The sequence below is a fragment of the Kitasatospora sp. SC0581 genome (assembly GCF_048159585.1).
GTDB lineage: Bacteria > Actinomycetota > Actinomycetes > Streptomycetales > Streptomycetaceae > Kitasatospora.
Map to the genome: position 1 here is coordinate 334,440 of NZ_JBLRWA010000004.1, position 53,518 is coordinate 387,957.

General features: G+C 74.6%; 58 protein-coding genes (2 of these 58 only partly in view). 25 read left to right on the top strand and 33 right to left on the bottom strand.

The window, feature by feature from the left end:
• The 3 genes from ACLWS4_RS10780 to ACLWS4_RS10790 all read left to right on the top strand — a co-directional run.
• On the top strand, positions 1 to 79 hold the end of the coding sequence (locus tag ACLWS4_RS10780; RefSeq protein ID WP_416873911.1) for an alpha/beta hydrolase. The gene continues 842 nt to the left of window position 1, outside the view; 79 of the gene's 921 nt are visible here — the last part of the coding sequence; its start codon lies off the left edge, out of view; its stop codon occupies positions 77 to 79.
• Positions 80 to 262: 183 nt separating this feature from the next.
• Positions 263 to 1,057 (top strand): MBL fold metallo-hydrolase, encoded by a 795-nt coding sequence (locus tag ACLWS4_RS10785; RefSeq protein ID WP_416873912.1) that lies wholly within the window; start codon positions 263 to 265, stop codon positions 1,055 to 1,057.
• Positions 1,058 to 1,158: 101 nt separating this feature from the next.
• A complete protein-coding gene (locus tag ACLWS4_RS10790; protein WP_416873913.1) occupies positions 1,159 to 1,836 on the top strand; it encodes an NAD(P)H-binding protein in 678 nt (225 codons plus the stop codon).
• A gap of 138 nt (positions 1,837 to 1,974) precedes the next feature.
• On the opposite strand, the gene ACLWS4_RS10795 is transcribed toward ACLWS4_RS10790, so the two are convergent.
• The 3 genes from ACLWS4_RS10795 to ACLWS4_RS10805 all read right to left on the bottom strand — a co-directional run bounded on the left by ACLWS4_RS10795 (position 1,975) and on the right by ACLWS4_RS10805 (position 5,492).
• Positions 1,975 to 3,204 (bottom strand): MFS transporter, encoded by a 1,230-nt coding sequence (locus ACLWS4_RS10795; RefSeq protein ID WP_117485404.1) that lies wholly within the window; start codon positions 3,202 to 3,204, stop codon positions 1,975 to 1,977.
• 67 nt (positions 3,205 to 3,271) lie between these two features.
• Positions 3,272 to 4,228 (bottom strand): LysR family transcriptional regulator, encoded by a 957-nt coding sequence (locus tag ACLWS4_RS10800; protein ID WP_416873914.1) that lies wholly within the window; start codon positions 4,226 to 4,228, stop codon positions 3,272 to 3,274.
• A gap of 67 nt (positions 4,229 to 4,295) precedes the next feature.
• Positions 4,296 to 5,492 (bottom strand): serine hydrolase domain-containing protein, encoded by a 1,197-nt coding sequence (locus tag ACLWS4_RS10805; protein WP_416873915.1) that lies wholly within the window; start codon positions 5,490 to 5,492, stop codon positions 4,296 to 4,298.
• A gap of 233 nt (positions 5,493 to 5,725) precedes the next feature.
• Here ACLWS4_RS10805 and ACLWS4_RS10810 point away from each other — a divergent pair, with 233 nt between their 5' ends.
• The gene (locus ACLWS4_RS10810) at positions 5,726 to 6,466 is read left to right on the top strand and encodes a MarR family transcriptional regulator (protein ID WP_416873916.1); all 741 of its coding nucleotides are present in this window, start codon (positions 5,726 to 5,728) and stop codon (positions 6,464 to 6,466) included.
• Positions 6,467 to 6,588: 122 nt separating this feature from the next.
• Here the strand turns inward: ACLWS4_RS10810 and ACLWS4_RS10815 are convergent, their stop codons facing one another.
• The 7 genes from ACLWS4_RS10815 to ACLWS4_RS10845 form a co-directional block, all read right to left on the bottom strand.
• The gene (locus tag ACLWS4_RS10815) at positions 6,589 to 7,836 is read right to left on the bottom strand and encodes a hypothetical protein (RefSeq protein WP_416873917.1); all 1,248 of its coding nucleotides are present in this window, start codon (positions 7,834 to 7,836) and stop codon (positions 6,589 to 6,591) included.
• A gap of 308 nt (positions 7,837 to 8,144) precedes the next feature.
• On the bottom strand, positions 8,145 to 8,984 hold the full coding sequence (locus ACLWS4_RS10820) for an alpha/beta fold hydrolase (RefSeq protein ID WP_416873918.1): 840 nt from the start codon (positions 8,982 to 8,984) through the stop codon (positions 8,145 to 8,147).
• 109 nt (positions 8,985 to 9,093) lie between these two features.
• Complete coding sequence (locus ACLWS4_RS10825; RefSeq protein ID WP_416873919.1) at positions 9,094 to 10,050, bottom strand: helix-turn-helix transcriptional regulator; 957 nt, start codon at positions 10,048 to 10,050, stop codon at positions 9,094 to 9,096.
• A 127-nt stretch (positions 10,051 to 10,177) separates the two neighbouring features.
• A complete protein-coding gene (locus tag ACLWS4_RS10830; RefSeq protein ID WP_416873920.1) occupies positions 10,178 to 10,711 on the bottom strand; it encodes a pyridoxamine 5'-phosphate oxidase family protein in 534 nt (177 codons plus the stop codon).
• Between the two features lie 231 nt (positions 10,712 to 10,942).
• Entirely contained in the window at positions 10,943 to 11,302 is a 360-nt protein-coding gene (locus ACLWS4_RS10835) for a hypothetical protein (RefSeq protein ID WP_416873921.1), read from the bottom strand.
• 166 nt (positions 11,303 to 11,468) lie between these two features.
• Positions 11,469 to 11,795 (bottom strand): hypothetical protein, encoded by a 327-nt coding sequence (locus ACLWS4_RS10840; RefSeq protein WP_117485396.1) that lies wholly within the window; start codon positions 11,793 to 11,795, stop codon positions 11,469 to 11,471.
• Between the two features lie 76 nt (positions 11,796 to 11,871).
• Positions 11,872 to 12,369, bottom strand: a complete 498-nt coding sequence (locus tag ACLWS4_RS10845) for a hypothetical protein (RefSeq protein WP_416873922.1) — start codon at positions 12,367 to 12,369, stop codon at positions 11,872 to 11,874.
• 324 nt (positions 12,370 to 12,693) lie between these two features.
• Between ACLWS4_RS10845 and ACLWS4_RS10850 the strand changes: the two genes are divergently transcribed.
• The 5 genes from ACLWS4_RS10850 to ACLWS4_RS10870 all read left to right on the top strand — a co-directional run bounded on the left by ACLWS4_RS10850 (position 12,694) and on the right by ACLWS4_RS10870 (position 15,900).
• Entirely contained in the window at positions 12,694 to 13,176 is a 483-nt protein-coding gene (locus tag ACLWS4_RS10850; RefSeq protein WP_049656635.1) for a MarR family winged helix-turn-helix transcriptional regulator, read from the top strand.
• Positions 13,173 to 14,060 carry an ABC transporter ATP-binding protein gene (locus tag ACLWS4_RS10855; RefSeq protein WP_416873923.1) on the top strand — a complete coding sequence of 296 codons (888 nt, stop codon included), beginning with the start codon at positions 13,173 to 13,175 and terminating at the stop codon, positions 14,058 to 14,060. The genes ACLWS4_RS10850 and ACLWS4_RS10855 overlap by 4 nt, the downstream gene beginning before the upstream one ends.
• Positions 14,020 to 14,895 (top strand): ABC transporter permease, encoded by an 876-nt coding sequence (locus ACLWS4_RS10860; protein ID WP_117485393.1) that lies wholly within the window; start codon positions 14,020 to 14,022, stop codon positions 14,893 to 14,895. The genes ACLWS4_RS10855 and ACLWS4_RS10860 overlap by 41 nt, the downstream gene beginning before the upstream one ends.
• A gap of 100 nt (positions 14,896 to 14,995) precedes the next feature.
• Positions 14,996 to 15,307, top strand: coding sequence for a hypothetical protein (locus tag ACLWS4_RS10865; RefSeq protein WP_416873924.1), 312 nt, complete (start codon positions 14,996 to 14,998; stop codon positions 15,305 to 15,307).
• 23 nt (positions 15,308 to 15,330) lie between these two features.
• Positions 15,331 to 15,900, top strand: a complete 570-nt coding sequence (locus tag ACLWS4_RS10870; RefSeq protein ID WP_416873925.1) for a GNAT family N-acetyltransferase — start codon at positions 15,331 to 15,333, stop codon at positions 15,898 to 15,900.
• 27 nt (positions 15,901 to 15,927) lie between these two features.
• Here the strand turns inward: ACLWS4_RS10870 and ACLWS4_RS10875 are convergent, their stop codons facing one another.
• The 5 genes from ACLWS4_RS10875 to ACLWS4_RS10895 form a co-directional block, all read right to left on the bottom strand.
• Positions 15,928 to 16,872: a hypothetical protein gene (locus ACLWS4_RS10875; RefSeq protein ID WP_416873926.1), complete on the bottom strand. Its 945-nt coding sequence runs from the start codon at positions 16,870 to 16,872 to the stop codon at positions 15,928 to 15,930.
• Positions 16,873 to 16,948: 76 nt separating this feature from the next.
• Positions 16,949 to 17,206 carry a DUF6221 family protein gene (locus ACLWS4_RS10880; protein WP_074006288.1) on the bottom strand — a complete coding sequence of 86 codons (258 nt, stop codon included), beginning with the start codon at positions 17,204 to 17,206 and terminating at the stop codon, positions 16,949 to 16,951.
• 368 nt (positions 17,207 to 17,574) lie between these two features.
• A complete protein-coding gene (locus tag ACLWS4_RS10885; RefSeq protein ID WP_416873927.1) occupies positions 17,575 to 18,285 on the bottom strand; it encodes a DUF6875 domain-containing protein in 711 nt (236 codons plus the stop codon).
• On the bottom strand, positions 18,282 to 19,013 hold the full coding sequence (locus ACLWS4_RS10890; RefSeq protein ID WP_416873928.1) for a hypothetical protein: 732 nt from the start codon (positions 19,011 to 19,013) through the stop codon (positions 18,282 to 18,284). The genes ACLWS4_RS10885 and ACLWS4_RS10890 overlap by 4 nt, the downstream gene beginning before the upstream one ends.
• Positions 19,010 to 20,518, bottom strand: coding sequence for a pyridoxal phosphate-dependent decarboxylase family protein (locus ACLWS4_RS10895; RefSeq protein WP_416873929.1), 1,509 nt, complete (start codon positions 20,516 to 20,518; stop codon positions 19,010 to 19,012). Before ACLWS4_RS10895 ends, ACLWS4_RS10890 begins: the two co-directional genes overlap by 4 nt.
• Positions 20,519 to 20,897: 379 nt before the next feature.
• On the opposite strand from ACLWS4_RS10895, the gene ACLWS4_RS10900 reads away from it, so the two are divergent.
• On the top strand, positions 20,898 to 22,412 hold the full coding sequence (locus ACLWS4_RS10900) for a multicopper oxidase family protein (protein ID WP_387968900.1): 1,515 nt from the start codon (positions 20,898 to 20,900) through the stop codon (positions 22,410 to 22,412).
• A 29-nt stretch (positions 22,413 to 22,441) separates the two neighbouring features.
• On the opposite strand, the gene istB is transcribed toward ACLWS4_RS10900, so the two are convergent.
• Together istB and ACLWS4_RS10910 are read right to left on the bottom strand one after the other, a co-directional pair.
• Positions 22,442 to 23,245: an IS21-like element helper ATPase IstB gene (istB, locus tag ACLWS4_RS10905; RefSeq protein ID WP_416873930.1), complete on the bottom strand. Its 804-nt coding sequence runs from the start codon at positions 23,243 to 23,245 to the stop codon at positions 22,442 to 22,444.
• Between the two features lie 10 nt (positions 23,246 to 23,255).
• Entirely contained in the window at positions 23,256 to 24,719 is a 1,464-nt protein-coding gene (locus tag ACLWS4_RS10910; protein ID WP_416873931.1) for a Mu transposase domain-containing protein, read from the bottom strand.
• A gap of 576 nt (positions 24,720 to 25,295) precedes the next feature.
• Between ACLWS4_RS10910 and ACLWS4_RS10915 the strand changes: the two genes are divergently transcribed.
• The gene (locus ACLWS4_RS10915; RefSeq protein ID WP_416873932.1) at positions 25,296 to 26,867 is read left to right on the top strand and encodes an ATP-binding protein; all 1,572 of its coding nucleotides are present in this window, start codon (positions 25,296 to 25,298) and stop codon (positions 26,865 to 26,867) included.
• 100 nt (positions 26,868 to 26,967) lie between these two features.
• Here the strand turns inward: ACLWS4_RS10915 and ACLWS4_RS10920 are convergent, their stop codons facing one another.
• Together ACLWS4_RS10920 and ACLWS4_RS10925 are read right to left on the bottom strand one after the other, a co-directional pair.
• Positions 26,968 to 28,494, bottom strand: a complete 1,527-nt coding sequence (locus ACLWS4_RS10920; protein ID WP_416873933.1) for an FAD-binding protein — start codon at positions 28,492 to 28,494, stop codon at positions 26,968 to 26,970.
• 63 nt (positions 28,495 to 28,557) lie between these two features.
• Positions 28,558 to 28,890, bottom strand: coding sequence for a hypothetical protein (locus ACLWS4_RS10925; RefSeq protein WP_074006292.1), 333 nt, complete (start codon positions 28,888 to 28,890; stop codon positions 28,558 to 28,560).
• A 252-nt stretch (positions 28,891 to 29,142) separates the two neighbouring features.
• On the opposite strand from ACLWS4_RS10925, the gene ACLWS4_RS10930 reads away from it, so the two are divergent.
• Entirely contained in the window at positions 29,143 to 29,442 is a 300-nt protein-coding gene (locus ACLWS4_RS10930; RefSeq protein WP_416873934.1) for a YciI family protein, read from the top strand.
• Between the two features lie 144 nt (positions 29,443 to 29,586).
• Complete coding sequence (gene pgm / locus ACLWS4_RS10935; protein WP_049656775.1) at positions 29,587 to 31,227, top strand: phosphoglucomutase (alpha-D-glucose-1,6-bisphosphate-dependent); 1,641 nt, start codon at positions 29,587 to 29,589, stop codon at positions 31,225 to 31,227.
• A gap of 76 nt (positions 31,228 to 31,303) precedes the next feature.
• Here the strand turns inward: pgm and ACLWS4_RS10940 are convergent, their stop codons facing one another.
• Positions 31,304 to 32,491: an MFS transporter gene (locus ACLWS4_RS10940; protein ID WP_416873935.1), complete on the bottom strand. Its 1,188-nt coding sequence runs from the start codon at positions 32,489 to 32,491 to the stop codon at positions 31,304 to 31,306.
• Positions 32,492 to 32,625: 134 nt separating this feature from the next.
• Between ACLWS4_RS10940 and ACLWS4_RS10945 the strand changes: the two genes are divergently transcribed.
• Both ACLWS4_RS10945 and ACLWS4_RS10950 read left to right on the top strand, forming a co-directional pair.
• Positions 32,626 to 32,958 (top strand): ArsR/SmtB family transcription factor, encoded by a 333-nt coding sequence (locus ACLWS4_RS10945; RefSeq protein WP_049661305.1) that lies wholly within the window; start codon positions 32,626 to 32,628, stop codon positions 32,956 to 32,958.
• Between the two features lie 159 nt (positions 32,959 to 33,117).
• A complete protein-coding gene (locus ACLWS4_RS10950; protein ID WP_416873936.1) occupies positions 33,118 to 34,347 on the top strand; it encodes an alpha/beta hydrolase family protein in 1,230 nt (409 codons plus the stop codon).
• Positions 34,348 to 34,474: 127 nt separating this feature from the next.
• On the opposite strand, the gene ACLWS4_RS10955 is transcribed toward ACLWS4_RS10950, so the two are convergent.
• Positions 34,475 to 34,897 (bottom strand): tautomerase family protein, encoded by a 423-nt coding sequence (locus tag ACLWS4_RS10955; protein WP_375874240.1) that lies wholly within the window; start codon positions 34,895 to 34,897, stop codon positions 34,475 to 34,477.
• Between the two features lie 72 nt (positions 34,898 to 34,969).
• Complete coding sequence (locus ACLWS4_RS10960; protein ID WP_380744475.1) at positions 34,970 to 35,671, bottom strand: SDR family oxidoreductase; 702 nt, start codon at positions 35,669 to 35,671, stop codon at positions 34,970 to 34,972.
• Positions 35,672 to 35,831: 160 nt separating this feature from the next.
• Between ACLWS4_RS10960 and ACLWS4_RS10965 the strand changes: the two genes are divergently transcribed.
• Entirely contained in the window at positions 35,832 to 36,455 is a 624-nt protein-coding gene (locus ACLWS4_RS10965) for a TetR/AcrR family transcriptional regulator (RefSeq protein ID WP_416873937.1), read from the top strand.
• 37 nt (positions 36,456 to 36,492) lie between these two features.
• Positions 36,493 to 37,209 carry an HAD family hydrolase gene (locus ACLWS4_RS10970; RefSeq protein WP_416873938.1) on the top strand — a complete coding sequence of 239 codons (717 nt, stop codon included), beginning with the start codon at positions 36,493 to 36,495 and terminating at the stop codon, positions 37,207 to 37,209.
• Positions 37,210 to 37,314: 105 nt separating this feature from the next.
• Here the strand turns inward: ACLWS4_RS10970 and ACLWS4_RS10975 are convergent, their stop codons facing one another.
• Positions 37,315 to 37,965 carry a GNAT family N-acetyltransferase gene (locus tag ACLWS4_RS10975; RefSeq protein WP_074006297.1) on the bottom strand — a complete coding sequence of 217 codons (651 nt, stop codon included), beginning with the start codon at positions 37,963 to 37,965 and terminating at the stop codon, positions 37,315 to 37,317.
• Between the two features lie 138 nt (positions 37,966 to 38,103).
• Between ACLWS4_RS10975 and ACLWS4_RS10980 the strand changes: the two genes are divergently transcribed.
• Complete coding sequence (locus ACLWS4_RS10980; RefSeq protein ID WP_416873939.1) at positions 38,104 to 39,261, top strand: acyltransferase family protein; 1,158 nt, start codon at positions 38,104 to 38,106, stop codon at positions 39,259 to 39,261.
• 274 nt (positions 39,262 to 39,535) lie between these two features.
• Here ACLWS4_RS10980 and ACLWS4_RS10985 read toward each other — a convergent pair whose 3' ends face one another.
• The gene (locus ACLWS4_RS10985; RefSeq protein WP_416873940.1) at positions 39,536 to 40,372 is read right to left on the bottom strand and encodes an alpha/beta fold hydrolase; all 837 of its coding nucleotides are present in this window, start codon (positions 40,370 to 40,372) and stop codon (positions 39,536 to 39,538) included.
• Between the two features lie 39 nt (positions 40,373 to 40,411).
• The gene (locus ACLWS4_RS10990) at positions 40,412 to 41,077 is read right to left on the bottom strand and encodes a DUF4097 family beta strand repeat-containing protein (RefSeq protein WP_416873941.1); all 666 of its coding nucleotides are present in this window, start codon (positions 41,075 to 41,077) and stop codon (positions 40,412 to 40,414) included.
• Between the two features lie 268 nt (positions 41,078 to 41,345).
• Here ACLWS4_RS10990 and ACLWS4_RS10995 point away from each other — a divergent pair, with 268 nt between their 5' ends.
• Positions 41,346 to 42,089 (top strand): helix-turn-helix domain-containing protein, encoded by a 744-nt coding sequence (locus tag ACLWS4_RS10995; protein WP_416873942.1) that lies wholly within the window; start codon positions 41,346 to 41,348, stop codon positions 42,087 to 42,089.
• A 42-nt stretch (positions 42,090 to 42,131) separates the two neighbouring features.
• On the opposite strand, the gene ACLWS4_RS11000 is transcribed toward ACLWS4_RS10995, so the two are convergent.
• The 3 genes from ACLWS4_RS11000 to ACLWS4_RS11010 all read right to left on the bottom strand — a co-directional run bounded on the left by ACLWS4_RS11000 (position 42,132) and on the right by ACLWS4_RS11010 (position 44,406).
• Complete coding sequence (locus ACLWS4_RS11000; RefSeq protein ID WP_416873943.1) at positions 42,132 to 42,761, bottom strand: helix-turn-helix domain-containing protein; 630 nt, start codon at positions 42,759 to 42,761, stop codon at positions 42,132 to 42,134.
• On the bottom strand, positions 42,758 to 42,985 hold the full coding sequence (locus tag ACLWS4_RS11005) for a hypothetical protein (RefSeq protein WP_416873944.1): 228 nt from the start codon (positions 42,983 to 42,985) through the stop codon (positions 42,758 to 42,760). Before ACLWS4_RS11005 ends, ACLWS4_RS11000 begins: the two co-directional genes overlap by 4 nt.
• Before the next feature lie 482 nt (positions 42,986 to 43,467).
• The gene (locus ACLWS4_RS11010) at positions 43,468 to 44,406 is read right to left on the bottom strand and encodes an NADP-dependent oxidoreductase (RefSeq protein ID WP_416873966.1); all 939 of its coding nucleotides are present in this window, start codon (positions 44,404 to 44,406) and stop codon (positions 43,468 to 43,470) included.
• Between the two features lie 112 nt (positions 44,407 to 44,518).
• Here ACLWS4_RS11010 and ACLWS4_RS11015 point away from each other — a divergent pair, with 112 nt between their 5' ends.
• Positions 44,519 to 44,929 (top strand): winged helix-turn-helix transcriptional regulator, encoded by a 411-nt coding sequence (locus tag ACLWS4_RS11015; protein WP_380744492.1) that lies wholly within the window; start codon positions 44,519 to 44,521, stop codon positions 44,927 to 44,929.
• A gap of 120 nt (positions 44,930 to 45,049) precedes the next feature.
• Complete coding sequence (locus tag ACLWS4_RS11020; protein WP_074006307.1) at positions 45,050 to 45,439, top strand: hypothetical protein; 390 nt, start codon at positions 45,050 to 45,052, stop codon at positions 45,437 to 45,439.
• Positions 45,440 to 45,446: 7 nt separating this feature from the next.
• On the opposite strand, the gene ACLWS4_RS11025 is transcribed toward ACLWS4_RS11020, so the two are convergent.
• The 3 genes from ACLWS4_RS11025 to ACLWS4_RS11035 all read right to left on the bottom strand — a co-directional run bounded on the left by ACLWS4_RS11025 (position 45,447) and on the right by ACLWS4_RS11035 (position 47,383).
• Positions 45,447 to 46,049 (bottom strand): AAA family ATPase, encoded by a 603-nt coding sequence (locus ACLWS4_RS11025; protein ID WP_074006308.1) that lies wholly within the window; start codon positions 46,047 to 46,049, stop codon positions 45,447 to 45,449.
• Between the two features lie 200 nt (positions 46,050 to 46,249).
• Positions 46,250 to 46,780 (bottom strand): DUF6328 family protein, encoded by a 531-nt coding sequence (locus tag ACLWS4_RS11030; RefSeq protein ID WP_380743006.1) that lies wholly within the window; start codon positions 46,778 to 46,780, stop codon positions 46,250 to 46,252.
• Between the two features lie 24 nt (positions 46,781 to 46,804).
• Positions 46,805 to 47,383, bottom strand: coding sequence for a MarR family winged helix-turn-helix transcriptional regulator (locus ACLWS4_RS11035; RefSeq protein WP_416873945.1), 579 nt, complete (start codon positions 47,381 to 47,383; stop codon positions 46,805 to 46,807).
• A 49-nt stretch (positions 47,384 to 47,432) separates the two neighbouring features.
• Between ACLWS4_RS11035 and ACLWS4_RS11040 the strand changes: the two genes are divergently transcribed.
• The 4 genes from ACLWS4_RS11040 (at position 47,433) to fusA (ending at position 52,160) form a co-directional block, all read left to right on the top strand.
• Positions 47,433 to 48,386, top strand: a complete 954-nt coding sequence (locus ACLWS4_RS11040) for a DMT family transporter (RefSeq protein ID WP_416873946.1) — start codon at positions 47,433 to 47,435, stop codon at positions 48,384 to 48,386.
• Positions 48,387 to 48,456: 70 nt separating this feature from the next.
• On the top strand, positions 48,457 to 49,035 hold the full coding sequence (locus ACLWS4_RS11045) for a nuclear transport factor 2 family protein (RefSeq protein ID WP_416873947.1): 579 nt from the start codon (positions 48,457 to 48,459) through the stop codon (positions 49,033 to 49,035).
• 153 nt (positions 49,036 to 49,188) lie between these two features.
• Positions 49,189 to 49,695: a hemerythrin domain-containing protein gene (locus ACLWS4_RS11050; RefSeq protein ID WP_416873948.1), complete on the top strand. Its 507-nt coding sequence runs from the start codon at positions 49,189 to 49,191 to the stop codon at positions 49,693 to 49,695.
• A 398-nt stretch (positions 49,696 to 50,093) separates the two neighbouring features.
• Positions 50,094 to 52,160, top strand: coding sequence for an elongation factor G (fusA, locus tag ACLWS4_RS11055; protein ID WP_416873949.1), 2,067 nt, complete (start codon positions 50,094 to 50,096; stop codon positions 52,158 to 52,160).
• A 69-nt stretch (positions 52,161 to 52,229) separates the two neighbouring features.
• On the opposite strand, the gene ACLWS4_RS11060 is transcribed toward fusA, so the two are convergent.
• The gene (locus ACLWS4_RS11060; RefSeq protein WP_416873950.1) at positions 52,230 to 53,081 is read right to left on the bottom strand and encodes an NAD-dependent epimerase/dehydratase family protein; all 852 of its coding nucleotides are present in this window, start codon (positions 53,079 to 53,081) and stop codon (positions 52,230 to 52,232) included.
• Between the two features lie 181 nt (positions 53,082 to 53,262).
• On the bottom strand, positions 53,263 to 53,518 hold the final stretch of the coding sequence (locus ACLWS4_RS11065; protein ID WP_375874256.1) for an EF-hand domain-containing protein. Its footprint extends 275 nt past the window's final position; the window shows 256 of its 531 coding nt (coding positions 276–531); its start codon lies beyond the right edge, outside the window — the gene reads right to left on this strand; it ends in the stop codon at positions 53,263 to 53,265.

Below are 53,518 nucleotides of genomic sequence, written 5' to 3' on the forward strand. Positions count from 1 at the left end.
CCTCACCCGCCCCGCCCCCGCCCCCGGCGCGGCCGCACCCGCCGCCGCGGCCCCCGGGCCCCTCCTCGCGGCCGTCTGACGGCCCCACAGACCATCTGGCGCGGGTGGAAGGGCCCCGCCGCCCCCTCGGGCAAGGGGCGGCGGGGCCCGGCCCCCCACCGGCGGGAATCCCCACCCGCCCGGCACGGTTGCCACCGATGGCCCACGAACGGACCCCCGTTCCACCCGGGCCCACGACGCACCGTCACGAGAGGGGCAGCACATGAGGATCGGCGACATCGAGGTCCTGGCGGTCATGGACGGAGAAGGCACCGAGACCGCCGCCGACGTCCTCACCCGCCCCGGTGTGGACGACCCCTGGGCCTGCCACGCCCACCACCTCGACCCGCACGGCACCCTCACCCTGCCCCTCGGCGGCTTCCTGGTGCGCAGCGGGGAGCGGACCGTCCTGGTCGACGCCGGAGTCGGGCCCCGGGACGTCGGCCGCTACCACGGCGGCGCCCTGCTCGACTCGCTCGCCGCCCACGGTGTCACACCCGCCGACGTCACCGACGTGCTCTTCACCCACCTGCACTTCGACCACGTCGGCTGGGCCGCCGTCGACGGCCGCCCCGTCTTCCCGAACGCCGTCTACCGCGCCCACCGCGCCGACTGGCAGCACTTCGTCACCGGCCCCGCCGCCACCCCCGAAGCCGTCGCCAAACTCACCCCCGTCGAAGCCCGGCTGGAGCTCTTCGACACCGACTTCACCATCGCCCCCGGCATCGACGCCCTCCACGTGCCCGGCCACACCCCCGGCACCACCGCCTACGTCCTGTCCTCCGGCGCACGCCGCGCCCTGCTGCTCGGCGACATCGCCCACTCCGTCGTCCAGTTCGGCGAACGCGACTGGCAGGTGATCTGGGACATCGACCCGCAGGCCGCCTCCGCGGCGCGCAACCGCATCGCCGACGAAGCCGCCGACACCGACGACCTCCTCGTCGCCGCCCACTTCCCCGGCATGCGCTTCGGCCGCATCCTCGCCGCCGACGGCCACCGCCGCTTCGTCGCCGTCTGACACACCACCCGCCCCGCGCGCCGCCGCCGCGCCTCGCCCGCCCCGCACTGAGACGCGCGCCGGTCGCGGCCGGGCGGGCACCGGCCCCGTAAGGTACCGGCATGTCGGTTGTGATCGCGGGCGGCCACGGCAGGGTCGCACTCCTGACGACCCGTCTCCTCACCACCCGGGGCCTACCGGTGACCGGGATCATCCGGCGCCCCGAACAAGCCGCCACCGTACGCGCCGCCGGCGCCCAACCCGCCGTCACCGACCTGGCCCACACCACCCCCCACCACCTCGCACACCTGCTCACCGGCGCCCAGGCAGTGCTCTTCGCCGCCGGCGCCGGCCGCGGCAACGCCCCCGGACAGGCCGACCCCGTCGACCACGACGCCGCCCTCACCCTCGCCGACGCCACCCAACTCGCCGGAGTACGACGCTTCGTCATGCTCTCCGCCATGGGCGCCGACCCCGCCATCCACTACCCGCCCGACCCCCTCGTCGAGACCTTCCTCCAGGCCAAGGGCAGAGCCGACCAGGACCTGCTCTCCCGCCCCGCCCTCGACTGCACCGTGCTGCGCCCCGCCTGGTTCCGCGACGGGCCCGGCACCGGCCGGGTCCACCTCGCCGAACACACCGGCCCCGGCGAGATCGACCGGGCCGACGTCGCGGCCGTCCTCGCGGACCTGCTCACCACACCCGCCACGGCCCCGCGCGTCCTGGAACTCGTCTCCGGCACCGTCCCCGTCCACGAGGCCGTCGCACGCACCGCCCTGCGCCTCGTCACCGACCACTGAACCCCCCGACCGCCGAGCCCGCCGGCCCGCTAGTGACGGCGCCGGTGTCGGGCACGCGCGGCGGCGTGATGCGACCGCTCGGGCCCACCGGTCGCATCACACCCCGCAGACGGGCCGGTCCGCCCGCCGGCCCGGGCGCTACCCGCGCCGGTCGCTGCGCTGCGCCGCCCAGGCCAGCGCCAGTCCCACCGCGCCGAGTGCGGCGGCGATCCCCAGCGGTGCGGTGTACCCGGCCCCGGCGGACAGGGCCGCGCCCGCCAGCAGGGGGCCGCCCGCGTTGCCGATGTTGAAGGCGGAGATGTTCGCGGCCGAGGCGAGGTTGTCCGCGCCGCTCGCCCGCGCCAGCACCCGGGCCTGCAACGGCGGGATGACCGCCCCGCCGGCCAGGCCGAACAGCAGGAAGACGGCGGCCACGGCGGCCCGGCTGTGCACGGCGGCGAGCAGCAGCAGCGGAACGGCCGTCACCCCGGCCAGCGCCGCGTACAGCGCGGCCGCCGGCGCCCGGTCGGCCAGCCGGCCTGCCAGCGGGGTGCCGACCACCATGCCCACGCCGACCAGCATCAGCACCACCGGCACCGCGCCGGACCCGAAGCCCGTGACCTCGGTCAGCAGCGGCGAGACGTAGGTGAGGACGGTCAGGAAGGGCGCCCAGCCGAAGGCCGTCGCGGCCAGGGCGAGCCACACCCCCGCACGCCGGAACACCCGCAGCTCGGCCCGCAGTCCGGCCCGCGGGGCCGCCGGCCCGTGCGGCAGCAGGACGGCCAGCGCGACCAGCAGCACCACGCCCAGCGCGGTCACCGCCCAGAACGTGGCCCGCCAGCCCAGCGCCTGCCCGAGCGCGGTACCGCCGGGCACCCCGAGCACGTTGGCGAGGCCGAGCCCCGTGAACACGGCGGCGATCGCGCCGGCCCTGCGCCGCGCGGGCACCAGCGAGGTCGCAACCGCGGAGGCGATCCCCACGTACGCCCCGCCGGCCAGCGCGGACAGCACCCGCCCCGCCAGCAGCGCGCCGAAGCCCGGCGCGAGCGCGGTGACCAGGCCGGCCGCGATGAACAGGCCGACCAGGTACAGCAGCATCCGCCGGCGGGCGACGCGGACCCCGAGCGCGGTCAGCAGGGGAGCCCCCACGACCATGCCCACCGCGTACCCGGACACCAGCACCCCCGCCGTCGGCAGGGACACCCCCGTGTCCTCGGCGATCCGCGGCAGCAGCCCGGCGACCACCACCTCGGCGGAGCCCACCGCGAACGCGCCGAGGGCGAGCGCGAACAGGGCGGCCCCGGCCGGAAGTTCAGGCGCACGGGCGTTGGTGGGGGAGGGGGAGGACGCGGGGCAGGGGGCGCGGCGCGCCGAGAGATCGCTGGTCATGGCACCAGCCTGGCCGCCGCAGCCCCGCTGATCAGCCCCCGAACGCGCAACGACCGGTAAGCCAGGCTTACCGGTCCCGGCCCACCGCCCCCACCGCCACCGCCGCCGTCGGGGGCTCCGCCCACTCCCGGCTCCACCCCCGGGCCCGCTCCACCGCGACCGCCGCGAACGCCCGCACCCGCGCACTGTCCCCGCCCGCCCGCCACACCAGCCCGTACTCGAGCGGCTCGGCGTCCACGAACGGCACGAACACCACCCCCGGCGGCGCCGAGTGCGCCGCCACGTCCGCCCCCACCGGCGAGATGCCCTGCCCCGCCCCGACCATCGCCAGGGTCTCCGCCAGCGTCGCCGCCGACCGCCCGCGCTCCACCACCCGCCCCCCGGGCGTCACGGACGGCGCCAACCACTCCTGCCAGTACCCGGGGACGTGCCCCGTACAGGCGAACACCCGGTCCCGCGCCAGGTCCTCCACCCCGACCGACTCCCGCCTGGCCAGCACGTGGTTGGCCGGCACCGCCAGCATCCGCGGCACCCGCAGCACCACCGGGCCCCGCACGAGGTCCTCCTCCTCCACCGGGAACTGGGTGACCAGCACCTGCGCCCCGCCGCCGCGCAGCGGCTCGAACATGGACGCCACCTGCGTCTCGTGGATGCGCACGTCGATGCCCGGGTGCCGGCGGGCGAAGGCGCCGATCACCTCCATCACGAACTCCCCGGCCGCACCGCCGAGGTAGCCGACCGTGAGCACCCCCTCGACGCCCCGGGCCGCGGCCCGCGCCCGCTCCAGCCCGTCCCCGATGCGCCGGTACGCCGGCCCGACGTCCTCCAGCAGCCGCCGCCCCAGCTCCGTCAGCCGCACCCGCCGACTGGTCCGCTCGAACAGCGGCGCGCCCACCCGCCGCTCCAGCCGCTGGATCGTCTGGCTCACCCGCGCCCTGGAGACCCCCAGCCGCTCGGCCGTCCGCCCGAAGTGCAACTCCTCGGCCAGGACCACGAAACCCTCGATCTCCAGTCGCTCCCACACCCGCCCGATGCTACGCCCGGCCCCCGGCCGGATCCCTGGGCCGTACCGGCCGGGAGCCCGGTGCGGGTCAGGGCCGGGGGCAGAACTCGGCCTCCAGCTCGGAGGTGAACACCGCGATCGGCCAACTGCCGTTGGTCCAGTCGCCGTTGATGTTGGTGGTGAGCAGGTGGCCGCCGTCGCGGGTGCCGAAGGTGTAGGTCCAGGAGCCGTTGATGGCGCCGCCCATGCCCCAGAGGGTCGGTCCGCAGTCCAGGGTGACGGAGCCGACGCCGAGGCCGTACGCGGCGTTCGGGATCCACGCGCCGGGCGGTGTGGGGACCATCGTGAACAACTCCCGCTGCTGGGCGGGCGGCAGCAGCCGTCCGCCCAGCAGCGCGGCGAAGAAGGTGTCGAGGTCGCGGGCGGTGGAGACCATGTCGCCGGCGGCGTAGCCCCAGGAGGGGCTGAGCTCGGTCACGTCGTGGACGGGGGCGGTGGGGGAGGGGTCGCCCAGGCGGGAGTAGGCGCGTGCGTGCGGGCCGCGCAGGGCGGTGTCGTCGGGAGCGGGGGTGTAGGTGCCGCTCAGGCCGAGCGGGGTGATGACGCGCTGGTCGACCTGCGCGGCCAGGCTGGTCCCGGTGGCCCGTTCGACGATCAGCCCGGCGAGGACGTAGCCGGTGTCGGAGTACGTCCAGCCGGCGCCGGGGGCGAAGTCCGGGCGGTTGGCGGTGCCGGTGCGGACGAGCTGCTCGGGCGTGTAGTCGTCGAAGCGGTGGAGCAGGAAGCCGGTGCCCTCGTTCTCGGCGCGGACCTTCGCGTCCATCGCGTAGTTGTAGACCCCGCTCGTCATGCCGAGCAGCTGCCGGACGGTGATCCGGTCCGGCTCGTAGCCGGGCCCGTCGACGAGGCCGGGCAGCCACCGCTCCACGCTGTCATCCAGGTCCAGCCGGCCCTCGGCGGCGAGTTGGAGGACGACGGTGGCGACGAAGGTCTTGGTGGTGCTGCCGATGCGGAACCGCTCCTGGGCGTGGCGGGGGCGCCCGGTGGCCAGGTCGGCGACGCCCGCGGTGCCGAACCAGGCGCGGTGCCCGTCGCGCACCTCGGCGACGATGCCGGGCACGCCGCCCTCGGTCACGGCGCGCTCCAGGACCCGCTGGACGCCGGGGTGCCCGCCCCGGGCGTCCGGGGTCGCGGGCGCCGGCGCGGCGGTGGCGGTGCCGCCCGCGACCAGGGCGGCGGTCAGGGCGGTGGCGGTCAGCGCGGTGGCGCGCCTGGTGATTCCCATGCTGGTGTTCCCCCTCGGCGTGGTGTTCGTGGCCTGGGAAGAAACTAGGAGCCGCTTCACGGTCGGGTCAACGTCAACTCCATTGCCGTGCACGGTCTGTGCAGGTGGGAGCGGGGATATCCTTGCAATGGTTGTGCCGACGAATGCAACAGCTGCCCGCGTTCCATTGCAACAGTCGCCGGGGGCGGCCGATACTGGGCCGACCGAGTCCGACCGAGGAGGGGCGGGGACGGATGCCCGGAGCCAGACTGACCCAGCAGGAGCGCCACCGGATCGCCACCGGGCTGGCCGAGGGGTGGGGGTACGGCGAGATCGCCCGGCAGCTCGGGCGGCCGACGTCGACCGTCACCCGGGAGATCGCCCGCAACGGCGGTCCGTCCGGCTACCGCGCCGACCGGGCGCAGCGGGCCACCGTCCAGCGCTCCCGGCGCGGGCGGGCGGCGGCCGGCCGGGAGGCGGTGCCGGAGCCGGCGGTGCCCGGGCGCGACACGGAGGAGGTCCGCCAGTTCGGTGACCGGCTGGCCGAGTTCCTGGCGATCGGCGGCATGCCCCGGATGACGGCGCGGGTGCTGGTCTGCCTCCAGCTCACCGAGGACGGCGCCCTGACGGCGGGTGAGCTGGTGCGGCGCCTGCGGGTCAGCCCGGCGTCCGTCTCGAAGGCGGTCGGCTACCTGGAGGTGCAGGCCCTGGTCCGCCGGGAGCGCGACGGGCGCAACCGCCGCGAGCGGTACGTCATCGACGACGACGTCTGGCACCGCGCGCTGCTGGCCAGCGCCGAGCGCAACGCGGTGCTCGCCGGGATCACCCGCCACGGCGCCGAACTGCTCGGCCCGGCCACCGCGGCAGGAGCCCGGATGGACGGCGCGGCCGCGCTGCTGGACCGGATCGGCCAGGACATCGTCCGCGGCATCCGGCAGTGGCACGAGGAGAGCCGGCGCGGCCGGGAGAACGCCGGGGCGGCCTCCCCTGGGTGAGCGGTCTCCCGGCCCCGGCCGGGAGCGGCCGGGTGGTGCGGGTCATCCGGCCGCCCGCCCGCGGGGGTGCCCCGTCCCCTTGTCCCGGGCCGTACCCGGGGCTGGGCGGGGGCGGCCGGGTGTCACGGGCGCCAGACGGCGGCCTGGCGGTAGGGGTAGAGGCTGCCCGGCGGCCGGAGCATTCGCACGCCGACCACCAGGCCCGTGTTGTTCACGAACCGGGCGCTGTTGGTGGTGTCGGCCGGGTCGAGGTCGGTGACGGTGTTGTCGGGGGCCCAGACCTTGCCCGACTGGTACTGCCGGGAGGGTATGCCGTCCCACGCGTAGCCGGCCACGGTGCCGGAGTCGTTGATGTCCGCGGCGGTGGTCCTGCCCACCGTGGGCCGGTCCAGTTCGAGCCGGGTGAGGGTGCCGTCCGGGCTCCACCGTGCGGCGTACGTCCGCGGGAGGTCCGGGTCCGGCTGGTGGTCGCCCACGGTGGCGCCCGAGCTGTTGATCGCCCCGGGGTAGGTGCGCGGGCCCAGGTCGTGCAGGGTGCCGTCGGCCGAGCGGAGCAGGCCGTGCCAGACGCTCCCGACGCCCGGTTCCGGCAGGGAGACCCTGCCGGCCACGGCGCCGGCGTCGTTGATCCGGTCTGCCGAGCTGGCGGCGGCGGCCGGGTCGGTCACGAACGCGGTGGCGGTGCCGTCGGGGCTCCAGACGGTTCCGTGCCGCAGCCCGGTCCAGGTGTAGGACTGGCCGACCGCGACGCCCGCGCTGTTGACGTCGTAGGGCACGGCGTTGTCGTCGCCGGGCAGGGGGGCGAGGGCGACGCTGGTGCCGTCCGGGCGCCAGGCGACGGCGTGGCTCTTTCCGGCGGCGTCGGTGGAGGCGCCGACCACGATGCCGCTGCCGCCGATCGCGGTGGGGTTGCTGTGGGTGTCGCCGGGCAGCGGGGGCAGGGCGGTGGGTGTGCCGTCGGCGGCCCAGCGCACGGCGGTGGCCGTCGAGTAGGCCCGGGGGGCGGGCCAGGAGGTGCCGATGGCGGTGCCGGCGTCGTTCACCCCCAGGGCCCGCGCGTAGTCCTCGCCGGGCAGTGGCGGCAGGGTGGTGGGCTGGTGGTCGGGGTTCCAGCGGATCGCGCTGGTCTGGTTGCTCTGTCCGTCGGCCCAGGCGTAGCCGACGACGACATCGGCGTTGTTGACGCCGGTGGGATCGCTGAAGGGCTTGTCGGGCATGCCGGTGGCCAGCACGGTGATAGGCGGGGTGACGGCGGGCGCGGGCGTGGGGGCGGGTGCGGCGGCGGCCGGGGCTGCCAGCAGTGCCCCGGTGGCGAGCGCGGCCGCTGCTGCCGCGGCGGCTGTGCGGTGGAGGGCGGTGCGGATGGTCATGACACGGGTTCCCTCGTCTGCTCGGCGACATGGCGGCCGGCCTGCCGCGATGCGGATCACGCCGGATCGGGCCGGGCGGGCCGGTGGTGCGGTGGAACGGGATGGACCGCGTGCTGCCGCCGGTGTGCGGCCGAAGACCCGGGCCGCGCGAACCGGCGGCGGTCTGTCATGAACGCGACTCTAGCGGCCGGGTTCCTCTCCCGCAGGTGAACAAGGCGTTCCGGTCGTGGTTCCGAAGGCGCGGCCGGGGCCGCGGGTGCGGCCGTTGCCGTACGGGCTGCCCGGGCCCTCGTGCCGGGTGGTGCGGGTCATCCGGCCGCGGGTGCGGGGCCCGCCGGGTGGGCGTGGTCGAGGAAGGCGCGGACCTGGTGGGCGAAGGCGTCGGGGGCGTCCGCGTAGAGCCAGTGCCCGCTGTCCGGGATCTCCGTCAGGCGGGTGTTCGGGCGTTCGCGGGCCATCCGGCGTGCGGTGGCGGGGGTGAGGAGGAAGCTGTCGGCGGCCCGCAGGAGCAGGGCGGGCTGGGCGGAGGCGTTCCAGACGGCCGTGAAGTCGCCGGTGAGGGCGGCCTGGGAGGCCGTCATGTCGGCGGTGTCGAAGAGGAAGCCCCAGCCGTCGGGGAACTCGGCGGCGCTGTCCATGAAGTAGCCGGCCGGGACGCCGCGTTCCGCCAGCGCCCGGGCCAGGGCGCGGCGGGTCGGGGCCCGGCGGGGCCAGCCGGACACGTCCAGGACGGGGCGGGTCTCGGGCTCCCGGTTGAGCGTCGTCATGTCGGCGACCACGAGCGCCGCCACGAGGTCGGGGCGCCGGTGGGCGAGGTGGAAGGCGACCGCGCCGCCCATCGAGTGCCCCAGCACGGCGGCCGGTACCGGGCCGAGCGCCTCCAGGAACGCCGCCGCGTCGGCCGCGTAGGCGTCCGGGGTGAACTCGCCCCCGTTGTCGGACAGTCCGTGCCCGCGCTGGTCGAGGGCGAGGACCCGGTAGCGGCCGGCGAGCGCGGCGGCCAGCGGCGCGAAGATCCGGCCCCGCCCGAAGTGCCCGTGCAGGGCGAGCACGGCCGGCCCGGGGCCGCCGAAGTCCAGGTAGGCGAACCGGCGTCCGCCGAGCCGGACGAACGACTCGGCGGGCCGGTCCGCGGGTCCGTCCGTCACCCCGTACGCCCCCTCTCGCGAAGTGCCGTGTGCGGCAGGGGGAAACCTATCCCGGGCGGCGCGGACGGCGGCGGGCCCGCTCCGGGGGGCCGGTCGGGGGGCGGGGCGGTCAGGTGTAGAGGGCGGCGGCGCGGCGGGTCGCCTCGGCCAGGCGGGAGCGCAGTTCGGGCGGGTGGAGGACCTCGGCCTCCGGGCCCAGGCGCAGCAGTTCGAGGTAGCCGATGTCCCAGCTCTCGACCGGCAGGGTCGCGGTGACCCAGCCGTCGGCGTCCGCCGGGCCCGCGGTGGCCAGCGCGTCGGCGGCGGCGGTCGGCTCCAGCAGGGCGGCGAGGTTCTCGACGGCGAACGGGCTCAGCCGCACCACCGCCCGCTCGCGCAGCATGGCGCGGGTGAACTCCCGGGCCGCCGCGGCCCAGTAGGCGGCGAGGTCGAACTCCGGGTCGCGCTCGAACCGTTCGTCGCCGGCCTCGGCGCTCTCGAAGCGGTCGACGCGGTACGAGCCGACCCGGCCGGAGGTGCCGCGCGCCGCGAGGTACCACTGCCCGGCCTTCAGGACCAGGCCGTACGGCTCCAGCCGCCGCTCCCGGGTGCCGGAGCGCGCCGCGTAGCGGGCGTGCAGGACACGGTCCTCCCACACGGCGCGCGACACCTCGGCGAGCAGCGCGGGGGTCGGGGCGTCGCGGAACCAGGCCGGCGCGTCGAGGTGGAAGCGCCGGGCGGCGGCCGCGGGGGCGTCGCCCAGGGCGGCGGCGACCTTCAGCCGGGCGGCGAGGGCCTGCCCCGCCAGGCCCATGTCGCGCAGCGGGCCCGGCAGCCCGGCCAGGTGCAGGACCTCGGCCTCGGCGCGTTCGAGGCCGGTGAGGCGGGTGCGGTAGCCGTCGACGAGCCGGTAGCCGCCGCCGCGGCCGCGCTCCGCGTACACCGGCACCCCGGCCTCCACCAGCGCGGCGACGTCGCGCTGCACGGTGCGCTCGGAGACCTCCAGCTCGGCCGAGAGCTCCGTGGCGGTCATCGTCCGCCGGCTCTGCAGGAGCAGCAGCAGCGCGATGGCCCGGCTCGCCCGCACGTCGCCCCTTCCGTCGCCTGCCTGGTGTCGCCTGGTGGGCCTGGTGGGCCCGCCCGCGTGTGCGGTGGCCCGGCTCCATTGTCGCCGGGCCCGGGGCCGGGCGCGGGCGGGCCCGGTGCGGGCGGGGTCAGGCCTCGTCGGCGGCCGCGTCGAGCTTGGCGGGGTCGGGGGCGAACGCGGTCATCCACTGCGGGTGCAGCCGGTAGTAGACGACGTCGTTGTCCCAGTCGAAGGCGTCGGGGCCGTAGAAGTCCCGGAAGTACGCGAGCAGTTCCGGCCAGTCGGCGGCCGGCTCGCCGCCGTGCGGGTTGAGGACCTCCGCGGTGCCGTGGGTGAACACGCCCAGGTCCTCCCCGCGCAGGTGCGCGGCGCTGACGGCGGGCCGGGCGGCGAGGTGCCGGGCCTTGGCGGCGCCGCGCGCGGTGCCGAAGTGCCACATGCCGTGCAGGAAGTGCCCGTCCACGCCGCTGATCCGCGGCTCGCCCTTCGCCGTCACCGTGGACAGCGCGAGCGTGCACATGCCGGTGAGCACACCGGTGAGCTGGTCGGCGGTGAGCGTGCGCTCGCTGTTGATGATCGACCGCAGGTGCGCGGTGGAGCGGGCGAGCGAGGCGTCGAGGAGGGCCTGGAGCCGGTGGAGCTCGTCGGGTGTTTCGCGCATGGGGGGTCCTTGTCTGTCCGTCGTCCCGGCTCGTGCCACCACGACACCGACCGGCGCCCCCTACTGTCCCCGCGAAACCCGACACCTTCTGTCGTGATTTCCCGCGGTGTCCTGCGGTTTTCCACGCGCCCGGCCGCTGGTGGGGGAGTGGGAAGTCGGCGGGGCCGACTTCCCACTCCTCGGGGCTCCGCGGTGGCAGCCGTCAGCCGTCGGCCGCCTGCCGTGCGGGGGTCAGGGCCAGAGGCACTGCGACTGCGGGTCGAAGCAGGTGAGGCCCATCGAGGACGCCACCTTCGCGATGTGGACGCAGGCCTCCTCCACCATGCTCCAGCGGATCGGGAAGTAGATCAGCGGGCCGCTCGCCTCCCCGATCAGCGGGCCGGTCGACCACGGCGAGGTGTCGTCCTCGTCCTCGGCGAGGTCGGGCCACCGCTCCAGCAGCGCGGCCACGAAGGCCGCGATCCGCTCGGTCGGCGGAAGGTTCTCCTCGTCCGTGCCGAGGTACCGCTCGTACAGGTCGTCGAAGCACCGGCCCGCCGCGGCGTCGTCCGCGGGGCGCTCGCCCTCCCAGACCGCAAGGTCGTAACTCATGGGCGCAGCCTGCCACCCGGCACCGACAACCGTCCCGGAGCCCGTACGCGCAGGCCCGGCCTGCCGGGGCCGCCGCGACCGTCGTGGGGGAGTGGGAAGTCGGCGGGGCCGACTTTCCACTCCCGGCGGCTCCCCGGTTCCCCGGGGCGGCTGCTCCGTGTGGCCGTCAGCCGGCCGGCTGTGCCCGCTCCAGGGCTTCCCGCAGCCGCCTGACCTCGTCGACCAGTCGTGGCACGTCCTGGCGGGCGGCGGCGATGAAGTCGAGGTCCGCGTCCGTCGCGGGGTCCGGTCCCGTCCGGGTGCGGCCGTCGGTGGTCCGGGTCAGGTGGAACTCGTCGTCCCGCGGCGCGTCGGGGCGCAGTTGGACGAAGCTCGCGCCGCCGATCCCCTGGCGGGTCTCCAGCCGGGCGACCCACGGCCCCGGTGTCGCGGCGCCGGCGCGCAGCTCGATCGCGGACAGTTCTTCCTCGGACAACGGCTCGTCGGACGGCATGCCCGGATCCTGCCCCCGGTCCTCCGCACCTGTCCAGGGCCACCCGGGCTGCCTTGAGCGGGGTGGCCCCGTCCGTTCAGTCCCGCCGGTTCGCCGGCCGGGCCTCGACCCACTGCGGTATCCGCGCCGGTGCCAGGAACTTCTCGTTGAGCACCAGCATCCACGCCAGCGCGATCATGCAGACGATCGGGATCGCGAGCAGCAGCACGATGAAGACGATCGGGTGCGCGTGGCTGAACGCGTCGCTGTTGATCCCGAAGAGCGTCACGGGACCGGCGATGACGAGGGGCGCCACCAGCCAGCAGAACAGGTAGGTGCGGATCACCTCGCTCATGCGCAGTTCGGCCCGGCCCAGGAACACGTACTGCGTGGTGCTCGTCGAGGAGCCGTGCCGCCCGGAGACGTCGACCGTCTCGCCCTCCTTGACGTAGTAGCGTCCCAGCGGCCGGATCGGCAGCATCAGCATGGTGAACCAGTGGGTGGCGAAGCAGGCCCCCTGGGCGTCCGGCCGCGTCTTGCCCAGCATCGTCCGCCCGAACCCGTTGACCGTGCCCAAGCGCGGTGCCGTGCGCATCGGCATGACCCTGTCCGACATCTGCCCCCCATCCCGGCGACAACCGTTGTGATCCGATCAGCATGCCAGCGCCGTACGACACCCTCCCGCCGGGGGCGCAACACCTCCATCGGATCTCCCCGGTGACGGACGATCACCTCCCGCCGCCCGGTGGAGCGGGAAGTCGGCGGGGCCGACTTCCCGCGCGCGGGCGGCCCGCCGAAAGGGGCGGGCCAGGGGGCGCGCAGCCAGTAGACAGGGCGCGCAGCCCAGGAAGGGGGCGCGCGGGCGGAGGGGGATCCGCGCTCTCGACAGATAGCTCTTACTGAGAGCTAAAATGAGGGTATGACCGCGACAGGGCCCGAAACGCTCGACGTCGCGCTGGCGGACGAGTTCTCCACCCTCCTCGTCGGCATCCAGCGCCTGGTCCGCCGCCGCCTGCGGCAGGCGACGGACGAACCCCGCCTGCGCGGTGCCCAGGTCGAACTGCTGCGCCTGGTGATGGACAGCCCCGGACTGCGCGTCTCCGAGGCCGCCGAGGAGCTGTGCCTGGCCGGCAACTCCGTGTCCACCCTCGTCAACCAGCTCGTCGCCCGGAACCTGCTGCGCCGCGAGAGCGACCCCGCCGACCGGCGCGCCGCCCTCCTGCACGCCACCCCGGAGGCCGTCGAACGCATCGAGGCCTGGCGCCGGCGCCGCCGCGCGCTGATGGGCGACATCGTCGCCGGCCTGCCGCCGCGCGAGCGCGAGGCCCTGGCCGCCGCCCTGCCCGCCCTGCGGCAGGTCGCCGAGGGCCTGCGCACCCCGCCGGGGGAGGAGGAACGATGACCACCGAGGACACCCGGGACACCGGGAACGCCGGGGACACCAGGGAGGCCGCGGACGCGGTGGCCTGCCGGGGCTTGGAGTACACCTTCCGCCACGGCCGAGGGAAGGCCACCCGGGCCGTCGACCGGATCGACCTCACCGTCCGCACCGGCGAGGTGTTCGGCCTGCTCGGCCCCAACGGCGCCGGCAAGACCACCACCATCCGCGCGATCACCACCCTGCTGCCCGTCGGCGCCGGCATGGTCCGCGTCTTCGGCCACGACGCCACCCGCCACCCCATGCAGGTGCGCCGCCTGCTCGGCTACGTCCCCCAGCAGCTGTCCGCCGACGCCGGGCTGACCGGACGCGAGAACGTCGCCCTGTTCGCCCGCGTCTTCGACGTCCCGCGCCGCGAACGCGCCGCCCGCGTCGACCAGGCGCTGGCCGCCGTCGACCTCACCGAGGCCGCCGAACGCATGGCCGCCACCTACTCCGGCGGCATGGTGCGCCGCCTCGAACTCGCCCAGGCCCTGGTCAGCGCCCCGCGCCTGCTCGTCCTGGACGAACCCACCATCGGCCTGGACCCGATCGCCCGCACCGGCGTGTGGGAACGCGTCGACGCCGTACGCGCCGCCACCGGCATGACCGTCCTGGTCACCACCCACTACATGGACGAGGCCGACCGCCACTGCGACCGCATCGCCCTCATGGACCGCGGCCGCGTCCGCGCGCTCGGCACACCCGCCGAACTCAAGGACCAGGTACGGCGCACCGACCCGGCCCAGGCCGCGCCCAGCCTCGACGACGTCTTCCGCCACTTCGCCGGCCGGCAGCTGGCCGACGCCACCGAAGGAGACTTCAGCGATGTCCGCCGTACCCGCCGCACCGCAGGCCGCGTCGGCTGAACCCCCCGCCCACCGCCCCGCCGCCGGCCCCGACCTCTCCCTGCTGCTGGTGCCCCCGCGCGCCCGCACCGGCTGGCGCCTGGTTCCCGCCCGCATCGGCGCGATGTGCGCCGTCGAACTGCAGAAGCTGCGCCACGACCGCACCGAGCTCTACACCCGGGCCGTCCAGCCCGCCCTGTGGCTGCTGATCTTCGGCGAGACCTTCACCCGCCTCAAGGCCATCCCCACCGGCGGCATCCCGTACCTGGACTACCTCGCGCCCGGCATCATCGCCCAGTCCGCGATGTTCATCGCGATCTTCTACGGCATCATGATCATCTGGGAGCGGGACTCCGGCGTCCTCACCAAACTGCTCGTCACCCCCACCCCGCGCGCCGCCCTCGTCACCGGCAAGGCCTTCGCCGCCGGGGTGAAGGCACTCCTGCAAGCCGTCGTGGTCGTACTGATCGCCGCCGCCCTCGGCGTCGCCATGACCTGGAACCCGCTGCGACTGCTCGGCGTCGTGGCCGTCGTCCTGCTCGGCTCGGCGTTCTTCTCCTGCCTGTCGATGGCCATCGCCGGCATCGTCCTCACCCGCGACCGCCTGATGGGCATCGGCCAGGCCATCACCATGCCGCTGTTCTTCGGCTCCAACGCCCTCTACCCCGTCGACCTGATGCCCGGCTGGCTCCAGGCCGTCAGCAAGGCCAACCCGCTCAGCTACCAGGTCGACGCCCTGCGCGGCCTGCTCATCGGCACCCCCTCCCACCTGCCCCTGGACTTCGCCGTCCTCGCCCTCGCCACCGTGGCCGGCATCGCCGCCGCCTCCGCCCTGCTCAGGCGCCTGGCGCGCTAGCCGACGCCGTCACCGCCCTGCGGAAAAACGCGGTGACAGGCGCGGCGCCGCCCCGGGAGACTGCCTTCCAGCAAGCCGACGACCGGAGGGCGGGGTACCAGTGGCACTGGCGAGGAAGGGCACGCGGCGCATCGCCGTCGACGGCGAGGAGTACCGCTGGCGCGTGACCCGCCAACACTGGTGCTGCGACTACGAGGGCACCACCCTCGGCTACGCCGCCGAGCACGCCACGCACCCCGGAACGACACTCGTCGTGGACACCGGCCGCCCCACCCTCCGCACCCCCGAGACGGTGGCGACGGACCTCGTCCTGCCACGCGAAGTCGCCGCGGGCATCCGCACCGCCCGGGCGAACGGCTGGACACCCGCCACCCCCGGCCCGCCCCTCACCCTGCACCTGTCCGCCGCCTGACCGGGAAGGAACGACACGACCCCATGACCCACGCCTTCCCCCGGACGGTGCTGCACACCCCGCGCCTGACCCTGCGCCCCTTCACCGCCGACGACACCGACGACACCCGCGCCGCCTGCGCCGACGACCTCACCCAGCACTGGCTGCCGCTGCCCCGCCCCTACACCCGCGAGGACGCCCACACCTGGTGCACCCGCACCGCCCACGACCTGCGCACCACCGGCGACGGCATCCACTTCGCCGTCACCGAGCGCACGAACGGGCGCCTGGCCGCCACCGTCGGCCTGAAGAAGACCGACTGGCGCTCCCGCAGCTCCGAAGCCGGCTACTGGGTCGCCCCCTGGGCACGAGGCCGGGGCATCGCCGCCGAAGCCACCCGCGCCCTGGCGCACTGGCTGCTCACCGCGCAGGCCTTCGAACGCCTGGAGCTCAAGGCCGCCACCGCCAACACCGCCTCCCGCCGCACCGCCCTGAACGCCGGCCTGCGCGAGGAGGGCGTGCTGCGCAACGCCGGCTTCACCCACCACGGCCGCACCGACCTCGTCCTGTACTCCCTCGTCCCCGCCGACCTGGGGTCGTCGCCGACGGCCTGACCGGGCCGGCGGCACCGGGTCAGGGCGTCAGGAGGCGGTGCGGCGCACCGGGTGGCCGCCGGGGCCGGTGGTGAGCCAGGAGCCGTCGCCGAGCGGCCGCAGGTCGTACGGGTCCGCCGCGTGGGCGTCGAACTCGCCGTGGACGCGGCCGGTGCGGGCGTCGACGCGGTAGTGGCGGAACCAGTCCTCCTCGTCCTCGGTCTCGCCGACGAGGGTGGCCACGAGGGTGTCCGGGGTGAGGTGGCCGCCGCTCCACTCCAGGAAGACCGTGTCCGGGTCGTGCCCGAAGTCGTCGACGGTGAGGGTGAACACCGTCTCGCCGCCGGGGAAGGCGTGGACGGCGAGGTCCCTCTGGGCGTGGTCGACGGTCAGGAAGCGGTGCCCGTCGGGGGACAGGTCGATGAGGCAGCGGTCGTCCCACGGGTAGCGGAGGAGTTCCAGCCGGCCGCCGGCCAGCGACGCGCGGTAGACGGCGGTGCCGTCCTGCCCCTCGCCCACGTTGAGGAGCATCCCGCCGCTCGCCGGGTGCGCCAGCTGCACGCCGCCGTGCCCGACCGTCTCCAGGTCGGCCCGGGCGAGGACCGCCCCGCTCGCGGCGTCCACGGCGACCCACTGGTCCGGCCGGTCGCGGCCCGCCATGGCGTCGGGCCGGTAGACCCACAACACCCGCCCGTCCGGGGACAGTTCGCAGTCTGGCAGGTGGCCGTGGGCGTTGTCCGCCGCCGGTTCGAAGGGCGTGCGCCAGACCTCCGCGCCGTCGGCCGTCACGCAGACGGCCGCGTGGAGCGTCGTGTAGTAGGCGTGCCGCAGGTCGGCGGCGACGGCGTGGGCGACCACCCCGTCCCCGGGAACCGGCCGGCAGGCCACCGCGGGCGACAGCACGCCCACGGCGCCGGCGGCCGGGGCGTAGGCGCAGACGAGTCCGTCGACGAGCTGGGTGGTGAGCCGGACGGGGTGCGGGGAGGCGGCCATCCCCGGAGGCTACCGAACCCGGGCGGGCGGCCGCCGTCGGCCCCGCCTCCGGCCGCTCCCGGCCGCCTCCGGCCGGTCAGGGGCGCCACTGCTCCCGGTAGCCGGGGTGGTCGTGGTAGGACTGCGCGAGGACGCGCAGCGCGTACGCGAGGCCGGCGGCGCGGGGGTCCGAAGGGTCCATCGCGATGCCCTCCTGGGCCAGCTGGTCGACCAGGTCGAGCATGGGCAGGTGGCTGTCGAGGAGCGCCTCGGGGCCGAAGACGTGCGCCACGTAGGCATAGGCGTGGTTGTCTTCCTCGTTGCGTGCGCGCAGGAAGCGCAGGAGGTCGTCCATGGGCCCATCCTGGTGCGCCGCCCCGGCGGGCCGGGAGCCGGGGCCCTTCCGCCCGGAGGGCGCGGGGGCGGCTCGGTGCCGTGTGCCGCGGGCGGGCAGCGGGGGCCTGGTCGGTGAACGGGCTTGGCGGCGCGCCGGGTTGCGCGCGTCCCCGGCCGGCCGGGGACGCGGCTGTTCGCGGTGGTCGGGTGGCCCGCGCCCGTCGTCCCGTCGCGGCCGAACTTCCGTTCTCCCTAGGGGAGTTCGTGCGATATGGCCGCCGCGCTCGGCGCCGTGGTGCCGTGTTCCACGGGGACGTTGCTTCCTCCCGTGGGGGCGCGCGCGGAGCCGGGCGCCGGCCGGGCTCCGCGCGCGCAGGGGGGAGGGGGTCAGGCGGCGGTGCCCTGCCGGCGGGCGCGGACGCTGGTGACCAGCTGGGCGCGGATGCGGGCGGGGACCTCGGGGGCGAAGCGGGCCAGGTAGTGGTTCAGGTGGGTCTCGTCGCCGGTGAGGAACGGCAGGTCGAAGACCAGCAGTTTGCGCACCGCGAGCAGCGGGACGGGGGCGCGCAGCGGCCGGAAGGAGTGGTTCCACAGGCCGGGTTCCTCGCAGACCGGGTGGAACTGGCCGATCATCAGGCCCTGTTCGACGAACTCGTCCTTGGCCTTGCGCTGGAGCTCGTCCAGCACGGTGGAGTCCTCGCGGTCCAGCTGGGGCAGCACCAGCAGGACGGTCAGCAGCTCGCGGTCGGACTCCTCCGCCAGGTCGGCGAGCAACGCGTCGTAGTGGGCGCGCAGTTCGGCCACCAGCGCGGGCAGGTCCCCGCCGGGGGAGGCGCCGGGGGAGGTGTCGGCGACGGCGATGTGGAACAGGCCGCGGCGCAGCGAGGGCTGGGTGTAGGGGCAGACCGGGCCGCTGCGGCCGAGGTCGGGGTGGGCGGTGGTGAGGAAGGCGCGGGCCCAGGCGAGGGTCTCGGCGGCCTCGGGGCTCGCGGCGGCGCGGCCGGCGTCGATGTGCTCGGCGCTGTACACGCGCAGCGCCCCGGTGACGGCGGCCGCAGCGGCGGGAGCGGTGGGGGCGACGGCGGCGGGGGCGGTCATCGGGGCCCCCGCCAGACCGGGGCCAGGCGGGGTCCGCCGCCGGGCAGGGCGAGGGCCTCGCCGAAGCGGGCGAAGCCGCCGCAGGCGAGCAGGCGGGCGCCGGACGGGGAGCTGGTCTCGGCGTAGGCGGCCTGGCCGGCGGTGTCGACCTCGGTGAGGAAGGCGTGCAGCAGGGCCCGGCCGGCGCGGGTGCCGCGGGCGCCGGGGCGTACCCCGACGAAGGCGAGGTAGTGGTGGGAGCGGTGGCGCGGGTGGCGCAGGGTCTGCAGGCGGGTGATGGCGGCCAGGCGGCGGGCCGGTTCGCCGTGGCCGGCGGCGTCGATCGCCTCGGCCAGGGCGGCGGTGGCGGCGCCGTCGCGCGGGCCCGGGGCCTCCCAGCGGCCGGGCGGCAGGAACAGCAGCGCCCCCAGCGGTTCGCCGTCCTCGGCGCCGTCGTCCGTGGCGCCGTCGCCGGCGGCCCGGTGGACGGCCAGCGCGCCCCCGTGGGCCAGGCACTGCTCGACGTGGACGCGGAAGAAGGCGGGCAGGACGCGGGCGCGGTGGTCGGGGTCGGGGAAGGCCCAGAGCATCAGCGCGTCGTCGGCGAAGGCGTCGGCGAGCGCGCGGGCCAGGGCGTCCTCCTCGCCCGGGCGGGCGGGGCGCACGACCGGCCGTACGGCGCTGTCGGCCGGCCCGGGGGGCGGTAAGGCGGTGCCCGCGGCGGCGGGCAGGGCGGTGGCGGTGGTCAACGGGCACTCTCCTCGAACGAGGGGGCGGACGAAGGGGAAGGAGCCGAAGGAGTGGACGGAACACAGGGAGCGGACGGAGCAGACGGAGCAGAAGGAGCGGACGGAACGGTAGAAGCGGGGGAACCGGTCGCCGAGGCGGCCAGCGCCGCCACCCGCGCGTGCAGCGGCGCCACCCACCCCTCCGCCTCCGGCTTGATCAGCACGCTGCGCAGCACCCGCGCCCCGTCCGCGTCCGCGCGAACCCCCGGGTGGCGGCGGGTGAAGTCGGCGGCGTCCACGCGCAGCACGCTCAGGTAGACGGGGTCGTGCTCGTCGGCCATGCCCTGGCGCAGGACCCGCTCGCTCGCGGCGTCGACCGCCGACAGCGCGGGCGCACCGGCGACGGTGGGGAAGTAGGTGACGATGTCCAGCTGCGGCCGCTGGTAGAGCGTCAGCTCCGCGCTGTCCTCGATCCGCCGCGCCCAGGCGAGGGCGGCGCGCCGGCTCGCGGCCAGCCCCGCGCCCAGCCCCCGCGCGGTGAGCGGCAGCAGCTGCAGGGTCAGCCACAGGGCGGCGGCCGAGGCCCCGGCGCGCGAGCACTCCAGGCTGATCTCGCCCAGGTGCAGCTCGGCGTCGGTGAAGTAGGTGTACGGGGAGTCGTGGGCGAAGTGCCGCCCGATGTCCGGGTCGGCGAACAGCACCGCCCCGCAGCCGTACGGCTGCAGGCCGTGCTTGTGCGGGTCGACGGTCACCGAGTCGCAGCCGGCGATCGCCCGCCACGGCGCCGTGTCCACGTCGAGGGAGGCGGCGAGCGCGTCGTCGGAGGCCAGCAGCGCGAAGAACCCGCCGTAGGCGGCGTCCACGTGCACCCGCGCCCCGTAGCGGCGGGCCAGCGGCAGGATCTCGTGCACCGGGTCGACGGCGCCCGCACCGGTGGTGCCGCAGGTGACCACCACCGTGCCGACCCGCCCGGTGCGCAGCAGCTCCTCCAGCGCCCCGGTGTCCATCCGGCCCTCGGCGTCCGCCGCCACCGCGTGCCCCTGGACGCCCAGCACGTGGCACATCCGGCTGTGGGTGTAGTGGGCCTCGCGGCTGTACGCCACCCCCAGGCCCGGGTGGCTCTGGCGCGCCACGTACAGCGCCTCCAGGTTGGCGATGGTGCCGCTGCTGGTCAGGTGGCCCACGTGCGCGGGCAGCCCGAACATGGCGGCGAGCTGCGCGACGCACTCGCGTTCCATGTCGTTGGTGGCCGGTCCGCCCTCGTAGGCGTGGTTGTTGGGGTTGAAGCGCATCGCCGTCAGGTAGCCCACCACCGCCGCCGGGTGCGGCGGCTTGACCATCTGCCCGGCGTAGCGCGGATGGAAGAACGGGTAGTTGTGCTCCAGGCGCTCGGCGAAGCGCTCGAAGGCGGCCGCGAACGCCGCCTCGTCCACCAGGTGCGAGGGGTGCGGCTCCAGCGGCCCGAACCGCTCGCCCCACCGCTCGGCCACCTCGGCCGCCTTCGGCAGCCAGTACCGCAGGTCCACGCTCAGGCCCTTCCCCTCAAGTCCTTCGACAACGGGGGGCCGACGCGCGGGTGAGCAGCACGCCGGGCCCCTGGCGAGTACGAGCGTTCACCGCGTCCGAGTCCTTGAGCGTTCCTCGACCGCGTCCGCAGCCACCGTGGCCACCGCCCGCAAGGCGCCCGCAACACCCGCAGCTCACCCACCGCACCGCCCGCCGGCCCCACCCGCACCGCCCCGGCCCCCGCCGCGGGCACCCCCGCACCGCCCCCCGCACCGCCCCGTACGGCCCCAGCCGGACCCCACCGGGACCCGAGCCGCCGCTGCTGCAATCACCCCCGGACAAGGCCGCCCCACCCCACCCGGGCGAGGCCGGGGGAGCTCACGCGGGAGGAACGACGCGATGGTGACCAGACGCAGGATGATCGGCGCCGCCCTGGCGACCGGGGGAGGAGTCCTGCTCGTGCGCACCACGCTGCGCCCGGCCCCCTCCGCCGCCACCACCGCGGCCGCCGCCGCCAAGGACGCCGGCCACGCCCACCCGGCCGGCGCCGCCGCCCCCGACCCCGGCCCCGACGCCGGCCCCGCGCTCGCGGAGAAGTTCACCACCGCCCTGCCGCTGCCCCCGGTGCTCAGCCCCGTCTCCACCGACGGCGGCGCCGACACCTACGCGGTGACCATGCTGCGCTCCTACGCCCGCGTCCTGCCCGGCCGCCGCACCGAGGTCCTCACCTACAACGGCGCCTTCCCCGGCCCCGTCATCCGCGCCCGCTCCGGGCGCCCGGTGGTCGTCCGCCAGACCAACCTGCTCGACGACCCGGTCTCCGTCCACCTGCACGGCTCCGCCGTCCCCGTCGACAGCGACGGCGGCCCGATGAACCTGCTGGGCGCCGGCGCCACCCGCACCTACACCTACCCCAACGACCAGCCCCACGCGAGCCTGTGGTTCCACGACCACGCCCACCACCTGGAGTCCGAGCACGTCTACCGCGGCCTGGCCGGCACCTACCTGCTCACCGACGCCACCGAGGCCTCCCTGCCGCTGCCCGCCGGCCGCTACGACCTGCCCATCGCCCTGCGCGACGCCCGCTTCGACACCGCCGGCAACCTCGTCTACCGGATGGACGACGCCGAGGGCCGCGCCACCGTCCTCGCCAACGGCCGCCCCTGGCCCAAGGTCGACGTCGCCGCCCGCCGCTACCGCATCCGCCTGCTCAACTCCTCCAACCTGCGCTTCTTCTCCCTGCGCCTGGCCGACGGCGGCCCCATCACCCAGATCGGCTCCGACGGCGGCCTGCTGGAACGCCCCCACACCACCGACACCGTCGACCTGTCACCCGGCGAGCGCGCCGACGTCGTCATCGACTTCTCCCGCTACCGCCCCGGCACCAGCGTCGTGCTCACCAACTCCATGCCGCCCGGCCCCGCCGAACACATCGGCCAGGTCCTGCGCTTCGACGTCGGCCGCCCCGCCCCCGACCCCTCCAGCGTCCCCGACCGGCTGCGCACCCTGCCCCCGCTGGGCCCGGTGGCCCGCGAGCGCACCATCGTGCTGAAGGTCGAGGAGGGCGGCGCGGGCGTGGCCCCGCTCGGCCTGATCGACGGCCGGCAGTATGACCCCGCCCGCGTCGACGCCGCCGTCGCCTTCGGCACCTCGGAGATCTGGACGGTCCACAACGCCAACACCGACATCCCGCACAACTTCCACCTGCACCTGGTGCAGTTCCGCGTCCTGCAGCGCAACGGCGCACCCCCCGGCCCCGAGGAGGGCGGCCTCAAGGACACCGTGCGCCTGATGCCCGGCGAGAGCGTGCGCTTGCAGGCCACCTTCGACTCCTACCGCGGCCGCTACCCCTACCACTGCCACCTGCTGGACCACTCCGCGATGGGCATGATGGCTCAGATGGAGATCGCCTGACAGCCCCTCGCGGGGCGCAGGCCACAGGCTTAGGATGAGGCGGTGCCCTGTTGCTGAGCCGCCCGAGCGCGAGTGGAGGCGAGGCGGTAGGAATCGGTGCCGGTCTCGATGATGTTGCCACCAAAGGTGAGGCGATCGACGATGGCCGCGCAGAGGCGAGGATCGGTGAACGTGTTGTCCCAGCCTCCGAACGATTCGTTCGACGCGATGGCGACGCTGTTCTTCTCCTCCCGTTCGGTCAGGACCTGGAAGAGCAGTTCGGCGCCGCGTCGGTCGAGCTCCATGTAACCGAGTTCGTCGATGCACAGGAGATCGACGCGGCCGTAGCGGGCGATGGTCTTGGTGAGCAGCTTCTCGTCGGCAGCTTCGACAAGCTCATTGACCAGCTTCGTAGCGAGGACGTACTTGACCCGGAACCCGGCCATTGCGGCTTCCGTTCCGAGAGCGATCAGCAAGTGTGACTTCCCCGTACCCGAGTCTCCGATCAGGCACAGGGGCTGGCTTTTCCTGATCCAGTCGCAAGAGGCCAGGCTCTGGACCATCACCGGGTCGATGTTGGGGTTGGCGGTGAAGTCGAACTTGCGCAGCGACTTGTCTCGCGGGAACCCTGCAGCCTTGATCCGTCGCTCGGAACGGCGGCGGTTCCTGTCGTCGCATTCACTCATCAGGAGTTCGGCGAGAAACCCGATGGGTGACATCTGATCGCGTTCAGCCGCTTCTGAGAGCTCGGTGAACTTCGCCCGGATGGTCGGGAGTCGAAGCGCGCGGCACGCCTGATCGACTGCGACGTGGGCTGCCTGGTCGGTGCGGACACGTTGTGTGTGGATGGACACGATGCTTCCTTCAGACGGGGGGACGGTTGGTACGGGGGCGTCGCAGGAGCTGGTCGTACGTGGCCACCGAGGGCACAGGCCGGTTGTCGGGCGGCAGATTGGCGAGACGTTTGGCAGCCGAGGGGTCGGCTGGGGCAGGGGGCTCGTCCCCTGCGGCAGAGCCGTCGGCCTCGGCGGCCTTGCGAGCTTCCAGTGCCACCGCGTCGGCGGAGATCGTGCCCGATTTCAATGTGGAGGCCAGACCGATAGCGACGTGCTCATGCGAGAGGTGGCGGCTCAGCAGCAGGACGTCGGCGAGTGCCCTGGTGCCTCCCTGCTCCCCGAGCGCGATGACCGCCTGGTCCCACCAGAGCTGGTGGACCGGGGTGAAAGCTCCGGCGGAGCGTGCCTGCTCGAGCGCGGTCGATCCGGGAAGCGTCGCAGGGTTGCGGATCAACGCTTTGAGATAGTGATTTAGGTCCAGCCGCACCCCGTCCCTGGACGCCAGCCGTGCGTGCCTGGCAACCTCGTCCTTCCCGTCATAGACAACGAGTTCGGACGAGCTCAGCTGGACTCGCACCGTGCAGCCGATGAGCCATACAGGGACCGAGTACCTGTTCATTCGGACAGTGATCAGACCGTGGCGATCCACCTTCGGTGTCATAGCCCGAGCGGTCTCGAACGGCTCGGACGGCAATGCTCCGAGACATTTCTTCTCAATGCCGAAGCAGTGGTTCACGGTGTGTGATCCGGACTCGGAGCGCAGGCTTCCGTCTTCACGGTCCCACCGATCGATAAGGGTGTTGAGTTCGGCAAGCGTCTCGACTTCGGGCGCCGGCATCAGATGCCTGCGCTTAAACTGGCCCGACGGTGTGTGGATGCCGTTTCGGATGATAGAGCAGTTGGCAGGTTGCCCGTAGACGACATTCAGATCGTAATGTTTTCGGAAAGCCGTCCATCGTTGGGGTTCGCTCTGTCGTCGCGGGATTCCCAAGACGTCGGAGAGTAGAGCTCTGGAGGGGGCGTAATATACATGCCCGGTCGGTACCCCTCCGATTGTACTCAGTGCATGGACGTGCCCTTCAAGGAAGGCCTCCTGTCCGGCGGAGGCGAATATGCGGTGCACCGCCTTTCCGGAGTATGTCAGTCGAAAGGTGAACAGGTAGCACGTGGTCAGCTTTCCTGCCAGTCGAACGGTCACATCGATGAAGTCCACCTCGGCGTCGACTGCCGAGTCCGAGAGTGGGCCGGGTGTGCCGGGCGAAGCTGTTTCAGATGGCAGAGTGAACTGCTCTTCAAGCGCGCTGATGTAGCCGCGCACCATGCGGCGAGGTGTGTCGTCCAGGAATGGGTCGCTCATGCCCTGAGGGGAAGGGGTCCTTTTCTCGTGATCCATGTGATCCAGAGCCGCCTTCACCGTCCGGTAGCCGACGTTGTGCCTGCGCTGAAGGGCGCGGTTCGACATCCCGGCTTCGGCGTCGCGTCGAATCATCATGTACAGGTGGACTCTTGAGTCTGATTCGGATCGCACCGGGACCCCCATAGCCGTATGGAACTCGGCCATGCTCCCAAGGAATGTTCTCCCCGTGTGGCGGGTTAACCCGCTGTCACTCTTTCGAGTTCGAAACTCTTGCTTGAGGTTTAGGTGGGAGGAGAGTCACCGCCGCGCGCGCCACACCCCGTACAGTCCGACGCCGGCACCCGTGATCACTGAGAAGCCGTCGCTGCCCACTGCGAGGTATACGCATGTTGCGAGGATGAGGAGCGTCGCCAGCGCAAGCAGGTCCAACGCGCGGTGCCGGGTCGGGCGCTCCGCTCGTTGCGAAGGGCTGCGCTCCGGATCCTGCTCGGGTGCGGGGGAGTCGGTCGTCATGGATACAGGGGAGCAGCATGCCGCTTGTCATTCAAAACGAGGCGTACGGCCTGGTCGAATCTCGGACGAATGGCGCTGGTGAGCGGACGAAATGTGGCTGATTTCGAACAGGCTCGGCCGTTCGAGAACGTTCGGTGACATTCGATGATGTTCGATCGCGGTCAACGGTAAAGTGTAGGGGGCCGAAGGAGAGGACGGATGTCGGACGACATGGTGGACGCCGATGCGCTGGATGCGGCCGCTGCCTACGATGAGGCGTTCGCGGACTTTCTGCGAGACCTGGAACGCCTGTATGTCGAGTTCGGAACCCCTTCCTATAGTCAGGTGTGCAGAGCAGCCAAGAAGACCAGGCTTCATAAAGCGGGAATCACCGACATGCTGTCCGGCAAGCGCCTGCCTACGGTGGATTTCCTCATCGAATTCGTTCAGGTGCTCACCTTCCTGTTTCCCGATGGCTTGGGCGGCAGGTCTTCGTCGGACGTCGTGGGGCACTGGCGTCTGCGCTGGGTAGACCTGAAGGCGCGGCAGCGAGAGGTTCAGTCACCGCTGAATAGCATCCGTCGTGCCACGAAGAACATGGTCGAAGCAAGCGTCCGCAGTGCCTCGGAAACGGAACGAAGGGCGGTGTGTTTGCGCACCGAGGCCGAGGCCGATGCCGCCCGGATCCGCGCTGAGGCCCAGAAGGTTCTGGAGGATGCCAGGCGAGAGGCCGATCACCTGTTGGGCGAAGTCCTGGGTTGGGCCGACGAGAAAGAGCGTTCGGTGAAGGTGCAGGCGACCCGGATTGTGGAGATCGCGCGAACGCAGGCCCGGGCCACGGAAGCGGAAAAGCGAGTCGAAGTCAGCGGCGACGCGCTGTTCGCGGTTCTGCGGAGGATGCGGGAGAAGGTGGAGAGAGCCCTCCACGCGGATCTTCCTGCGCTGATGAGGCACATCGCGGTCGCCTCCGGAGGCGGTTCCGGGCCGCGACCCGAGTTCCCCTCGGTGGGAGTGCGAGGTAATGAGGACTTGGAGCGGATGGCTGACTGCCTTGACCAGCTCCACCGTGAACTGGCTACCTTGGCGACAGAGCAGGCTATGCTCCGCGCGAACGCCGAGGCGGTAGCCGCCGCTTTGGCCGGCCGCACCCAGAAGCTACTCGGTCGTCAGCTCTCCTTGCTTGACGATTCGGAGGATGGCGAAGGGGATCCCGGCCGACTTGAAGCCCTGTATCGCATAGACCAGTTGGGAACTCGTGCGCGCAGGTTCAGTGAGGTGCAATTGTTGCTCGTGGGGGAGGAGCCGAAACGTGCAAGTCACTGGGCGGTGCCCCTGATCGACGTGCTGCGTGCGTCGGCTGGCGAGGTCGGCAGCTATGAGCGCGTCGACTTCGCGGAAGTGGCGTGTGGAGGTGTTGAGATAGACGGTATCGCCGTGACCGGGCTGACGCACCTCATCTCCGAACTGCTTGAGAACGCGACGATGTTCTCTCCGCCGCAGAGCTTGGTGCACGTGGTCGCCGAGGTTCTGGCGGATGGTCGAGTGCGAGTTTCGATCTTCAACCAGGGCTCTGGCATGGAGCCTGCGGACACGGAGGCCGTGAATGCGCTGTTCGCGGACCCGTCGCCCATCAATCGGAGTATGCCCAGTATGGGTCTGTTCATCGTTCGCCGCATTGCTGCCCACCTTGGTATTGATGTTGAGATGCAGTGCGTGGAGAACGGTGGTGTCAAGGCGGTGGTCACGCTTCCTGCCGGCATGGCGGCTGGCCCCGGTGCCCCACGCATATAAGCCGTGAGCCAGGCAGCAGGGCTCCAACAGTCCCCACCGGGGCCGCCCGCGCCGCCGTGTTCGCGCGCGGGCGGCTCTGAACCGAGGGACGACGAGAAGGTCAGGACGCGTGGATGCCCTGCCCCGGCGTCAGGATCCCCGCCGGGTCCCAGCGGCGCTTGGCCCGCGCCACCGTCTCCCACAGCCCCCCGTAGTGGCGCCGCCAGTCCGCCCCCGTCATCCCCGGCACCGCCCCGATCAGGTACCGCTTGCCGCCCAGCTCCACCGCCAGGTCGTACAGCCGCCGGTTGCGCTCCAGCATCGCCGCCGTGTCCGAGCCCGGCCCCGGGAACGCCAGCAGGTCGAAGTGCCAGCCCACCTCCTGCCCGGGCAGCACCGCCAGCGGCGCCCGCACCTTCGAGCGCTGGTACGGGTAGAACAGCAGCAGCCCCGCCCCCAGGTCGGCGGCGGTCAGCACCTCCGCGGCCCGCGCCATGAACGCCCGCGCCGCGGACGCCGGCAGGAACACGCTCAGCCACGGCTTGGGCAGCGCCCACAGCCCCGACGCGCGCAGGTACCCGGCGAAGCCGTCCACCCGGAACGCGTACTCCCGCCAGCTCTGCTCCACCACCTCGCTCGACACCGGGCGCAGCCCCGCCAGCAGCGCCGCCCGGTCCACCGCGCCCCCGGCGTCCGCGAACGCCACCAGCTCCGCCTTGTACCGCCAGCGCGCACCGTCCTCGCTGCGCACCACGTCGCCGACCTGGAGGTCGAAGCGGCGCTCGGCCATGACCTTCTGCTGGTCGGCGAGGTAGGCGTCCAGGTCGTCGTAGTACAGCGAGAAGACGTGGGCGCGCTCGCGGACCTTCACCAGGGCGAGGGTGGCGCGCACGATGACGGCGACCTGGCCGCCGCCGGCCAGCACGGCCTCGAACAGTTCCCGGTTGCGGGTGGGGGAGGCGGTGACCAGTTCGCCGGTGCCGGTGACGACGTCCAGTTCCAGCACGTTGTCGACCTGCATGCCGTGGCGCTGGACGCCGCCGCCGATGCCGCCGACGCTCAGCGTGCCGCCCACGGTCAGGTGCAGGTAGTCGGTGAGCACCGGCGGCACCCAGCCCGCGGCCAGGCCGGCCTCGGTGACCTGCGCCCAGGTGGCCCCGGCCTCGACGACGGCGCGCCCGGGGCGCACGGACAGGACCTTGGACAGGCCGCGGGCGTCGATGGCGACGCCGCCGCGGGGGTTGGCCTGGCCGTAGCTGGAGTGCGACTCCAGGCCGGCCTCGCCGAGCTGGGCGAGGTCGCCGCTCTGGCCGTTGACGGCCACCGGGATGCGGTGGCGGCGGGCGAAGGCGACCAGCTGCTGCACGTCGCGTACCGAGCCGGGGCGCAGGACGGCCCGGGGGGTGGCGGTGACGAGGTGGCCGAAGTCGGTGGCGAAGCGTTCCAGGCCGGCGCCCTGGAGGGTCACCGTGCCGTCCAGGGCGGGCAGTCGGGCGATGTCGGCGCCCGCGGCGGTCCCGGTCCCGGCGCCGGTGTCGGCTTCGGTGGCCCAGGCGGCGGTGGCGGTGTTCCAGCCGATGACGGCGCTGACGGCGCCGGCGCCGGCCGAGGCGAGGAGGGCGCGGCGTGACAGTCCTGACCTGCTCATATCAGAATTTCTCCGATCAGTCGTCAAATAGGGATTGTTGTACCGCAACCATCGGGTGATCACCTACTGCCCCGCACCGTCCAGCTGTTCGCGCAGGGCGGTGAGGCGGTGGAGCACGGCGTTGACGAGCATCGGCCGGTACGGGTCCCGGTCGTTGTCCATCCAGGCGGTGGCCGTCGCGGCCTCCTCCAGCAGGGCCAGCCGGGCCCGGGGCAGGTCGGCCACCAGTGGGGAGCGGACCGCGTCCAGCAGGGCGTGGACGAGCCGGTGGGCGTGGACGCGCGGGTTGACCGCGAACAGCGTGCGGTAGACCCACAGCGCGTCCTCGCCGGACAGGATCCAGTCGTCGTTCAGCAGCAGCCGCACCCGTGCCCTCAGCACCAGGTCCTCGTTCATGTCGCGTGTCCCCCTTCGCCGTTCGTGAGCTGCCTCCCGCCGCGTGCGGGCAGCACGCCGTGCGCGCCTCCCGCCCTGGGCAGGGCGGTGGGCGCGGGGTTCGCGGTGGGATGCGCACGAGTCTGCGGGTGCGGGGCGGGGTGCGGCAAGGCGGAAGAAGGGTGTGCTGCGTCCTACCGGAGCGTTGCCCTGAGCTGGCAGGATGGGGGTCGGCACCCTCCGGGCGCGGTGGCGGACGCTAGCCTGGGCGCCATGTTCGTACTGGAGTTGACGTACACCGCCGCCCTGGAGTCGATCGAGGAGGCGCTGCCGCGGCACATCGCGTGGCTCGAGGAGCACTACGCGTCGGGCACCTTCCTCGCCTCGGGGCGCAAGGTGCCGCGCGACGGCGGGGTGATCCTCGCGGTGGGCGGGGACCGGGCCCGGATCGAGGCGCTGGTGGCCACCGACCCGTTCGTGCGGGCCGGGTTGACGCAGTACCGGGTGACGGAGTTCCTCGCCACCACCACCGCCCCGGAGCTGGCGGCCCACCGCCAGCGGCTGTCCGGCTGAGGCCCTGCGCCCCCGTTGGTCCCCGTCCGTCCGTGGTGCCCCGGGCCGTTCGCGCGGTTCGGGGCACGGTCGCGTTCTGGCTACGATCGGTGAACACGGGGCGAGGACGTATCGCGAGTACCGACTTTCGGCGGGAGAAGACGGATGGCACACGCACGGGCCGGGCAGCCGGCGCAGCCCGGTGACCTGGTGGACGTGGCGCGGCTGGTGACGGCGTACTACGCGCTGAACCCGGATCCGCAGGAGCCCGGGCAGCGGGTGGCGTTCGGGACCTCGGGGCACCGGGGCTCGTCGCTGGACGGGGCCTTCAACGAGGACCACATCGCCGCGACCACGCAGGCGATCTGCGAGTACCGGGCCGAACAGGGCGTCGCGGGACCGGTGTTCCTGGGCGCGGACACCCACGCCCTCTCCGAGCCGGCCAAGGCCACCGCCCTGGAGGTGCTGGCCGCCAACGGCGTGCACGTGCTGATCGACGCCGCCGACGGCTACACCCCCACCCCGGCGGTCTCGCACGCGATCCTCGCCCACAACCGGCGCAGCCCGCGCGCGCTCGCCGACGGCATCGTGGTCACCCCCTCGCACAACCCGCCGCGCGACGGCGGCTTCAAGTACAACCCGCCCAGCGGCGGGCCGGCCGGCTCGCAGGCCACCAACCGGATCCAGGACCGCGCCAACGAGCTGATCCGCGAGGGCATGCGCGGCGTCAGGAAGGTCCCGTACGCGCGGGCGCTGGCCGCCGCCACCACCGGGCGCCACGACTACCTCACCGCCTACGTCGAGGACCTGCCCTCCGTCCTGGACCTGGACGCGGTGCGGGAGGCGGGCCTGCGCATCGGCGCCGACCCGCTGGGCGGCGCGTCGGTGGCCTACTGGGCGCGCATCGCCGAGACCCACCGCCTGGACCTGACCGTCGTCAACCCGCGGACCGACCCGACCTGGCGGTTCATGACGCTGGACTGGGACGGGAAGATCCGCATGGACTGCTCCTCCCCGGCCGCGATGGCCTCCCTCATCGGCCGCAAGGACGAGTACGCCATCGCCACCGGCAACGACGCCGACGCCGACCGGCACGGCATCGTCACCCCCGACGGCGGCCTGATGAACCCCAACCACTACCTGGCGGTGGCCGTCGACTACCTCTACCGCCACCGCGCCGACTGGCCCGGCGACGCGGGCGTCGGCAAGACCCTGGTCTCCTCCTCGATGCTCGACCGCGTCGCCGCCGACCTCGGCCGCGCCCTGGTGGAGGTCCCGGTCGGCTTCAAGTGGTTCGTCGACGGCCTGCTGGAGGGCTCGATCGGCTTCGGCGGCGAGGAGAGCGCCGGCGCCTCCTTCCTGCGCCGCGACGGCGGGGTGTGGACCACCGACAAGGACGGCATCCTGCTCGCCCTGCTGGCCGCCGAGATCACCGCCGTCACCGGCGAGACCCCCAGTGCCCGCTACCGCGACCTGACCGAGCGCCACGGCGCCCCCTCCTACGCCCGGGTGGACGCCCCCGCCGACCGCGAGCAGAAGGCCCGCCTGGCCCGGCTGTCCCCGGAGCGGGTCGGCGCCGGCGAGATCGCCGGGGAGAAGATCACCGCCGTCCTCGCCAAGGCCCCCGGCAACGGCGCCCTGATCGGCGGCATCAAGGTCTGTACGGAGAACGCCTGGTTCGCGGCCCGGCCCTCGGGCACCGAGGACGTGTACAAGATCTACGCCGAGTCCTTCCACGGCGACGAGCACCTCGCCCGGGTGCAGGACGAGGCCCGCGCCCTGGTCGGCGAGGTCCTGCGGGGCTGAACCCGGTACGCCCGTGCCCCGGTCCGGCGGCCTGCCGGACCGGGGCACGGGCCTCTGCCCGGGCGCAGGTCGTCCCTCAGGCGCGGGACGGCTCCTGCCGCGGGGCCGGGGCCGCCGCGCGGGCGGCCCGCTCGTCGCGGGTGGTCGCCGCCGCGACCGCGCACGCGGCCAGCGCCAGCGCCGCCGCCGCGAACGGGAACCAGCGCCCGCCCAGCACCGCGATCGCCGCCGAGCCGGCCACACCGCCGACCGCCGTCCCCAGGTACAGGGCGCTGCTGTTCAGCGAGATCAGCAGCGGCGCGTTGGCCGGGTCGATCGACGCCAGCCGGTGCGGCAGCGCCACCGACACCGCCCACCCGGCCAGCGGCACCACCACCGCGTAGGCCAGCGCCCCCGGCATGGTGAGCCCCAGCCAGGGCAGCGCGGTGAACGCGGCCGCGGCCACCGCCGAGCCGGTCAGCAGCACCCGCCGCACCCCGAGGCGGTCCACCAGGCGCCCGCCCAGCCAGCTGCCGGCCACCGACATCACGCCGCTGGTCAGCAGGACCAGGCTCAGCCGGTCGGCGTCGCCGCCGGTGGCGCCGGACACCGCGGTGGACAGGTAGATGTAGACGCTCTGGAAGGCGAGGAAGAACACCAGCGTGGTGGCGGCGGCGCCCAGCACCCGGCGCCGGCCCAGCGGCGCCAGGCGCGCCGCGAGGGTGGGGGCGGCGGCGGGGGCGGGCAGGTCGCGCAGCAGCGCCGCCAGGCCGGTGAAGGCGGCCACGCCCAGGGCGGTGACCAGCCACATCGTCATCCGCCAGTCGGCGCGCCCGATCCAGGTGCCCAGCGGCACCCCGAGGGCGGTGGCCACCGTCATGCCGCCGAGCACGGTGGCCAGCGCCCGGCCGCGCCGCTCGGGGGCGACCAGCGTGGTGGCCACCGCGTTGGCGGTCGGCGTGTAGAGGGCGGCGCCGGCCGCCGCCAGCACCCGGGTGGCCAGCAGCAGTTCGTAGGTGGGGGCGAGCGCGCTGAGCGCGTTGGCCGCGCTGAACACGACGAGCGCGGTCAGCAGCAGGCGCCGGCGCGGCCAGCGGGCGGTGAGCGTGGCCAGCACCGGGGCCAGCAGCGCGTAGCCGAGGGCGAAGACGGTGACCAGCTGGCCGGCGGCCGGCACCGACACCCCCAGGTCGGCGGAGATCGGGCCGAGGATGCCGGCGAAGACCATCGAGTCGGTGCCCATGGCGAAGGTGCCGAGGGCGAGCAGGAGCAGACGAACGGGCACGGGAGGGCCCCCCGGGACACAGGAACGGATTGTTGGATAAGCATGCAACAGTTGGACGCTCGTCAAACACTCGGGGATTGGTGGATGATTGTCAAACCATCTGTGTCCCCCCGGCGGCCCGAGGAGCGTGCGCCATGACCGACGACGAGCGGCTTCCCCAGCCCGCCACCGCCGACATCGACCTCGTCACCGTCCTGCACGCCCTGGGCGACCCCGTGCGCATGACCCTGCTGCTCAGCTACGCCGACGACGCCGAGCACTCCTGCGGCCCGCGCGACCTGGGCCTGGACCACCTCCACAAGTCGACCGTCTCCCACCACATGCGGGTGCTGCGCGAGGCCGGCGTCACCACCACCCGCGTCGCCGGGCGCAACCGCTTCGTCAGCCTGCGCCGCGCCGACCTCGACAGCCGCTTCCCCGGGCTGCTCGACGCGCTCCTGGCGGCCCAGGCGGCCCCCGCGCGGTAAGGGTCCGGCTCTGGGGAGTCGGCTGCCGCCGCGGGCCTATGCCCGCGGTCGTACGGCGCGGCGGGCGCTCCTGCCCCCGGCGGACGCGCCCGGGCGGGGCCCGGCGGCACGGTGGACGGGCACGCCGCCCGCCGACCCGATCGCCGCAGGAGCACGCCCGTGACCAGAACCCAGCCCGGCCTCCCGTCCGGCCTCCCGTCCGGCCTTCCGTCCGGCCGTCCGCTCAGCCGTCGGGGTGTGCTCGGGGCGCTCGCCCTGGGCGCCGCCGGCGCCGTCGCCGGCGGCGGGCCCGTGCGCGCCGACGCCGTACCGGCCGACGCCGCGGGGCGGCCCTGTCTGAGCCTGCCCGCGCCCACCGGCCCCCGCCCCGTGGGCACCGCGCTGCTGTACCTGGACGACCCGGCCCGCACCGACGCCTGGGCCCCCGCGCCGCGCCCGCGCGAACTGCGCGCCCGCCTCTGGTACCCCGCCGCCCCGGGTGCCCGGGGCCCGTACGCGCCGTGGATGAGCCCCGCCGAGACCGCCCACCTGCAGGCCGACTACTTCGCCGTCCCCGGCGCCCGCCTCGCCTGGCCCGCCACCCACGCCCGCCCGGACGCCCCCGCCGACCGCACCCGCCGCCACCCCGTGGTCCTCAACTCCCACGGCTCCGGCGCCGACAGCGCCTTCAACACCGCGCTGGCCGAGGAGCTCGCCTCCCACGGCCACGTCGTCGCCGCCGTCGACCACACCTACGACGCCGGGGAGGTCGAGTTCCCCGGCCACCGCCTGGAGGTGCGCGACAAGGCCCGCGTCCAGGCGATGACCGACGCCGCGATCGTCGCCTACCGCGCCGCCGACGTGCGCTGCCTGCTCGACCGCCTGGCGGCCGGCCCGCTGCCCGCCGGCCTGGACGGCGCCCTCGACCTCGGCGCCGTCGGCATGTTCGGCCACTCCATGGGCGGCGCCACCACCGCCCACGCCCTGTACGAGGACCCGCGCATCCGCGCCGGCGCGGTCCTGGACGGCCCCCTGTTCGGCCCCGCCGCCACCGCCGACCAGACCCGCCCCCTGCTGCTGATGGCCTCCGCCTGGGACAGCCCCGCCCGCGACACCATGTGGGACACCCTGTGGCCGCACCTGACCGGCTGGCGCCGGCGCCTGACCCTCACCCGCTCCGGCCACCTGTCCTACTGTGACCTGCAACTGCTCGTCCCCCAGGGGCAGTCCGTCTTCGCCTGGCCCGCCGACCGGCTGGAGCACTTCCTCGGCACCGGCGACCCGCAGCGCGCCGTCGCCGCCCAACGCGCCTACCTCACCGCCTACTTCGGCCTCCACCTGCGCGGCATCCCCGCCCCGCTGCTGGACGCCCCCGTGCCGCAGTGGCCCGAGGTCCGCTTCGACGCGTGAACCCCCGCCGCCGGCAGGGGCGTTCGGCCCGCTGTGCGCCGCCCCGAGGTCCGGGACCGTGGCGTCTCGCGCCGAAACCGCCACCGTCGGGGGCGACGGTGGCGGTGTCGGCGCGGGTGCGGGTGCGTCAGTACGGGAGCGGGCGGTTCTCCCGGGCCCACAGCTTCTCGGTCTCGCTCTGCTCCGGGGGCGGGGTGAGGCCGTCGATCATCCACAGGTTCCGCGGCGTCTCGTCGACGTGGAACTCGCAGTACAGGCCGCGGTCGGTGGTGTGGGGCGCGAGGAGGGCGGCGAGCGCCTCGCGGGTGCGCCTGCGCAGGTCCGGGTCCTCGGTGTGGCGGGCGATGTGCTCGACCACGACGCGTACGGCCGCGCCGTGCGGTTCGCCGCCGACGTGGAAGGAGTCGGCGGCGACCTCGTGGAAGAGGACCACCACGTAGAACCTCGGCAGTCCGAAGCGGGTGTAGAAGCCCGTGATGTCGGTGGAGAGCTGCTTCTTCTGCCCGGGGTCGTAGGTGCCGGGCGGGTGGTAGACGTGCCACAGGGGCATGGCGGTTCCTCCTGGTCGTCGGTCGGGTCGGGGTTTTTCGTCGGCGGTCGGGCCGGTGGTCCTGCCGGGGTGTCAGCGGCGGCCGAGGACGGCCAGGTCGTCCACGGGGCCCGACAGGGCGGCCTTCAGGGCCCGGGTGGCGTCGTCGACCAGCACCTCGTGGTCGCCGCGCTCGACGCCGTCCAGGACGGCGCGGGCCACCTCGGCGGGCGGGATCTTGTCGACCGGGACGGCCGCGACCATCTCGGTGTCCGCGAAGCCCAGGTGCACGCCGACGACCTGCGTGCGCTGGGCGGCGAGTTCCAGGCGCAGCGAGTTGGTCAGGGACCACAGCGCGGCCTTGGAGGCCCCGTAGGCCCCGGCCCCGGCGCCCCAGGACAGCAGCGAGTGGATGTCGACCAGCGCGCCGCCGCCGCGGGCGGCCAGCACCGGGGCGAAGGCCTGGGCGATGCGCAGCGGGCCGAGCACGTTGGTCTCGAAGGTGTCCCGGACCAGCGCGAGGTCGGCGCTGAGCAGCGGCGCCGGGTACAGGACGCCGGCGTTGTTGAAGACGATGTCGACGTCGTCTGCGCGGGCCGCGAGGGCGGCGACCGAGGCGTCGTCGGTGACGTCCAGCGCGAGGACCTCCACGCGCGGGTCCTCGCTGGTGTCGGGGGTGCGGGCGGTGGCGTAGACCTTCTTCGCGCCGCGGGCCAGCAGTTCCGCGGTGAACGCCCGGCCCAGGCCCCGGCGGCCTCCGGTGACCAGGGCGGTGGAGCCTTCGATCACGGTCATGGTGCATCTCCTCGCTCTCGGGGCGGCACGGGCCGTCGCCGGCGGGTGCCGCAGCATTTAGATTATTACCATCATCTAAAGGGGATGGGAAAGTGGACGCACCAAGTGGAAGCACCGACCGGACGCACCACGCGTCGTACGAGAGGGAAGGAGCCGCGGCATGCCCCGCGTGTCCCGCGCCGAGGCCGAACGCACCCGCAGCCGGGTCGTCGACCACACCGCCCGCCTGATCCGCGAGAAGGGCGCCGACCAGGTCAGCGTCCCCGAGGCGATGGCCGCCGCCGGACTCACCCACGGCGGCTTCTACCGGCACTTCGCCTCCAAGGACGACCTCCTCGCCGAGGCCCTCACCGCCGCCTTCACCGAACGGCGCGACGCCATGGAACAACTCGCCGACCAGCCGCCCGCCCGGCGCACCCCCCGCGCCGAGTTCCTCCACCGCTACCTGTCCGAACTCCACCGCGACCACCCCGGCCACGGCTGCGCCGCCGCCGCCCTCGCCGCCGACGCCGCCCGCACCGAACCCGGCACCCCGCTGCGCACCGCCTACACCGCCGGACTGCGCGACCTCGTCGACGCCCTGGCGGCCCTGCCCGAACCCGCCGAACGGCAGGAGGCGCTCGCCGACCTGTCCACCATGGTCGGAGCACTGCTGCTCGCCCGGGCGAGCCAGGACCCCGACCTGTCCGGGGAGTTCCTGGCCGCCGCCCGCCACCGCCTGGCCGTCGACGACGGAGACGGGGACGGGGACGGAAACGGGAGCGGGGAGCCGGCGACCGCGTAGGGTCCGTACGTACGTGGACCTGGCGAAAGGACGGACCGTGCCGATCAGAGGCGTGCTCTTCGACGTCGACGACACCCTGTTCGACTACTCGGGCTCGGAACGGGCGGGCATCCTCGCCCACCTGCGCCACCTCGACCTGCTGCGCCGCGTCCCCGACCCGCAGACGGCGGTGGCGCTGTGGCGCGAGATCCTGGACGAGCAGTACGCCCGCTTCCTGGCCGGGGAACTCACCTTCACCGGCCAGCAGCGCGAACGCGTCCGCCGCTTCCTCGCCCGCCTCGGCGAGGACACCGCCGCCATGCCCGACGAGGCCGCCACCGCCTGGTTCGCCGGCTACACCGCCCACCGCGACGCCGCCTGGACCGCCTTCCCCGACGCCGCCCCCGTCCTCGCCGCCCTCGCCCCCACCCACCGGCTCGGCATCGTCTCCAACGCCCCGATGGACCAGCAGCGCCCCAAACTCCACGCCACCGGCCTGCTGCACCACTTCGCCGACACCGCCCTCGTCGGCTCCGACCGGCCCGGCGAGGCCAAACCCGCCCCCGCCATCTTCCTGACCGGCTGCGCCCGCCTGGGCCTGCCCCCGCACGAGGTCGCCTACGTCGGCGACAGGTACGACCTGGACGCCCTCGGCGCCCGGGGCGCCGGCCTGCGCCCCTTCTGGCTCGACCGCGCCGCCTCCCGCACCCCGGTCGACGACGGCATCCACGTCCTGCACACCCTGGCCGAACTGCCCGCCGCCCTGCGGGCCTGAGCCGGGGCCGCCCGGTCGCGCGGGAAGTCGGCCGGGCCGCCCGCGTCGCGGGGGAGTGGGCGCGCTGCGCCGCTCGCCCGGCGCGCGGGCGTCCCGGTCGGGTGCTCAGTCGTCGAGGCCGAACAGGGCGCGGCAGCCCTCGTCCAGGCCGGTGACGGTGACCGGGGTGCGGGCGTGCCCGGCCCAGGCCTCGGGGGTCAGGCGCAGGCGCTGGGAGACCACCACCCGCCCGTCCAGGACGTCGCGGTCGATGCCGTCGCCGCGGTAGCCGAGCCGGCGCGAGACGGCCAGGGAGGAGTGGTTGTCGGCGAAGGACAGCGACCGCGCCGACCGCGTCCCCAGCTCCGCGAAGGCCAGGTGGAGCATCGCGGCGCGCATCTCGGTGCCCAGGCCCTTGCCCTGGAACTCCAGGCCGAGCCAGGAGCCCGAGACGATCTCGCGCCGCACGCCGAACTCCTTGGCGCGCATGTCCTGGATGCCCACCGGGCGCCCCTCGTGGAAGGCCACCAGGTTCAGCGCCCAGTCCTGCGCGCTCCAGCGCCCCAGCCGCCGCCAGTGCAACTGCACCACGTGCCGGGCCCGTTCGGCCGGCGGCAGCTCGCCCCACGGCGTCAGGAACGGGCGCTCCTCGGGCGGGTGGACGCCGCGGGCGGCGACGTCGGCCACCTCGGCGAGTTCGTCCTCGGTGGGCAGGCGCAGCTCCAGGCGGGGCGAGGACACGCGCAGCCCCCGCAGGGGCCAGTGGTCGATGATCATCGAGCCAGTGTGCCCAGCCCGCCCGCGCCGCGCACCGCCATTTCCACCTCGCCTTCACGTCCGCCTCCGCCCCGAATCCACCTCCCGGGGGACAGCGGCGGCGACCCGACTTGACGCGCCGTCACCTACAGTCGTGCGATGAGCGCACGAAGTGATACTCGGCTGGTCGGAGGACCGCCACCCCCGCACCGCCTGCCCACCCTCACCTCCCTGCGCTTCGCCGCCGCCCTCGCCGTCTTCCTCTTCCACGCCTTCCTCGTCGCCGACCCGCTGCACCCCGGTGCCCCGCTCGGCTTCTTCGCCGACCCCCGCCTCGCCGCCGCCCTCGCCCGCGCCACCTCCAAGGCCGGCTACGCCGGGGTCTCGTTCTTCTTCGTCCTCAGCGGCTTCGTCCTGACCTGGTCCGCGCGCGAGCGCGAGCGCCCCGCCGCGTTCTGGCGCCGGCGCCTGGCCCGGATCTACCCCAGCCACCTGGCGATGTGGGCGGCCGCCGCCCTCCTGTTCGCCTGGGCCGCCCCGGTGCGCACCTGGCTGCCCAACCTCCTGCTCGTCCACGCCTACTCGCCCGACCCGGACATCAACTCGGGGATGAACATGCCCAGTTGGTCGCTGTGCTGCGAGGCCCTGTTCTACCTGCTCTTCCCGCTCCTGCACCGCGCCGTACGGCGCCTGCCCGCACGTGCCCTGCGCCCGGCCCTGGCCGCCGCCCTGCTGGCCGCCGCGGCCGTCGCGGGAGCCGACGCGGTCCTGCTGTCCGACCGGCCCCGGATCCCCCAACTGCCCGTCTCCCTCGACCAGCTGTGGTTCGGCTACCTCTTCCCGCCGGCCCGGCTGCCGGAGTTCGTCCTCGGCATGCTGCTGGCCCGCGCCGTCGCCGCCGGCCGCGCCCCGCGCGTCCCCCTGGCCGCCGCCGCCCTCCTGGTGGCGCCCGCCTACGCGCTCGCGCTCGCCGTCCCCTCGCCCTACGACTTCGTCCTGCCGATGGTCCTGCCGCTCGCGCTGGTCATCTGCGCCGCCGCCCAGCACGACCTGCGGCGCGGCGCCGGGGACCCGCCGCCGCGCCGCCCGGCCCAGTGGCTGGGCGCCGTCTCCTTCGGCTTCTACCTCTGCCAGGGCGTCGTCCTCTTCCACGGCCGCCCCCTGCTGCTCGGCGACCGCACCTACCCCGCGCCGCTCGCCGCCCTGCTGACCGTCGCCGCCTTCGGCGCGACCCTGGCCGCCGGCGCCCTCAGCCACGCCCTGGTCGAGCGCCCCGCGGTACGGCGCCTCGCCGGCCGGGCGGCGGGAGCCGGCTGAGGAGCGGCGGTGCGGGCGAGGGGCGCGCCGTTCAGTCCGTCGGCCAGGCCCGCAGGTCGGCCAGGGTGAGTGTCCGGAAGCGGCCTTCGCCGTCCCCCATGGCGAACAGTTGGAACTGCTCGGGGTCCGACCACGGGAGCCGCGCGGCGATCCGGGCGAACTCGGCGAACGGCAGGTGGTTCAGGGCGCCGCCGAAGAGGTGGGGAGGCCGCTTCGTGCCGCCCCAGGCGTGGCCCTCGGTGGAGACGTTCCGCAGGCTCCGGCGGACGGGCCGTCAGCGGCCGGTGGCGGGGCGGTCGGGGGCGTCGAGGGCGGCGACCTCGCGCACCGCGTCGGCGATGGCGCGGAAGTCCTTCTTCAGGATCGCGCCGTGGTTGCTGGGCACCTTCGCGCTGATCAGGATGTGCGGGTTGCGCGCGGTGACCGCCGGCAGGGCCGCGCGGATCAGCTCCTGCTCGTCGCCCTTGCTGCCCAGCGAGGTCCCCGAGGCGATCACGTACCGGGTCGGGACGGTGATGGCGTCCAGCACCGGGCCCAGTGCGGCGGCGCTGCCGATCCTGCCGAGTTCGATGTTGGACTCCGACATCTGCCGGTGGGTCATCCGCGGGGTCAGGCCGGTGGGGCGGGCCAGTGCCATGAGCGGTGCCCACCGCCGGAACTGCGTGCGGATGCGCCGCTCCAGCTCCTCGGTCAGCCAGTCGTAGGGCAGCGCGCCGTCCACCAGGACCGCGCCGACGGCGCGGCCCGGGTTGCGCGAGGCCCAGTGCGCGGCGACGAACGCCCCGTAGGACCAGCCCACCAGCAGGGCCCGCCGCACGCCGCGGGCCGCGAGGACGGCGTCGACGTCCCGGACGGCGGCCTCGAAGGAGTAGTCCGCGGAGCGCTTCGACGTCCGGCCGCGGGCCCGCTCGTCGTAGGTGATGTGCCGCAGGCCCGGGCCGAGGTCGGCGAGGACGCGCCGCCAGTAGCCCTGGGTGGCGAACTGGCCGTTGAGGTAGAGCACGGGCAGGCCGGGGCCGCCGGTGTCGGTGGCGGCCAGGGCGGTGTCGTCGACCGGCACCAGGCCGGTCCACGGGGCAGGGCCGGTCGCGGGTGCGGTGCTGTTCGTCATGGTGTCCCCCTTGGACGGGTGTCGGGCCCCGGGACGGGGTCAGAGGCTGCGGGCGGTGATGTCGCCGTGGGAGGTGGTGGCGCGGATGTCGAGCACGGTGGCGCCGTCGTTGCGCAGGGAGTTGGCGACGCGGCCGTGGCCGGTGCCGGCGTCCAGGGCGGCGCAGACCCCGGCGGCGGCGCCGACGGTGATGCTCCCGGACTGGGTGCTCAGCTCGACGGTGCCCCGGTGGGCCTCGGTGACGCGGATGTCGCCCCGGGTGGTGCTGATCCGGGCGGGCCCGCCGAGGCGGCCGACCTCGACGTCGCCGTCGACGGCGCTCAGGTGCAGGCTCGCCGCCTCGTCGACCTTGGTGTGGCGGTACGCGCCGTCGAAGGCGACGTCGCCCAGGCGGCCGACGACGCGCAGCTCGGCGGCCGCGGCCTTGCCCCGTACGGCGGAGCCGGCCGGCAGCTGGACGGTGACCTCCAGGGAGCCGGTGGGGCCGAGCAGCTGGCCGCCGGACGCGGAGGTGACGATCCGCAGGACGCCGTCCTCGTAGGTGACGGCGGTCTGCTCGGCGGCCCGGACGTCGCGGCCCTTGCCGGGCTCGGCGGCCCGGACCTCGACGGTGGTGTCGACGCGCTCGGCGGCGATGAACCGCACGCGCCCGCCGGGGATGTCCAGGACGACGGTGACCGGGGCGGGGGTGTCGAACTTCTGCATGCTGCACTCCTGTGCGGTTTCGTTCCATCGGTGTTTCCGACATTGGAAACGCTACGTTGCTTTCAAGATCTCGGCAACTAGTTCGTTGCGTCAAAGTGGCGTAATAGCAGGTGGATAGCGGGAAACTGTTGCAACGGACGCACGGGTAACGCAACGGACGCCACCCCGATCATTGCAATGGTCTGAAGGTGAACGCTAAGGTGGGGGCCGACCGGGAACCACACGGCCGACCGGGAACCACACGGCCACCACCACCGAGGAGAACGCGATGCCGGGAGGCAGGCTCACCCAGCAGGAACGCCGGCAGATCGCACTGGGGCTGGCCGACAGCCTCCCCTACGCCGAGATCGCCCGACGCCTGGAACGCCCCACCTCGACCGTCACCCGCGAGGTCATGCGCAACGGCGGCCCCGTCGCCTACCGCGCCGACCTCGCCCACCGCGCCACCGAACACCGCGCCCAGCGCCGCCGCCCCGCCTCCACGGCCGGCCCACGGCCCGGCACCCACCCCCACGGCCGCGACGACGAGGCCGTGGCCGCCTACGAGGAACAGCTCACCACCGTCCTCATGGGCTCCGGCCTCAACCGGATGGGCGCCCGCGTGGTCACCTGCCTGTCCACCACCGACGCCGGCAGCCTCACCGCCGCCGAACTCGCCCAACGCCTCCAGGTCAGCCCCGCCTCCATCTCCAAGGCCATCGCCTTCCTGGAGAGCCAGAGCCTGGTACGCCGCGAACGCGACGAACGCCGCCGCGACCGCTACATCGTCGACGACGAGCTCTACTACCAGGCCGTCATCGCCAGCGCCCGCGCCAACGACAGGGTCATCGAAACCGCCCGCCAGGGCGTCGCCGTCCTCGGCCCCGGCACCCCCGCCGCCGTCCGCCTGGAGAACATCGCCCGCTTCCTCGACTTCATCAGCGAAAGCATCGTCCGCGCCGCCGAACAGGCCCGCGAAGTCCTCCACACCAAGCCGGTGGCGGCCGCCATCGAGGACGAGGCGCCGGAGTAGGAAGTCGGCGGGGCCGACTTCCTACTCCCGAGCCGTGACAGGTCAGGCCGCCCGGCGCAGCGCGGCCCTCTCGATCGTCCGGACCCGCCGCCACGTGTACACCCACGCGTCGATGTCCCGCACCCCGCAGATCTGCAGGTAGTGCCGCACCTTCTCCATCTGCGGGAGGGACGTCGCGTTGAGCATGTCGGAGATCGTGCTGCGCCGCAGGACCCTGCCGTAGGCCGTCTGCCGCTGCTGGTGCAGCCGCGCGCTGCGCTCCTCCAGGTGGCGCAGCGACGGCTCGCCGGCCCAGATCCTGACGTCCTCCAGGCCCGCGACGAACTCCTGCACGGTGGAGAACAGCACGGGATCGGGTTCGCCGGCGGGCGGGACCGGGACGCGCCAGTCGGTGGCGGGCGGCCTCTTGGCGGACGTTCGCGCACGGGTGTGGAGTTCTGCCATCGCTTCCCCGTGCAGGAGTAGAGCGCGCTGCTGGGCGCGCTCACCCACGTCCATCGCTTTCAGCAGCGCTTTCAGCTCCCCCTCCAGGGGCAGAAGGCGTCCTTGGATGATCCCGTGCACGAAGGAGGGGGACATGCCGACCCTGAGTGCGAGCGCTTCCATGGACCGCACGGAAGCGGGGCGATGGTGTTTCTGCAGCTCGTGCGAAAGCTCCTCGCGTGCGCTCATCGCCGCCCCCGCACGGCCGTGCCGGAGGCCTCGACGGCGGCGGTGACGATGACGGTCACCAGCGCCTCGACGGCGTACCCGAGGACGATCAGGGCGATGACGCCGGCCAGGGCGACCGCGAGGAACGCGGCGGACAGTGCGGCCCGCCGCAGGCCCAGGCCCTCGGCGGGCGGGGCGGCGGGCGGCGGCGTGCGCCGCACCGCGCATCGGAGTTCGAGCAGCACAGTGGTCCCTTCTGAACCCTCAACCCGGACGTGGGGATTGCCGTCCCCTGGGCCACCCGGCGGGTGGTTGGGCCAGATCATGCGCGGGCCGCGAGGCGCCGCGCAAGTTCCGGTCGGCGGCGGCAACCGGGCTTCGCGGAACGTGACTTGACCCGTCTTCGGGACGCGTTCGGACACCGCCGCCGCGCCGCCGGCGCGCACGTGTCCGAAGCCGTCCGAGACCGTCCGGGCGCCCTCGGGCAGGTCGCCGGGATCGCGCCTGCTCGGGGCGGTCCGGCGTCCGGGAGTGTCCGAAGCCGTCCGACCGGCTTGGTCGCAGCGCCGCCGAATGCAAGAGTTGCGATCCGAGAGCCCTTCCCCTCAACCCGGACGGTCTCCCCGGGCGGAGCGCTGTTGCCGCAGCCCCGCCGTGACGCGGATCACATCGGAGAAGGCCTGCCCCCGTCCCGGGAGCAGGCCTTCTCCTCGTTCCCTCCGGCCGGTCAGGGTGTCAGGAGCAGCCGCCCGCGCAGGCCTCCGGCCTCCAGGCGGCGGTGGGCGTCGGCGGCGTCGGCGAGCGGGAGGGTGTCGGCGACCCGCAGGGTGAGGCGGCCGTCGGCGGCGAGGTCGGACAGGCGGGCCAGCGCCGGGCCGTCGGCGGTGATCCACACGTTGGCGACCCGGATGCCGCGCAGGGGCACCGGGGCGCTGCCGGCCGCGACCGCGACGAAGGCGCCGCGGCCGCGCACCGCGCCCAGCGCCCGTACGCCCAGCAGGGCGGCGTCGACGGCGCCGTCGACCCCGCCGGGCACCGACTCCCGTACGGCGGCGGCCACGTCGGGTGCCGTGCGCGGCACGAACCACTCGGCGCCCAGGTCGCGCACCAGCGGCTCGTCCTCCTGCCCGGCGAGCGCGACCACCCGCAGGCCGCGCAGGGCGGCCAGTTCGACGGCGAAGCCGCCGACGCCGCCCGCCGCGCCGGTGACCAGGACGGTGGAGCCGGCCGGCAGGTCGAGCAGGTCCAGGGCCTGTAGCGCGGTGAGGCCGTTGAGCGGCAGGGTCGCGGCCTGGGCGAGGGTGGCGCCGGCCGGGGCGGGGGCGAGGGCGTCCGCGTCCAGGACGACGTGCTCGGCGTAGGTGCCGAGGTCGGTGTCCAGGCGGTCGCGCAGGCCCACCACCCGCTGGCCGGGCGAGAATCGGGTCACCTCCGGTCCCACCGCGTCCACCGTCCCGGCCACGTCCCAGCCGATGCCGGTCACCGCGCGCGGGGCCATCAGCCCGGCCCCGGCGAGCACCCCGGAGCGGGTGACCGCGTCCACCGGGTTGACCCCGGCCGCCGCCACCCGCACCCGCACCTGCCCGCGGCCCGGCCGCGGCAGCGCCACCTCCACCAGCTCCAGCACCTCGGGACCGCCGAACTCCCGCACCACCACGGCACGCATCACGACACCCACCCCTCACGAATCGGCAACTCCACCCAACCTAAGGAGAGTTACTCTCCATGGGGAAGGACGCACCCGAAGGTGCGTACCGCACGGAAAGGAGAGTGGGTCGATGCCCACCACGACCGCCGCCCGGCGCCGCGCCGCCGAGGCCGCCGCCTACGACGCCTACCTCGCCTGGTGCCCGGCCCGCCAACTCCTGGACCGGATCGGCGACAAGTGGGTCAGCCTGCTCGTCTCCGCCCTCGCCGACGGGCCGCTGCGCTACAGCGACCTGCGCCGGCGCCTGGCCGGGGTGAGCGAGAAGATGCTCACCCAGACCCTGCGCGCCCTGGAACGCGACGGCCTGGTCAGCCGCACCGTCACCGCCGGGGTGCCCGCCCGCGTCGACTACGAGCTCACCGGGCTCGGGCGCGACCTGCTGCCGCTCGTCCGGCAGATCAAGGACTGGGCGGAGAGCCACATGCCCCAGGTGCTGGCGGCCCGCGCCGCGTACGACGAGGACCATCGGACACCGGAATGACCCGGGGAGACCGGGGACGGTCCGGGCGCAACCTCCGGCGGGGCGGCTCGTTGGGCGTACGGGTCGAACCGACCGGCCGGGGGCGGCAGTACGCCCCGGCCCTGACGGATGGGGACGTTCATGACCGACACCGACACCGCCGCGGACTCCGCGGTCCGCAGCGGCAGCCCGGACTCCGCGGTCGACCGGGTCGCCGACTTCTACGGCGCCTACGTCGACGCCGTCTCCGACGGCACCGACGACCTGGGCACCGAACTGCGCGCCCACTACCTCACCGAGGACTTCCGACAGCGGCTGGCGGCCTGGGAGGAGGCCAACCACGCCGACGGCGTGCTGCGCGCCCAGGACGTGCCCACCCGCTGGGAGGTGCGCTACCACGACTCCGGCGCCGGGCACCTGTTCACCACCGTCACGCTGACCTGGGGCACCGGCCCCGACGCCGGGCACACCCGGCTGGCGGTGCAGAGCGACCTGGGCACCAAGCTGATCTCGGACATCGAGGAGGGCTGACCCGCCGTCACGCCAGGGCGGCGGCCAGGCGCTCGGGCAGGGTGGCGTACGGGCGGCACTCGACCACGGGCAGCGCGTGGGCGCGGGCCTGGTCGGCGAGCCAGGTGCTGTAGCGGGCGCTGACGGCGGCGCGCTCGGGCTGCGGGCCGCTGTCGGGCTCGCGGTCGGCGTAGTTGGCGCCGATGCTCCGCGGGTCGTCCTCGTGCAGGAAGACCGCGCGCACCCGCCGGCCCTGCTCGGCGGCCTCGGCGGCGGCGCGGGCGGCGGCGGCCGGGGTGAGGTAGTCGCCCTCCACGATCGCGGGCACGTCCACGGTGAGCCGGTTGCGCACGACGCCGAGCAGCGCGTCGTCCAGGGCGCGGGCGGTGGCGATCTGGAGTTCCAGGACGCGGTCGGCGCCCAGCGCGTCCGGGTCGGGCACGGCGGAGAAGTGGTGCAGGCCGGGGTGGCTGTCCGCGCTGGTGGCGGCCTGGAGGGCGGCCACGACGTCGTCGAACTCGACGACGAACGCGCCGTGTCGAACGCGCAGGAGGTCGGCGGCGCGGCTCTTGCCGAGGCCGGAGGCCCCGCCGATCAGCAGGACGTCCCACGGGATTTCGTCGGTATGCATACCGGCACGGTAAGCGGTCCGGGGTGCGGGTGGGCTCCGGGGGGTGGGGGAGGCGGCCGAGGCGCGCCTCCCGGCCCGGCCCCCGGCGCCCGGAAGCCGGCCCCGGCCCGGTCCGTGGTCCGCCGCCCGCACCCCCGGTGCGGGCGGCGGCAGCGAACGGCCGGCAGTGGACGGGCCCGTGCGGCGGCGCCCGGGTCCGGTCAGGCCCCGTCGCGGCGGGCTGAGCGGCGCACCGCCCAGGGCAGGCCGAACCACAGCACGGCGAAGATCAGCGCGATGCCGCAGGTGATCGGCACCGCGAGCGCCGTGCCGAGGACGACGTCCAGGACCAGCAGCACGGCGCCGGTCAGCGCGGAGGCGAGCAGCAGCAGGCCCACCTGGGCGACGCGGACGGAGACGGCGACGATCCGCTCCTTGCCCGGGTGGCGGTACAGCCCGCGGTGCAGGGCGACGGGGGTGGCCAGGACGGCCGCGGCGACGACCGACAGCAGCAGGGTGGTGACGTAGACGTCCTGCTGGGCGTCGGTGAGCTGGGCGAAGCGCGGGGTGAAGGCGACGCCGAGCAGGAACGCGAAGACGATCTGCACGCCGGTCTGGAGCACCCGCAGCTCCTGCAGCATCGCCACCAGGCGCCGGTCGGCGCGCACGGCCGGGTTCCCCCAGCCGGGCGGGGGAGCGGAGTCGGACCGGTGGCCGGGCGAGGGGGAGTCCGGGGGAGGTGCACTGGTCATGCGTCAGCTTCCCACGGCCCGGCGTCAGGCCCCGCGCGTCGCACCGGGCTCCGCGCCCCCGGTGCCGTCCAGGCGCTGCTGCCAGACGGTGAGCAACCCCTGCAGGGCGCCGGCCTCCTCGGGGCTCAGGTGGGCCAGCAGCCGGTGCTCGTTGCGCATGTGCGCCGTGAACGCCTCGTCGATCAGGCGCCGGCCGGCCTCGGTGAGCGCGACCACGCGCCCGCGCCGGTCGTCGGCGGCCGGGCGGCGGGTGACCAGCCCGGCGCGCTCCAGGCGGTCGATCCGCTTGGTCATCGCCCCGGTGGTCACCATCGTGTGCGCGGCCAGCTCGCCCGGGGCCCGCTCGTACGGGGCGCCGGCCCGGCGCAGCGCGGCGAGCACGTCGAACTCGCCCTCGCCCAGGCCGTAGCGCTGGTAGACGAGGGTCAGCTCGGCGGTCAGGCGGGCGGCGAGGCGGTGCAGGCGCCCGATGACGGCCTGCGGGGAGACGTCCAGGTCGGGGCGTTCGCGCCGCCACTCGGCCTGGACCCGGGCGACGTGGTCCGCGGGGTCCGCGTGGTCCGAGCGGTCGGCGTGCTGTCCGTGTCCCTGTCCGTGCTCCATGGGCGCCATCCTACCCCCGATAGCTTCCCAGGAAGCTATATTGTCTTCCATGGAAGCCAATACGCGGTGGGTCCTGCTCACCGCCCTCGCCCCCGTCGCCTGGGGCGCCAACTACTGGGTCACCCACGCCCACCTGCCCGCCGACCACCCCCTGTGGGGCGCCGCCCTGCGCGCCCTGCCCGCCGGCCTGCTGCTCCTCGCCCTCGCCCGCCGCCGCCCGCACGGCGCCTGGTGGTGGCGCAGCGCGCTGCTCGGCCTGCTCAACACCGCCGTCTTCTTCGTCCTGCTCTACCTCGCCTCCCAACTGCTGCCCACCAGCGCCGCCGCCACCGTCATGGCCGCCTCCCCGCTGACCATGCTGCTCACCGCCTGGGCCCTGGCCGGCCCGCGCCCGCGCCGCGCGCACCTGGCGGGGGCGGTGGTGGGCCTGGCCGGCGTCGCGCTGGCCCTGGCCGGACCGGGGGAGGGCATCGGCTGGGCCGGGCTGGCCGCCTCGGCGGCCGCGATGCTGGTCTCCTCCGTCGGCTACGTGCTGGCCGCCCGCTGGCGCGAGGGCGCCGACCCGCTCGCCGCCACCGCCTGGCAGCTGACCGCGGGCGGCCTGGTGCTGCTGCCGCTCGCCGCCGCCGTCGAGGGCCCGCCCCCGCCGGTGGACGCGCCCACCCTGCTCGCCTTCGGCTACACCACCGTGATCGCCACCGCGCTCGCCTTCGCCTGCTGGTTCGCCGGGCTGCGCCACCTGCCGGCCGGCACCGTGGGCCTGCTCGGGCTGCTCAACCCGCTCACCGGCGTGCTGCTGGGCACGGCGCTGGACGGCGACGCCTTCGGGCCGCGCCAGGGCGCGGGGCTGGCGCTGGTCGTGGTGGGCATCCTGCTCGGGCGGCCGCGTGCCGAAACCGCTGTCCGGCCCGCCGCCGAGCCCGTCGCCGAGCCCGCCGCCGAGTCCGCTGCCGGGCGGGCCCGCCCATCGGCGGACCGGGACCTTGATCTCAAGTCGACTTGAGGTCCTAGCCTCCGTGGTGCGCGACCGGACCGGGTCGCGCCGCGCACGGCGACCCCGAGGAGCCAGGGCCATGACCACCGACACCACCGCCACCGCCATCGACACCATCGCCGCGAACCTCGCCGCGCTCGAACAGCGGGTCCGGGTCCTCACCGACCGCGCCGAGATCACCGGCCTCATCGACGGCTACCTGCTCAGCCTCGACACGGTGCCCCGCGACGGCGGGCGGTTCGACGAGGCGTGGGCGCGGCGCTACTTCACCCCCGACGTGCGGATCACCACGCCGGTGGGGGACCACGAGGGCATCGACGGGCTGGCCGAGTCCGAGCAGGCGACCCTCGGGAAGTTCGAGCGGACCCAGCACGTGGGCGCCAACCACATGATCGACCTGGACGGGGACCGGGCCGCGGTGCGCTGGAACGCCGTCATGGCGCACGTCCACCTCGCCTCCACCCAGCGGGCGCGCGGCGAGGAGCCCGGCGGCCACTTCGACGTCGGCGGCACGTTCACCGGCGAGGCGGTGCGCACCCCCGACGGCTGGCGCCTGCGGAGCCTGGACGTGCGGGCCGTGTGGACGAGCGGCAGGGGCCCGCTCGTCCTGACCCCGAAGGCCGGGGCGACCCTGCGCGACCTCGCCGGCGGAGCGTGACGGCGGCCCCGGGGCACCGACCGGGGCGTCACTTGGGCCGGGGCCCCGCCGCTTGCCCGCCGGGCGGATCACGTGATCTGCTGGCGTGAGCATCGCGTGCCGGTGACGGACCGCGTCAGGCATGGAGGTGCGCAACCGAAGGGACCGCCACCCGTGGCCTCCCCCTCCACCGGCCGTACGGCCGCCCTCAGCCTGCAACTCTCGCGCGCGCACCAGGACTTGCGCCGCCGCCTCGCCGACCTGCGCGCGAACCTCGGCCGGCCCCGCCCGGACGGCGGCGACGACCGGCTCCTCACCCACTGCCTGGCCTTCTGCACCGCCCTGACCAACCACCACCAGGGCGAGGACGACGGCCTGTTCGCCCAACTCCTGCGCGAACGCCCCGACCTGGCGCCGACCATCGCCAAACTCGTCGAGGACCACGGCTTCATCACCGGCATCCTCACCCGGGTACGGCACCTCGCCGACCAGGCCGCCGGACGGCCCGACGCCGACCTGGAGGCGATCGGACGCGAACTCGACGGCCTCGCCGCCATCATGGACTCCCACTTCGGCTACGAGGAACGGGCCATCGGCGCCGCCCTGGACGCCGGGGTGCGCGACGACGGCTGGTCCGAACCGGTCCTGCGCTTCCGCGCGCCGCGGGACCCGGCACCGTAGAACCCGCGCACCGTAAGACCCGGGCGCTGTAGAACCCGCGCACCGTAAAACCCGTCGCACCGTCCGGCCCGCCTTCCCTACACTCGCCACGCGGCCGCGCCCCGACGCGCGGCCCGAACGCGACGACCGTGACGTACGAGACGGGGAGAGGGGGAGGGCGGCCATGCCGAAGCAGAGTGCCGCCGCCCCCTCTCCCGCGTCGCGGTACGAGGTGATCCTGGTGTCCCGCCTCTCCCGGTGCCCGCTGCGCGGCCGGCACCGGAGCAGTGCCGCCACCGTCTGACACCGGCCCGTGAGGCCGTAAGCCCACTGTGTGGCAACGAACCCGACGGTCCGTCGGCACTGCCGAATCGCGCGCCCACCCCACCAGCAGGACCGCCTCGAAAGGCACCCGGGCCATGCGCACCCACACCACCACCGCGAGCACCGCCACCACAAGCAGCATCGCCGCCGTCCGCAACCTCGGCATCCTCGCCCACGTCGACGCCGGCAAGACCACCGTCACCGAGCGGATCCTCTACCTCACCGGCACCACCCACAAGCGCGGCGAGGTCCACGACGGCACCACCGTCACCGACTTCGACCCCCAGGAACGCGACCGCGGCATCACCATCTTCGCCGCCGCCGTCAGCTGCGCCTGGGCCGGGCACCGGATCAACCTCATCGACACCCCCGGCCACGTCGACTTCGCCGACGAGGTCGAGCGCTCGCTGCGCGTCCTGGACGGCGCGGTGGCGGTGTTCGACGCGGTCGCCGGCGTCGAGCCGCAGAGCGAGTCGGTGTGGCGCCAGGCCGAACGCCACGGCGTGCCGCGCATCGCCTTCGTCAACAAGCTCGACCGGGCCGGCGCCGACCTGGACGCCGCCGTCGACTCCATCCGCGAACGCCTCCACCCGCGCCCGCTGGCCGTCCAACTGCCCATCGGAGCCGAGGAGTCGTTCACCGGCGTCGTCGACCTCGTCCACCTGCGCGCCCTCACCTGGCACGAGGACGGCGCCATGGCGCACGGCCCGGTGCCCGCCCACCTCGAAGGCCCGGCCGCCGAACGCCGCCGCGCCCTGGAGGAGGCCGTCGCCGAACTGCACCCCCGGGCCCTGGAGGAGTTCTGCGCCCACGGAACCGTCGGCGCCGCCACCCTCGCCGCAGCCCTGCGCGACCTCACCCGCACCGGCGAGGCCGTCGTGGTGCTGTGCGGCTCCGCCTACCGCAACCGCGGCATCGAACCGCTCCTGGACGCCGCCGTCGCCTACCTGCCCTCCCCGCTCGACGTCCCGCCCACCCGCTCCGCCGACCGTACCCAGCAGCGCGACCCCGACCCCGAACAGCCCCTGACCGCCCTGGCGTTCAAGGTCACGGCCGCCCCCACCGGGCGCCTCACCCACCTGCGCCTGTACGCCGGCACCCTCCGCAAGGGAGCCACCGTGCTCGACACCGCCACCGGCCGCCGCGAACGCGTCGCCCGCATCCTCACCGTCCTGGCCGACCGCCACACCGAGACCGACCACGCCCGCGCCGGCGACATCGTCGCCGTCGTCGGCCCCAAGCACACCCGCGTCGGCGCCACCCTGTGCGACCCCGACCACCCGATCCTCCTGGAGGCCCCCGTGAGCGCCGAACCGGTCGTCACCGTCGCCGTCGAGGCCCGCCGCGCCACCGACACCGACAAGCTGGCCGCCGCCCTCACCCGCCTGGCCGAGGAGGACCCCTCGCTGCGCGTGGCCACCGACCCCGAGACCGGCCAGCGCACCCTGTCCGGCCTGGGCGAACTGCACCTGGAGGTCGCGGTGGAGAAGGTCCGGCGCGACAGCGGGATCGAGGCGGTCGTCGGCCGCCCGCGCGTCGCCCTGCGCGAGGCCCTCGTCGAGGGCGTCACCGGCTTCGTCCACCGGCACGCCAAACAGGACGGCGGCGCCGGCCAGTTCGCCCACCTCGTCCTCGACGTCCACCCCCTGCCGGACGGCGCCGAAGCGGAGTTCGCGTTCGCCTCCACCGTCACCGGCGGCCGGGTGCCGCGCGAGTACGTGCAGGCCGTCGAGGCGGGCTGCCGTGACGCCCTGGCCGAAGGACCGCTCGGCGGACACCCGGTCACCGGCGTCGCCGTCACCCTCACCGACGGGGCCACCCACCCCAAGGACTCCTCCGAGCTCGCCTTCCGCACCGCCGCCCGCCTCGGCCTGCGCGAGGCCCTGCGCGCCTCGCGGATGCACCTGCTGGAACCGGTCGCGGAGGTGACGGTCACCGTGCCCGAGGACGCGCTGGGCACCGTCCTCGGCGACCTCGCCGCCCGCCGCGGCCACGTCCGCTCCACCGACCCCGGCCCCGGCGCCACCGCCCGGGTGGGCGCGCTGGTCCCGCTCGCCGAACTGTTCGGCTACGCGGGCCGCCTGCGCGGCCGCACCCAGGGCCGCGGCACCTTCACCACCCGCCCGGCCGGCTACGCCCCCGCGCCCACGCCGGCCGGCTGAGCCCGCCGCCCGGCCCCGCCGTCCCCACGGCGGGGCCGGGCCCGCCTTCCCGCGGCGGGGCCGGCCCCGTTACAGCGCCCCGGCGTCGGCCGCCGCCCACGCCGACGGGTGCAGCGGACGCCAGCCCAGCTCCCGGCGCGCCGCCGCCGTCGACACCTGCCCCTCCCACGGGTCGAACGGGGCGTCCGGCCAACCGCCGGGGTGGACCCGCCCGTTGAGCGCGTACAGGTCCCAGGCCGTCAGCGGCGCGTCGTCGCCGACGTTGTACGTGCGCCCCTCGACGCCGGGCACCGTCACCGCGCGCCACAGCGCCCGCGCCACGTCCGCGTGGTGCACCACCGCCAGGCGCTGGTGCGCGGGCCAGTGCGCCGCCCAGTTCAGCGACAGCGCCAGGTGCGGATCGCCGTCCCCGTACACGAACGCCAACCGGGCCACCACCAGCGGCAGTTCGTCCCCGAGCGCGCGCAGCCCCTCCTCCGCCCGCGCCTTGGACGCCGCGTACACCCCCCACGCCGGATCCGGCGCCGTCCGGTCGCCCTCCACGGCGGGGCGGCCCAGCCCCCGCCCGTACACCAGGTTCGTACTGGTGTGGACGAACCGCGCGACCCCGGCCTTCGCCGCCTCCCTCCCCAGCGCCACCGCCGCGTCCCGGTTGACCGCCCACGCCGTCCCGTCCGGCACCCCGCGCAGCGCCGCCGCCACGTTCAGCACCACGTCGGCCCCGTCCAACGCCCGCGCCCGGTCGCCCTGTTCGCACAGGTCGCCGACCACCACCTCCACCCCGTCCAGGCCCCGCGCCCTCGCCGCGTCGCGCACCAGCACCCGCACCGAGGAGCCCTCCGCCCCCGCCCACCGCACCAGCCGCGGCACCAGCCGACTGCCCACCGAACCCGTCGCGCCCGTCACCAGGATCTTCGCCATCGCCCGTCTCCTCCAGGGAGTCGCTTCCTCCGACGCCCACCACCCTGCCCGCGGCGCGAGGGGCGCGGCAGAGACCTCCCGATCCAGGGACCGCCGATCCCTGGCTGGGGCCACGGGGCGCCCGGGCGGGCTCCCGGCCGCCGACACCCGCCGACACCCGCACCGGCCGCCGGGAGCCAGGTCAGCGGACGGCGGGCTCCCGCGGGCCGGGGCGGCCGTCACCGTAGGCGCCGGCCATGGGGGAGGAGCCGGTGGTGAGGAAGTCGTGGATCGCCACCAGGTAGACGGCGCGCTCCACGGTGCCCTCGCCACCCGTGTCGAGGGCGTCGAACGCGGCCGCGGCCCCCTCCGGCGGGTTGCCGCTCGCCGCGCGCAGCCGGGCGAACTCCCCTCGGGTCACACGCCCGTCGCCGTCGCCGTCGGCGAGGTCGAACAGC

Excerpts from the sequence above, each read along its gene's own strand:
- ACLWS4_RS10980 (WP_416873939.1), top strand. The coding sequence starts at position 38,104 with ATGAGCGCACGAAGTGATACTCGGCTGGTCGGAGGACCGCCACCCCCG.
- ACLWS4_RS10810 (WP_416873916.1), top strand. The coding sequence starts at position 5,726 with ATGCCCGGAGCCAGACTGACCCAGCAGGAGCGCCACCGGATCGCCACC.
- ACLWS4_RS11020 (WP_074006307.1), top strand. The coding sequence starts at position 45,050 with ATGACCGACACCGACACCGCCGCGGACTCCGCGGTCCGCAGCGGCAGC.
- ACLWS4_RS11035 (WP_416873945.1), bottom strand. The coding sequence starts at position 47,383 with ATGGAGCACGGACAGGGACACGGACAGCACGCCGACCGCTCGGACCAC.
- ACLWS4_RS10915 (WP_416873932.1), top strand. The coding sequence starts at position 25,296 with ATGTCGGACGACATGGTGGACGCCGATGCGCTGGATGCGGCCGCTGCC.
- ACLWS4_RS10860 (WP_117485393.1), top strand. The coding sequence starts at position 14,020 with ATGTCCGCCGTACCCGCCGCACCGCAGGCCGCGTCGGCTGAACCCCCC.
- ACLWS4_RS10855 (WP_416873923.1), top strand. The coding sequence starts at position 13,173 with ATGACCACCGAGGACACCCGGGACACCGGGAACGCCGGGGACACCAGG.
- ACLWS4_RS10795 (WP_117485404.1), bottom strand. The coding sequence starts at position 3,204 with ATGACCAGCGATCTCTCGGCGCGCCGCGCCCCCTGCCCCGCGTCCTCC.
- ACLWS4_RS10805 (WP_416873915.1), bottom strand. The coding sequence starts at position 5,492 with ATGGGAATCACCAGGCGCGCCACCGCGCTGACCGCCACCGCCCTGACC.
- ACLWS4_RS10930 (WP_416873934.1), top strand. The coding sequence starts at position 29,143 with ATGTTCGTACTGGAGTTGACGTACACCGCCGCCCTGGAGTCGATCGAG.
- ACLWS4_RS11025 (WP_074006308.1), bottom strand. The coding sequence starts at position 46,049 with ATGCATACCGACGAAATCCCGTGGGACGTCCTGCTGATCGGCGGGGCC.
- ACLWS4_RS10785 (WP_416873912.1), top strand. The coding sequence starts at position 263 with ATGAGGATCGGCGACATCGAGGTCCTGGCGGTCATGGACGGAGAAGGC.
- ACLWS4_RS10975 (WP_074006297.1), bottom strand. The coding sequence starts at position 37,965 with ATGATCATCGACCACTGGCCCCTGCGGGGGCTGCGCGTGTCCTCGCCC.
- ACLWS4_RS10880 (WP_074006288.1), bottom strand. The coding sequence starts at position 17,206 with ATGGACGACCTCCTGCGCTTCCTGCGCGCACGCAACGAGGAAGACAAC.
- ACLWS4_RS10960 (WP_380744475.1), bottom strand. The coding sequence starts at position 35,671 with ATGACCGTGATCGAAGGCTCCACCGCCCTGGTCACCGGAGGCCGCCGG.
- ACLWS4_RS10955 (WP_375874240.1), bottom strand. The coding sequence starts at position 34,897 with ATGCCCCTGTGGCACGTCTACCACCCGCCCGGCACCTACGACCCCGGG.
- ACLWS4_RS10910 (WP_416873931.1), bottom strand. The coding sequence starts at position 24,719 with ATGATGATTCGACGCGACGCCGAAGCCGGGATGTCGAACCGCGCCCTT.
- ACLWS4_RS11010 (WP_416873966.1), bottom strand. The coding sequence starts at position 44,406 with ATGCGTGCCGTGGTGGTGCGGGAGTTCGGCGGTCCCGAGGTGCTGGAG.
- ACLWS4_RS10790 (WP_416873913.1), top strand. The coding sequence starts at position 1,159 with ATGTCGGTTGTGATCGCGGGCGGCCACGGCAGGGTCGCACTCCTGACG.
- ACLWS4_RS11045 (WP_416873947.1), top strand. The coding sequence starts at position 48,457 with ATGACCACCGACACCACCGCCACCGCCATCGACACCATCGCCGCGAAC.
- ACLWS4_RS10830 (WP_416873920.1), bottom strand. The coding sequence starts at position 10,711 with ATGCGCGAAACACCCGACGAGCTCCACCGGCTCCAGGCCCTCCTCGAC.
- ACLWS4_RS11000 (WP_416873943.1), bottom strand. The coding sequence starts at position 42,761 with ATGAGCGCACGCGAGGAGCTTTCGCACGAGCTGCAGAAACACCATCGC.
- ACLWS4_RS11040 (WP_416873946.1), top strand. The coding sequence starts at position 47,433 with ATGGAAGCCAATACGCGGTGGGTCCTGCTCACCGCCCTCGCCCCCGTC.
- ACLWS4_RS10990 (WP_416873941.1), bottom strand. The coding sequence starts at position 41,077 with ATGCAGAAGTTCGACACCCCCGCCCCGGTCACCGTCGTCCTGGACATC.
- fusA (WP_416873949.1), top strand. The coding sequence starts at position 50,094 with ATGCGCACCCACACCACCACCGCGAGCACCGCCACCACAAGCAGCATC.
- ACLWS4_RS10840 (WP_117485396.1), bottom strand. The coding sequence starts at position 11,795 with ATGCCGTCCGACGAGCCGTTGTCCGAGGAAGAACTGTCCGCGATCGAG.
- ACLWS4_RS10815 (WP_416873917.1), bottom strand. The coding sequence starts at position 7,836 with ATGACCATCCGCACCGCCCTCCACCGCACAGCCGCCGCGGCAGCAGCG.
- ACLWS4_RS10965 (WP_416873937.1), top strand. The coding sequence starts at position 35,832 with ATGCCCCGCGTGTCCCGCGCCGAGGCCGAACGCACCCGCAGCCGGGTC.
- ACLWS4_RS10995 (WP_416873942.1), top strand. The coding sequence starts at position 41,346 with ATGCCGGGAGGCAGGCTCACCCAGCAGGAACGCCGGCAGATCGCACTG.
- ACLWS4_RS10900 (WP_387968900.1), top strand. The coding sequence starts at position 20,898 with ATGGTGACCAGACGCAGGATGATCGGCGCCGCCCTGGCGACCGGGGGA.
- ACLWS4_RS10835 (WP_416873921.1), bottom strand. The coding sequence starts at position 11,302 with ATGAGTTACGACCTTGCGGTCTGGGAGGGCGAGCGCCCCGCGGACGAC.
- ACLWS4_RS10945 (WP_049661305.1), top strand. The coding sequence starts at position 32,626 with ATGACCGACGACGAGCGGCTTCCCCAGCCCGCCACCGCCGACATCGAC.
- ACLWS4_RS11030 (WP_380743006.1), bottom strand. The coding sequence starts at position 46,780 with ATGACCAGTGCACCTCCCCCGGACTCCCCCTCGCCCGGCCACCGGTCC.
- ACLWS4_RS10920 (WP_416873933.1), bottom strand. The coding sequence starts at position 28,494 with ATGAGCAGGTCAGGACTGTCACGCCGCGCCCTCCTCGCCTCGGCCGGC.
- ACLWS4_RS10875 (WP_416873926.1), bottom strand. The coding sequence starts at position 16,872 with ATGGCCGCCTCCCCGCACCCCGTCCGGCTCACCACCCAGCTCGTCGAC.
- ACLWS4_RS10885 (WP_416873927.1), bottom strand. The coding sequence starts at position 18,285 with ATGACCGCCCCCGCCGCCGTCGCCCCCACCGCTCCCGCCGCTGCGGCC.
- ACLWS4_RS10845 (WP_416873922.1), bottom strand. The coding sequence starts at position 12,369 with ATGCGCACGGCACCGCGCTTGGGCACGGTCAACGGGTTCGGGCGGACG.
- ACLWS4_RS10925 (WP_074006292.1), bottom strand. The coding sequence starts at position 28,890 with ATGAACGAGGACCTGGTGCTGAGGGCACGGGTGCGGCTGCTGCTGAAC.
- ACLWS4_RS10985 (WP_416873940.1), bottom strand. The coding sequence starts at position 40,372 with ATGACGAACAGCACCGCACCCGCGACCGGCCCTGCCCCGTGGACCGGC.
- ACLWS4_RS11060 (WP_416873950.1), bottom strand. The coding sequence starts at position 53,081 with ATGGCGAAGATCCTGGTGACGGGCGCGACGGGTTCGGTGGGCAGTCGG.
- ACLWS4_RS10870 (WP_416873925.1), top strand. The coding sequence starts at position 15,331 with ATGACCCACGCCTTCCCCCGGACGGTGCTGCACACCCCGCGCCTGACC.
- pgm (WP_049656775.1), top strand. The coding sequence starts at position 29,587 with ATGGCACACGCACGGGCCGGGCAGCCGGCGCAGCCCGGTGACCTGGTG.
- ACLWS4_RS10850 (WP_049656635.1), top strand. The coding sequence starts at position 12,694 with ATGACCGCGACAGGGCCCGAAACGCTCGACGTCGCGCTGGCGGACGAG.
- ACLWS4_RS11015 (WP_380744492.1), top strand. The coding sequence starts at position 44,519 with ATGCCCACCACGACCGCCGCCCGGCGCCGCGCCGCCGAGGCCGCCGCC.